Raw genomic sequence first — 57,671 nt, forward strand, 5'->3', positions numbered from 1 at the left:
TATTTTGGTTTTAAATGGGTACCCAAATCTATTTACTGGGTAGCCAGCGGCGGCAAAACCATGCCGGAACGCAGGGGCGCCATGCTTTCTGACACCACGGCTATACCTGCGCAAAAAGCATTGTACTCGGCAGAAGACAGTATCTGGAGCAAACTAAGCCATGAATACAGCAACACAGGCAGCCTGTCTATACAGTTTGCGCAGAAGAAAAGCGATGCCATTTCTGCATCTTATAATCCCGAGCAGGAAACATTTTATAAGAACCACACACGATTGTTTGACCGCTACACGCTTAAAGAAATACAGGGACAAACCCTGTACAACAAAAGCTATGAGCAAGGCAGCGGTGCAGATAAACTGGTGCGCATGGATTATGATATTCATGTAGGTGCCATCGGCGGTATTGCAGGCAAGATTATTGCCTTTTTAATAAGCCTGGTGTGTGCCAGCCTGCCCGTTACCGGTTTTATTATCTGGTGGGGTAAAAAACGAAAGAAGCCCAAAGCAAAGCCTGTTGCGAAAGCAACAGTTGCATAAAGAAAAAGGAGCCGCTGGCTCCTTTTTTTATTTACTGAAACGACTGCCTGAATGTTAATGGAGACACATTCGTTTTTGTTTTAAACAGTTTGCTGAACGATTGTGCGTGTTCAAAACCCAATTCGCAGGCAATTTCGCTAACCGATAAGTTTGTGGCGGATAATTTTTCCTTCGCTTTTTCAATGAGCTTTTCGTGGATATGTTGCTGTGTGTTTAAACCGGTACTTACCTTCAACAACGTACTTAAGTAGTCGGGTGAAAGATGGAGCTGTTCGGCAATGTATTGAACAGTGGGCAAGCCCTTTACCATTGCATCCCCGCTAAAATAAGCATCCAGCAAGTTTTCCAGCCGGGTAAGCACCTGGTGACCCGATACTTTGCGGGTAATAAACTGGCGATGGTAAAACCTGTCGGCATAGTTAAGCAACACCTCGATCTGCGATATAATAATCTGCTGGCTGAACTTATCAATATTCGCATGATATTCCTGCTGTATGTTTTGCAGTATACCTGTAATAACCATTTCTTCTTTATCAGACAAAAACAGTGCTTCGTTAACAGCATAACCAAAGTATTCATACCGTTTGATTGTTTTCGCCAGCGGCGTATCCCACAAGAAATCAGGATGAATCAATAACATCCAGCCGCTTTTATCAGGGGCATCTGCGGTTGCCTGTATGCTGAATACCTGGCCCGGGGCAATAAAAAACAGCACACCTTCATCAAAATCATACTCCTGCTGGCCATATTTAAAACTGGCATTGAAGTTCCGCTTTAAAGCAATAAGATAAAAGTCATGCACCCAGCTGCTGTTATTGTTCTCAGGTGAATGTTTGATAGCAGCATAATTTACCAGGCTTACCAGGGGATGTTCAGGTTTGGGCAAACCACGCAGCCGGTGATATTCGGTGATGGTAGAAATCCTGCGTAAGCTTGAATTATTGCCGGATGGTTTCATTGCTTTATGGCTATAATTGTTCGATGATTTTATGACTGTAATTTACCCATGATTTCCCGGTGTTATTGCTTTTACACCAGCTATTTTGCGGAGAAGTAGCTGGCAGCCATATCAGCAAGAAGGCCGGGTTGCGTTGGCTGCCAGTTTAAGGCTTGCTTTGTCTGGTCAGCAGAGGCACGGATATCCATGGCGGCAAAATGGGCGAACCAGCCAAAATGGGCAGCAGCTTCTTCTTTTGATGTTGACACGGCAGGCACATTTAAACCGCGGGCAATGGCCGTTGCAATATCGCGGAATGCGATGCCTTCTTCGGCTACTGCATGATACCTGGTGCCGCCTGCAGCCGCTTTTTCCAATGCAAGCCTGTATAGTTTTGCAGCATCATAGCGGTGAACGGCAGGCCAGCAATTCAGTGCATCGCCCGGGTAAACTGATACACCTTTTTCACGCGCAATGTTTGCAAGCATAGGCACAAAACCATGATCGCCCGCGCCATGCGTGGATGGAGGCAACCGTACTACAGAAGCGCGCACACCACGGCCTGCCGCTACATCTGCCGCTTCTTCTGAAGCAATGCGCGGGTTGAGGCCTGCAATGGGCATATCCGTTTCATTTACTATGCTGCCTTTGGGTAAAAGGCCGATAGCAGATGTGATGATTAAAGGGCGGGCTGAACCTTCGAGTACATCTCCGAAGGCTTCTATCACGCGCCTGTCATGTTCACAGCTTTCTTTGAATTTAGAGAAATCGTGGTTAAAGCCGGTGTGAATTACACCATCTGATACGGCCGCGCCGCTGCGCAGGCTGTCAATATCATACAGATCTCCCGGGTGTACTTCGGCGCCTGCTGCCGTAAGCAACTGTGCCCCTTCGGGTGAACGGGCAAGGCCCAGCACCTGGTGACCTGCAGTAATTAATTCGTGAACAACGGCTGAGCCTACAAAACCTGTAGCGCCGGTAACAAAAACGCGCATATGTTTTACTTTTAATAACGCAAATATCCTGCGCGTTAAAGGATTGGATGTAGCCGGATCCGTGTATGTTGTAGCTGAAACCGGGGGCATCACCTTCTGTGAAACCCACCAAAGTGACCGCCTCCCCTGTTCATTCTTGCATTTTGAAAGCGCTGGGTCTGCATTTGTCCACGTTCGCGTGATGCAGCTGAGTTGCCGAGCCCCTGCCTTTGAATGGTTTCCCTGTTTACCTGGTTCCAGTTGCCTTTGTTGTACTGGCTCCAGTTGCCTGTGCCGTTTTTTCTATACACATTGCCATCGTGACCGGCATACACGCCGTTGTTGGTATGCACTACGGTACCATTGGCACCATGTGTTACCACACCTCTTTGCCCGGTAGATGTGCGATAGGCAGCAGCCGTTCCGTTAGCAGTGGTAATATGCCCTGTTTGTGCCCATTGCCCGCCGCGTGTTGCTACCGAGCTGCCCCATTGCGCATAAGCATTATGCCCTTGTGAAGTAGCACCGTAACCGCCTGTCCATGGGTTATAGGATCTTGCTACTGTTCTGCCACCATACATGCCCTGTACACTTGCAGAACGGCCATACCTGCCTGTTGCAGGATTATACCAGGCACTGGTTCCTGCTGCACCATAAGGACCATATACGCGGCGACCGGCGGCATAACCGCCTGTGTAAGGATTGTACACGGCCCCCATGCCATAGGTACGCGGCCAGGGACGGTATACCGGGTAGCCAAAGCCAGCGCCCCAATAAAAATAAGGCGGGTAATAATAACCGGTACCATATACAATGGCTGCACCTACTGCAGCGCCTAAAATAAACATGCCGAAATAACCGCCCGTCGAACTGCTCTCGACGGTGGATTCTGTAGCATTGGTTTGTGTTACATAGGTTACGTTATATACCGGAGAAGAAGATGGAATGGTGTAAATTTCCTGCGGCACGCTATCTGCCGTTTTCCAGGGACCGGAAGGGTTTGAAGAAACAAACCATACTGCCTGGAAACAGAGATAATATAAATCACCCACCTTGATCACTTTATCCTGGGTATTGGTAGCATAGTCCATCGTGGTGCCTTCAATGGTTTTGAAGTTGGGCGTACCATCGTAACTGATTTTTACGTTCGCCTCTGCCTGGGCCTTGTTGATAAGCACTGTTGTGGGCACCTTTGCCAGCATTACCGCATCGGAAGCTTCAATTGTGCCTGGTACAGAAGCAAGCACATCACCCTTTTCAGAGTATGGCGGAATCTTTGCAAAATCTGCGGGCAGGTGATCACCTGCATACGCCCACGGCCCTTCCAGGCTACCTGCGCTAAACCAGCGACCGGAGAGCAAAACATAATAAGTTTCAGCAGCATTATCCAGGAACACATCGTTTTCTGTATTGGCAATATACATCAATTGTGTACCTGTAATTTTAGTGTAGATGGGCGCACCTTTAACCAAAATCAACTCTGCCGGTACAGCGCTGAAAAAAACTTTGGGAACTTTGCCCGAAGGCGGCGGTGGCGGGATCATTTTTTTCACATCATCAAAATTCTGCCCTGCAGGCAGCTTGTTCATATCTTTCGGCAATTGCAAAGTCTGCGTCCACGGGCCTTGCAGGCTGGTAGCAGTAAGCCAGGTTTTATCTTCCAGCAGGTAGTAGTTTTGTTTTTTCTTATCGCAGAACAAATCCCAGTTGCTGTTTACAATAAACTGCATGTCATTTTTTTCTATCGGTGCCAGCACCGGCTCGCCTTCAACCATTAACAATACAGCCGGATTGGTACTGTAGAAAATGGGCGGCGGATCGTTTTTAACAGCCACGCCCTCAGTGGGTGTACCGGGTTTCACCACATCGGCCATTACCCTATCCAGCATAACAGGTTCGCCACCTGTTGGGGCCAGGCTCATAAACAGTTGTTTCATTTGTGCCTGCCCGGCAGTATCGGGCAAAGCAAAGCGAATGTCTTTTACGTCCACATCTTTAAAGTATACCATGCGTTCCTCCTTGTCAACCGTAGTACTGCAGTCGATGGAAGCTACACCCAGTATTTGTTTGCCACCTTTGGGCGTTAATGAAAATGCAAACCGGGCAGACAATTGTTTATAATCTTTCCATTCATCTATTTGCGGTTGATAGTACAGCAGTACCGCTCCGTTATTCGTTTTTTGCCGTGGCCATCCAATGTCTTTAGGCACGCTGGCTGTGCCGGTTTCAGCAGCAGGTTTTGTTTGTGCAAACGTTGCATCTGCCAGCAAAAGCACAAACAGCAAACAAAGAATTGATTGTTTCATTGTTCAATGGATTTATTGTTCAATGGTTTAATTGTTCAATAGTTTAATTGTTCAAACAGAACGTTGGGCAATAGATTGATGGTCTTCTGTGGAGACTAAATACACTGACCACCTTATCGCGGGCGATATGTACAACTGTAAAATTAGCGCTAATTGGCTGCTGCGTAAAAAGAAACGGTTACAGGTTGTTTGTAACGCTGAAGCAGTGGCAATGCGGGGATATAACTATCCTACAGCAGACACAAGCTGAAACAATGAAGTACGACAGGCAATAACAACGTCTAAAAATCGCCTTGCAGGAAGGCCAGGGCCTGTTTGAGAAAGGCCTCGCGGCGGCCGGGGCCTATGTATGGTATGTGGCCGCCACCGGGCACTACGTATAAATGCGCATGCGGAATGCTTTGATACATTTCCCATGCATTGGTTATGGCGCAATGTTATTTTACTACTACAATTTGTTTACTCACCAATCTATTTTCACTATCTGTTACCGACAGGAAGTAAGTTCCCGGCAATAACTGACTGACATTGACGCTAACTGATTTTTGAGTTAACGCAACGCATCTCTTTCGCCACTTTACCAGCTACATCATATAACACAATTGCTTTTATTAAATCCGCACTTTGTGATCCGGAGTTTGTTTTTAAATCCACATTTGCCCCTGCTCCTGGATTTGACAACGTTACAAGTATGGTGTTATTCGCGGGATTAGGGTAGGCTTCAATTGTTGTCAAGGCACAATTGGAAAGCGTAAATGAAATAACTATGTCAGGGGCGGTACCACAACTATTATCGCCTTCTACCGTAACCGTATATGTGCCTGTTTGTGTAAACTTCTTCGAAACGCTTGTGCCTGATCCTAAAAATCCATTGGTTAACCCTTTTTGGTAACTCCATAAAAAAGAGTAGTCAGATAAATTCACGTCAGACTGCGGGGCTATCGTAAACACATTATCCCCTATCACAGATCCAATGCAATTCGATCCCTGCCGGTTAATACCATAGGGAGCCGGGGAACCTATCACCACATTCCTTTGTATAAGACTATTTGTACCACAGCTATTTGCCATCGTTGCTTTTATCGTAGCAACACCATTAGCACTGCCAACACGATTAACAGTTGTTGAAAAACCCGACGCAGAAGAAAATGAAACCAGTCCTGCCGGCGTTGCACTCCATGTTACCGCAGATATGCCAGTGCTGCCAGCAACAGCGAACGGCGCATTAGTTGTAGGGGTACATATTGTATTGCTACCACTCACAACAGGATTGCCAATACTTATCCCCAACACGCTATAGCCAAACCTAACTGCGCCGGCGCTCGCAACAGGATATGTACCTATAGGCTGACCTAGTATTGTACTAATCTCGTAAATATAGGTTCGAAGTGTAACCGTATTGCCACTTTGAGCAACAACATCACAAAAGCCTTCACCATAGCAGCTTCCACCATCGTTCCGGTAGCCGGTAGAAGTAAGACCAACGCCCCATACACCATTAACGGAGCAAAATGTAGATGGCAGTGTGACTGTAGTACGTACTTCAATTTTGTTAACTATATAAGTACCATCTGCAACTCCGGGGAATGCCAATAATATCATTTTGACATTGTTGGTTGTTGCATAAACTGCACCGCCGGTTTGAGTAAAGTGTTGCAGGGTGTATGGTGTTCGCAAAAAATCTAAAGCCGCGCGTGCATTCAGTCTTCCATAACCGTAAGCAATATTGGGTGTAGCCGGGAAATTACCATCACTCACGTGAACGGCGCTACGTTCAATTAATTGAATTATGTCATCATTGTAAAGATCATTCCGATAATTTTTCAAAAGTGATGCAACTCCAGCCACTTGTGGCGCGGCCATAGACGTACCAGCTACCGGGGCATACCGGTTATTCCAGTTGGTAGTGTAAACATTATCTCCCGGAGCTGCAATATCAACCCAATCTCCCTGAGTAGAACCCGGATTAATAATGCTACCGTCACCGCAATTTGCCACTGTTAAAATCCCCATATCAAACCCTCCGGGATAATTTGCAACATTTGGATGCTGGCCCTGAGAGTTACCGGCAGCCACACAAGACAGCCGATTGTTTTTGTATGCATAAGCCATCCCCTCTCTAAGCATAATCGAGTATGGGCTGAGATTGCCATTGTCGTCAGCTAAATGGTAGCTATGCACTAACGTCCACACATTCGTACCAAAGTCTACAGCTTCTTCTGTTTTTCTATTCATTAAAATAGCGCCTTGCAATGAAGATGGCCCATTAGTATAATCTTTTGGCAATATCCGAGCATTCCAGTCAACACCAGATACACCAACAGCGTTATTAGAAGATGCTGCTGCACTGCCAGCGACCTCGGTTCCATGACTATCTCCAAGGGTCTCCAGCTGATAGGTTTGGTCGCCGCCTGCAATTTTTGCTGAAAGATCCGGGTGAGTAATATCCACCCCTTTGTCAATAATTGCAATGATTGAATTGGCAGATCCAGTAGTAATATCCCATGCTTCCGTAACATGTATATCGTAATCCCGATGTGATGGGTTATACAGATTATTTTGAGATGTGAAATAACTATCGTTAGGTATCGTCTGCGATTCTCCATGCCCATTCCCTTCAGCAAATACTACCTCTGTCTGAGCCAGTAAGCTATTGACCAGCTGATTACGGACTGTGACATTAGGAGTTATGATCACAAAAACTTTTGCCTTGTTCATTTTCTTATAAGTATTGCCATATTCATCTGAAACCAACGTATCGGTCTCATTAAAGTCAGGATACGCAGCCAAAACGTCGCTACTATTTAATCCATAACTGGCGAGTACATTTTGTATAGCTGCAGAAGAAATGACAGCTCCAGAACCCGATCGCTGGACACCGCTGCCAAAATAAACTATTGCTTCCTGATCCCGGCTTGTTTGCCCAAAAACTGAGACTTTACAAAAGCCAATAGAAATAATTAAAGATAAGAGTTGAATTAGTGTTTTCACAGTTTAGATTTAAAATGTGTTATTGAATGTAATTTGCTTCTTATTAGAGCCATCCGCATCCATCACCCAAATAGTACCGCTGGTTTTATTCAGCGTTTGTAAATCAAAATTCACCCATGCAATTTTTCCATTTGACGAAACAGTGTAACCTTCGTAAGAATCGCCACACAACTTCACAGAGTTACTACCATCGGCTTTAACTCTCCACAAACCGTATTGCTCATAATAGATGTAATCTCCGAAATAAGCAGGTCGATTCTTCACCTTATATACATCGCTTGTGCTCGTTATCCTCCTGACAGTAGACATATTACCGCGGAATGAAAATAATTGCCCCTGTTTTGTTAAACTATCATAACTACCATATAACACTTCGCCGGAGGAAATGCACCTCGGATCATTCATTATGTTTTTTGTATCCTGAAATACAGTCAATCCGGTTCCATCTGCAGCCATTTTGAAAAGATAGGCGGCATCGCCCCTCGCAGATGTATCTCCCTTGAAATATAACGAATCGCCTGTGTCAGTGAAAGAAGGGCTACTACCAATACCGCTTGTCGTTAAAACAACCATCCTCGTTGTATCAAAAACATATCCATCAAAAGGCATCTTGTACAATAATCCTTTAACGCTGAATGCGAGCCAGTCACCAGATGGCGACCAACATGGATCTTTTACCTGGAAATGGGTTACTTGCCGCTTGCCAGACCCGTCATTATTCATCACCCAAAGACCAGAAGAATCAGGATAATAAGCATAGCTAAACTCACTGCAAGGGCCGTTACCTGATTTTTGAGCAGATTGCAACGGTAGATAATCAAAGGCTATGTATTTACCTGATGGATGCCACGCCGGATAACTGTAAGTAGGTACAGGTTGTACATTGTCGCTTCCGCAGGCTATATCGTGCTTGGAACAGGATGTGCTACACAGAAATGTGAGACAAAAAAACATTGATGTAAAGATGGGGGCTTTCACATTGTTGAATTTAAAAAGTGTTGTTGAATGTGATTTGCTTTTTATTAGAGCCATCTTCATCCATCATCCAAATAGTACCTTGTGTCTGATCAATGACATGCAAATCAAAATTTACATAGGCAATCTTTCCCGTAGGAGAAATTGAGTAGCCCATGTAAGAATTGGTACATAACCGGATATTATTTTGGCCATTGCCGCCTACACGCCAAATGCCAGCCTGCTCGTAATATATATAGTTATTGTAAAGAGAAGGGCTGTTATTGTGTGTTCCCGAAACAATACTTCTTCCACTGCCATCGGCGGCACTCGACTTTTTGCATGAGCTATAGAGCAAGATGCCCGATAAGAAAAACAGGATGGAGGATTGTGATTTTGCAATCAAGGCAATACAGGTGAATAGGTTAGCAATGGTTGATCGGCTTTGCATAGCAAGTATATCATTGATGGCACATAGTTGGAAAGCGTTAGTTTTACCTTTTGTACACTTAAATTAGGCAAAGACCTGATACAAACAAATTAAAATTTTCTATTATCAGGATAGGTATAATAGTAGCCGCAACGAGATTGAGCAATAGCTGGCAACGTTTTTAAGCAGGCGTACGTAAGTACACTGTGATTCGCTTTTATCAAAAACTTTCAAATCGGTTCGCATGACGTCGTATTGTATCCTCACTCAAAAAAACAAGCCAATATATGTTGGGTTTGCTTATCGGTATACTCGGCCTTCCAGTAATGCCTGTCGTTCACATCGCGGTAAACTACATTATCTGTTTCGTAATGCGCTATAAATGGCTTTTGCAGGAACACGATTATGGTATTGTATGCAGGCCAGCCTTTGGCGGTTTCGGCAATGATGTTACCCAGTTTTAATTCGCCCTCCATAATCTGTTTCAAAGCCGGGCTAAAATTGTCGATGTGTTCCTGTGTGATCATTGTTTCATTGCGTTGTGCAATGCAATGTAGGTTATTTGATGTTCGGGCGCAACAGCAGCACACCAAAAACAAAGTTCCGCAGTGAGCACTGCGGAACTTTTTTATTGACTATTCACTATTCACTATTCTATTCACTATCTTTCACCACACACTAACTTGTTCGCAGCGAGTTCACCGGGTTGGCGATGGCCGCTTTTATAGCCTGGAAGCTTACCGTTAACAGGGCTACCATGATTACCAGTATGCCTGCAGACGCGAACATCCACCAGCTCAGGGTTATGCGGTACGGGTAATTCTGCAGCCATTTGCTGGCCGCCAGCCACGCCAATGGTATAGATGCCAGCAGTGCAATGGTAACCAGCTTCAGGAAGTCCTTTGAAAGTATGGTAACAACACCGCTTACGGAGGCGCCCAGTACTTTGCGGATGCCGATTTCTTTGGTACGTTTTTCAGCGGCCAGTACAGATAAACCGAATAGCCCGATGCACAGATAATTATACTTTCAGGCGTGTTGCAGATTGTCCGGTTTTGATACGGCAATTGTACGGTTGTGCGGGTAATTTCCATGCATGTGTACTTTGCAAGGCGTCATTATATTATATTTAGGGCATGACTGGTTTACGCAACAAAATTCAAACAGCATTTATCGCTGCAGGCATGGCATGCAGCATCAGCAGCCTTGCACAACAACCTGCAATATTCCTGGCAGATCCCACTATTTTTAAAGACCATGGCATGTTCTACCTGTACGGAACCGGCAGCAACCAGGGATTCCCGGTATACACTTCCACTGATCTTAAAACATGGAAACAACCGCAGGACAGCACCCGGCGCCTTGCATTGAAACGCGGTCAGGCTTTTGGCGATCATGGTTTCTGGGCGCCGCAGGTAGTTCACTATCGCGGCAGTTACTACATGGCTTACACAGCGGAAGAACATATTGCTATTGCCAAAGCTGCCAGCCCGGCGGGGCCTTTTAAACAAGACACACCTTTTGCATTGAGTGGAACAGGCAAACAGATTGATCCGTTCCTGTTCTTTGACGACAACGGGAAAATATACCTCTATCATGTTAAACTGCAGAATGGCAACCGCATATTCGTGGTGGAAATGAAGCCAGACCTGAGCGATATTATACCCGGTACGGAAAAAGAATGTATTGCCGGCACCGAAACATGGGAAAATACTGCGAATGCAACATGGCCGGTAGCCGAAGGCCCAACTGTACTGAAGCATAAAAACAGGTACTACCTTATTTACTCGGCAAACGATTTTCGCAATAAAGATTATGCGGTAGGTTATGCCACTGCTGCTTCGCCAACAGGCCCGTGGAAGAAATATACCGGCAATCCCATCATCAGCCGGCAAATGCTTGGCCACAACGGAACCGGCCATGGAGATGTGTTTACTGATAAACGAGGCAACATGTATTATGTGCTGCACACGCACCGTTCAGATACATTGGTAAGTCCGCGTGCAACAGCGATGGTGCATTTGCAGTTTAAACCCGCAAAAGAAGGCGAAGACATACTGGAAGCAGATGCAGCATCGTTTGCCTGGCTGCGCGTTGAGTAATTTTTACATTTGTAATGCTATCTATATGCTTGATGAAACAGGGAAACCGGAATTCTGGGAAGCTGCTTTTTCAGAAAAACAGGAAATGTGGGGATTTGATCCGGCTAATTCTGCCGTGTTAACCAAAGACTTTTTTATCGCACACGGGGTTAAGAACATACTCATTCCCGGCATTGGTTATGGCCGCAATGCGCAAATTTTCAGGGACAATGATATTTCCGTAACAGGCATTGAAATATCAGCCACTGCCATTGAACTGGCCCGGAAGCAGTACGGATCAGACATGATTATTTACCACGGTTCTGTAACCGACATGCCATTTGAGGATCGAAGCTATGACGGCATTTTTTGTTATGCGCTGATTCATTTGCTAGACAGTGATGAAAGGCAAAAGCTGATTCGTAATTGTTATAACCAGCTGTCACCAGGCAGCTATATGATTTTTACGACAATATCGAACTGCTAATCGGTTGCTGCTCCTGGTGAGCCTGTTTTGTGCCTATCCATTTTTTTCGTTACAAGCGCAGAACAATGCGCAGGCATTTATTTCAGGGGATTTTGCCGATCCGTCTGTTATCAAAGCAAAGGATGCTTATTTTGCTGTTGCCACTTCGTCGGAATGGGCGCCGCATTTTCCTATCTACCGGTCAAAAGACCTGCAGCACTGGACGCAGGCAGGCTATGTATTTGACAAAGCGCCGGAGTGGACGTCCGGCAGCTTCTGGGCACCCGAATACTACTTTCACAATGGCCTCTATTATATTTACTATACGGCCCGCCGCAGGTCAGACAATATTTCCTGCATAGGTGTTGCTACCTCGAAGTACCCTGACAAGGGCTTTGAAGACCGCGGTATTGTTGTTAGCTATGGCAAAGAGGCGATTGATGGCTTTATTTACAAAGACCATGACCAGTTATACATCACGTTTAAAGCCTATGGGCTTGACAAACGGCCTATTGAAATTCTCGGCAGCAGGCTTTCGCCCGACGGTTTAAAGACAGAGGGAGCAATCTTTTCTTTATCGAAAGACACTGCGGGTGCAGGAATGGAAGGCCAAAGCATTTTACAGCACAATGGCTTTTATTATCTCTTTTATTCTTCCGGCAGCTGCTGTGGTAATGGCTGCAGCTACAATGTACGCGTAGCACGCTCCAAAAATTTTAAAGGACCATATGAGCAATACCCGCAAAACCCGATACTGCAGGCCAATGAAGTATGGAAATGCCCGGGACATGGTACGTTTGTGCAACAGAGCGACGGCAACTACTGGTATATTCATCATGCTTACAACAAACAAAGCAATGTATTTACAGGCCGTGAAGGCATGCTGGCAATACTGCGCTGGCAAACCAATGACTGGCCTTCTTTTGTTGACCAGGATGCCGGCAGTAAACAGGCTACCGATATCACTACAGCTTTTACTGGCAATCAATTAGCAAAATACTGGCAATGGGATTTCCGTAACAGCTCACCTGTTGCCAGTCAAACTAACGGCCGGCTGCAATTGTCAGGCACTGTTAAAGAAGGCAATAACACAGGCATTGTGCTTGCAATGCGCCCTGTGAGCAGCCATTTTGCTGCTACTGCAACGATTGTGAACACCAACCAGTCTGTTAAAGGGCTTGCGTTTTATGGCGATGCAGATGTTGCCGTAGGCATTGGTGCAACAGGCAATAAAGTGGAATACTGGGTAGTAAAAAACAATAAACGAACCGTACTGGCCAGTCAGCCGGCACAACCGGGTATACCCGTTGAAGTGAGACTAACCATGTTGCCTGAGCTTACCTGTACGGTAGCCTTCCGCCAGGGAACAGCAGACTGGCAGCAGGTTGGCGGCGATCAGGATATCAGCTTTCTGCCGCGCTGGGACAGAAGTCCGCGCATAGGCTTGCATTTCCAGGGCCCTTCGAATGAAAGCGCTATATTTTCTGGATTTGTATTAAACAATCTTTAAGGAGAGATGGGAGCGGACTAATACAGCATGTGAGGGAGACTATATACACCCTCCCCCACATGCGCAGTCTGTTTTCCGGGCTGTCGCAGACTTACCCAGTGCTTTATCTAAAGCGCTGTTGAAAATATTTAGCAGCGCATTCCATTTGTCTTCCGAATAACTGCAACCTGTAGTAATAACAGCACGTGCACATGCACAGCTGCAGCAGTTTATTGTTATGTACCTGGTAAATAGCAATAAACTGCCCGGTAAATTATACCGCTTTGTTGTGATGTCGTTGGCCCGTTGTAGTTGTCGGGTTTTCGACCAAAAAACATAAATAGTCCAAAAAATCATTATCTTTGCATCATTCTAATACAATGACCTCAGACAAACGACTTCAGATAATAGCCACTGCCCAAAAACTATTTCAGAAAAAAGGGCTGGGCATGGTAACCATGGAAGATGTGGCCAAAGCTGCCGGCATGGGAAAAAGTTCGTTGTATTACTACTTTAAAAGCAAGGAAGAAATATTTAACGCCGTACTGGAAACAGAGATCAGCGAAATTCTGCTGGAAACCATCAAACGCATCAGCATGCACGAAAGCCTGCTGGAAAAGCTGATGGATTTTGCCGCAGTAAAATTTGAAATGGCCAGGAAGCGAAAATCACTGTACCGCGCCATGGAAGCGGGTATGGATGCCGAAGCGCTTTCCCGGTACAATGACCTAAAAAAGGAAGTACATACCAATTACCTGCAAAAAGAAAAGGTGGTGTTGCAGCAACTGCTGATTGCCGGCGGCAACAACAATGAAATTAAAAAACTCAGCGCCGCCGGGCTGGAACAGGCCATTTTCATTTTCCTTTCCGCCCTCAGGGGTATGAACCGGGAAATAACCCTGTTTGGCACCACTGAACAACCGGAAGAGTTGTTCATAACCTTTTGCAGGCTTTTCCATCAGGGGTTGCAATAGTTTTTTTTGATCAAAATTCGACCAAAAACACATTTTAGTCTAAACATGAACTTTAACAATACATTCAGGGCATTTAAATCACGCAACTACAGCCTGTTCTTTTATGGCCAGCTGGTATCGCGTATAGGCATGTGGATGCAGCGCACCGCGGTGATCTGGGTGGTGTACACATTAACACACTCGGTTTTCCTGGTAGGACTAACCACTTTTGCCGAACAATTCCCCTCCTTCCTGTTATCACCTGCAGGTGGCATTGCAGCCGACCGGCACGATCGCTATAAGGTACTGATGGCAACGCAAATAGTGTCAGCCATACAGGCCGTGGCATTAACACTGGTGTATCATTACTGCGCCAATCCCTTCTGGGGCTTGTTGCTGCTGAGTGTATTGCTTGGGCTGGCCAATGCATACGATGTTCCTTCGCGCCAGGCCATGGTAAACGATATTGTACCCAATAAGGAAGACCTGCCAAGCGCCATAGCTATGAACTCATCGCTCAACAACCTGTCGCGGCTTATAGGCCCCGCCTTATCAGGTATTGTACTTGCGAAATATGGTGCAACGGTTTGTTTTATAGCCAATGCCGTGAGCTTCCTTGCAGTGATTACCTGTTTAACCATGATGAAGTTCCCGCAACGGCAACCAGTACAGCGCAGCAAAAACGCCTGGACAGATTTTCGTGAGGGATTGACTTATACCCGTTCACAAACCGAGATCGGGCGCATTTTATTGCTCATGGGCCTCGTGTGCCTGTTTGTTGCCACCTACAATACATTACTGCCTTTTTATGCGCGTGATGTGTTTAAAGGCAGTGCAGCCACGTATGGTTTTATCAATGCAGCAACCGGGATCGGTGCATTAACCAGCACCCTGGTGCTGGCCTCGCAGAAGAACAGCAACCGGTTAAAAAACCTGCTCTTCATTAACCTGTTGGTATTGGGACTGGGCTTACTGCTAATGTCGCACATGCGCATATTGCCCTTGTTTCTTCTATTGTGCTTTGTGTGCGGGTTTGGCACCATGTCGGTGATACCCATTTGCAACACTGTTATTCAAACGGTATCATCTGCACAAATGCGCGGCCGTGTAGTAGGTTTTTTCGCCATGTCAGCCTTCGGCACCCTGCCACTGGGCGCCTTGCTGGTTGGCTGGCTGGCTAAAATCATTCATCCCCAAACCTGCATGCTTGTTCAGGGTGCAGCCAGCCTGCTCATCGCGCTGCTCTTTTACCGTTTCCTGGCATCAGGCATTCAATCGCCCTTAAACGCAAACGAAACAGTTGTTAAAAGTTAATCATCACAATAATCCATCAAGCAATGACACAGCAAAAATCAAACACCGCACTATTGGTAATGGATATGCAGGAAATGCTGCTAGGCTCTTTACCAGGCAGCGATCAACTGGTTTCCAACATTTCAAAAGCAATTGAACATGCACGCGCCAACAGCATGCCTGTTATTTATGTAGTAGTCGCATTCCGCGCGGGATATCCCGAAATTCACCCGGAGCACAGAACCTTCAGCACGCTCCCTTCACGCCTGGCCGGCGTTACTCCTGAACAAATGTTGAAAATTGCAACGCCCCTTGCACCTGCAGCAGGCGAAGTTGTTGTAATTAAAAAAAGGTTCAGCGCATTCACCGGCAGCGACCTCGAAGTGATATTGCGCTCACAGGGTATCCAGCACCTGGTGTTAACCGGTGTGGTTACCAGCGGCGTGATATTGTCAACATTTACAGAAGCAGCCGATAAAGATTACCAGCTAACCGTACTGTCTGATGGTTGTATGGACCGCGACCCTGCCGTTCACCAGCTGCTGCTCGACAAAGTATTCGCCCGCGTAGCTGATATCCAAACCTGCGAAGGCTGGAGCACAGCAGCAAAATAGTGTACAGCAAATTGTCGTGGATACCTGCAGCGGTAACCATTTTAGCATAAAAAAAGTCATTGGTTTCAATGACTTTTTTTATGCATCACGCAGGCTGCAGCATTTGCATCATCTTTGCCAGCGCATCATCGCCGTGCATCCATTCTATCATCGCCAGCGATTCCCTGGCTTCCTCCACACCTCTTGCCAGCATTGACTGCTCGTATGCTGCAATGGCTGTTTGCATATCATTAAAAACGCCATTGGTAAGGCATTCGCTCAACTCCACCGCATCAAGCATCGCAAGGTTTACCCCCTCGCCGGATGGCGGCATAATATGTGCCGCATCGCCCAGCAGGGTAACATTCGGTAAAGCATCCCAGTGCAGGTTGGCCGGTATGCAATATTGCGGACGGGGAAGCAACGGCAAACTGGCATTTTCGCACAACGAAAGCCATATATGATCCCATTCTTTAAAGGCCTCTTTAAACCACGCAAGCACCTGCGCCCTATCATTAAAATCAATGGTGCGAACCCAGTCTTCCGCCGTTCTAAAACTGGTATAGAATTGCAGGCTGCCATCTCCTTTTGCAGACACGTGCAAATACTTCCCGCCGCTGAATGCATAGAGCTTACCACCCTGCAGCAGTTGATCAATGCCGGGCACTACTGTTGCAGCATTGTCTACATTTCCCTGCACAATGGTTACGCCGGAATAGAAAGGCTGAACAGCCGTAACAAAAGGCCGGATCCTGGAATTTGCACCATCTGCGCCGATCACAATATCTGCTGTTGCCGTTGTCCCGTTTTTAAACGTCAGCTCCCATACATCACCCACCTGCAACATGGTGATAAAATGACTGTCCCAAACAACCGTACCAGGCTCAAGCGAATCCAGTAACATATCCCGTAAAGGCCCCCTGTCAATTTCAGGCCGGAATGTTTCGCTGCTGAAATCTTCATCCTGTATGCTGTCATGTTCATCGAATAAAATATGGGCGTGTTCATCAACAACACGTCCTTTATCTGCACCTGGCCGGTAAGTGGCTTTAAACGCATCCATCAACCCTGCTTTTTCCATTGCCTTAAGTCCCGATCCCTGGTGCAGGTCAAGCGTGGCGCCCTGTACACGTACCTCCCTGTTTAAATCCCTTTCATACACTTTTACGGGTACTCCTTTCAGTTGTAATAGCCTCGCAAGTGTCAGCCCGCCCGGGCCTCCGCCGATAATGGCTACCTGTTTATTTTCCAGTAACATATATTTCCTTTTATTTCTATCTGCAAAACTATCTCTACTTTTACAAGCAAAATAGCCGTGATAGCTATTAAAATAGTCGCAAATGAAAATACAGCTTACCGATAAGCACAGGTCAGGCATAATGTTTGAATTTGCCCGGGCTATCGGCGCTACCATCAGTGGTCGGTTTATCCATATCCCCGAAAACAAGGGATCAGGCTATATTACCGGCTTTTCCTGGGGCAATGATATGCGCATGCTGGTACGCAACTACCACCTCAAAGAGGCTGTTTTTATTGAGCGTACCAACGAGCTGGCCGAGGATCAGGATGATGTTGCTTTCCTGCTGAGCGGCATTTTCCCTTCACTCGTCCAGGCAGAAAAACAACTATCAACAGAACAGGCCAGTGTATTGATTTGCCCGCATGCGGTTTCTTCCATCATGACCATGCCATCAGATACCGTTTTCGGCAGCGTAACAATTGCGGTTTCCAGGCAATACCTGCGCAAATTATTCGGCAACATACAACACCCGGTAGTAACAAGCGTGCTCGAAGCAAGGGACAACTTTGTATTTGAAACAGGCATTTCAACCGGAATAATACAAACAGCCGGTGATATGCTGGGGCAGCCTGTTCCCGAAAGCCTGGAAACTCACTATTATAAACTAAAATGCGAAGAGCTGTTGTGCCATGTTTTTGCCTTGTTACTGCAGCGTGAAGCTGTGCCCGCAAGCAATATGCATATCGATGATATTAAAGCCATTTATGCGGTTAAGCTGCGTTTGCAGACACACCTGGACGAGCCTCCCCATATTGCCGCACTGGCCCTTGAAGCAGGCATGAGCGAACCCAAGCTGCGCAAATTGTTTAAACAGACTTTTGGTAAAGGCGTATTTGAATACTACCAGGCCGCACGCATGCAGGAAGCAGCAAGACTATTGAAGGAAAAACGGCTCACCGTATCAGAAGTGGGCTATCAACTGGGCTTTACCAACCTCAGCCATTTTTCGCGGGTATTTGAACAGCATACAGGCATTAAGCCAAAGAAGTATTCAGTGAACAGTAATCAGGCTGAATAAGCTGTCAATACACTAAAACCCCTCCGCCGCTTCAAAGCTCACTTTTTCCTTTGTTTGGGGATGCCTGAATTCAAGATAAGCCGCGTGCAGGTACATTCTTTCCGATGGCGTGCCATACAAATCATCTCCAACAATCGGTGCATTCAATCCAAGCGCATGCGCAGCATGCATGCGCAACTGGTGTGTTCTGCCGGTCAGCGGCCAGAAGTGTACCTTGGTGACAGCTGCATTTCTTTTAACTACCTTCCAGCGTGTAATGCTTTTTTTACCGGCATTAAAACACACCAGTTGCCTGGGGCGGTTAAACAAATCGGCACGCAGCGGAAGCTCAATCTGCCCTTCTGATTGCTCAATTACTTTAGAAAGCAATGCCACATACCGTTTACTTACCGTACGCTGCAAAAACTGTTTTTGAATATGTTTGTGCGCAGCTGGTGTTTTGGCTATCACCAGCAGCCCCGAAGTATCCATATCCAGTCGATGCACAATAAGCGGCTCAATACCTGGTAATGCATGCTTCAACCTGCTGTAAACTGAATCCGCAATATCCACGCCTGGCACAGAGCGCAGCCCTGCCGGTTTATTCACCACAACAAAGCTTGCATCCTCGTATACAATATCAAGCGCACCCGCCTCCTTATCTGTTCGTAAAAAAGGATTTTCATCAACAGGCATCCCTTCCAGCATATGCGCAAGAATAGGCTTACACTTACCTGTGCAGGCCGGGTAAAACTGCTTGTGTTGCCTGATCTCCGATTTGGGTGCAGCGCCCCACCAAAACTCTGCCATGGCCAACGGCGTATACCCGTTTGCAAAGGCAAACTGCAATAACTTGGGTGTGGCACATTCACCTGCCGCTGCAGGAGGTTTGCCAAAAGCAGTAACGCTGAATATTTCCTGCAAGCTTTTGCTTTTGCCAGCCTTGTTCAAAAAAGTATATTGCTCAAACAGCTGTTGTTGCAGGGTGGCAGATCTTTCCCTGCGTTCATTCTTCAAGGCTTCAATGCCGGCCTCCAATTGAGCAAGTGTTGCCTGCAGTTCATCCAGCTGCTGTTTCCATTTGCCGGTAAGTTCTTTCAGCAGGTGTTTATCATACAGGCTCTGTTTAATTAACTGCTCTTCGGCAATAGCATAAGCCTGCGCATCCAGTTCACGCTTCAATACATCGCGGCGATGCTTCCGTTCTTCTTTGTTACTGTTTAAGTGTTGCTTCAGGACTGCTATTTCGCGTAGGGATTGTTCCGATAATTGTTCGATATCGCATTTCAAACGCAGGTAGTTTTCGCCGGTTGTTATTGCTTCAATCCGGGCGTTAATGGTATTGATGATTTCCTGTTCTTTCAGGAAAAAACTGTCTTCCACCAGCATATCAAACACAGGCGGAACAAACTGCGGGTGCGCATTGGAACCGGCCAGTTTACCCGAGAAAGCACTCAGGTAGCCCACACGCCCCTCCATGTCCTGCACCACTAAAACGCCAAACATTTTCCCGATGGCGCCTGCACTGCTATCGGCAGATAGCCCGAAATTATGATCCAGTTCAGTTTGCGTTTCCAGGTAGTGCTGCAGTTCAGCAGCCGCTATTTTTGTCAGTGGGTGCGGCTCGTAATAAAAAGGGAAAGTAAACCGCGCTGGCAGTGCTGTTTCACTAATCACTTTCTCTTCAAAATAAGTAAGCTTATTTTGGTTATTGACTTCCAAGCGCTTGCTGTTTTTATTGCGAAATAAAGAATGCCTTTACCGGCAGAAAGAACTGCAAATTTACCGTTTATGCCCCACAATCAGTAAAAAGCACAGAAAACAAGGGCATCCCTGCGGTTTGATGAAAAATTATATGTAACCAAAACAGGTAGATGATTGCCTGAAATCAGTAAATTCCTCTTAAATATAATGCGATGAAAAAAGTAAGCGGTATAGGCGGCGTGTTTTTCAAATGCAAAGACCCGCAACAGGTAAAGGACTGGTATGCCAAAAACCTGGGTATAGTTGGCGGCGAATACGGCGTTAACTTTGAATGGCTGGAAGCAGATGATCCATCCAAAAAAGGCACCACGGTATGGGCGCCATTTCCGGGCGACACCACCTATTTCAACCCCTCTACAAAAGATTTCATGATCAACTACCGCGTTGAAGATCTCGAGGCGCTGGTAGCTGAGCTTAAAGAAGCCGGTGTTACCATTGTAGATGAAATTGCCACTTACGACTACGGCAAGTTTGTACACATCCTCGATCCCGAAGGAAACATCATCGAGTTGTGGCAACCGATAGATTAAGCAACGGATGATTGGCTTGACTGAATGATATTAGAGAACAAACAGCTCCGTCAGCACGAAGCTGTTTGTTGTTTTTTGCCGTTCCTCATTTCTCTCCTGCGGTCACAAATGCGACTTCGTACCTTTCAGAAAATTGCACCAGGTATGACCACAGCCGAAGTAGCCGCACGCCTTATAAAACTCTGTACTGAAAACAAATTTGAACAGGCGCAGGAAGAACTGTATGCCGATGACATACTGCGCATAGAAACAGACGGGACACAGATTACCGGCAAACAAAATACCCTGGCCGCCGAAAAAAAATTCCTGGGTAGCCTTACAGCCATACAATGCGATACATCTGCACCCCAGGTAGCAGGCGATTTTTTCAGTATCGTAATGAATGTTGGTCTTACTTTCAGGAACGGAATGCAGGTCGCGTCTTCCGAAATCTGTGTATACAAAGCAGAAGGCGGCAAAATTACATTTGAACAATTTTTTCGCTCGCCGCAAGCGGCAAGGCCGGCATAGTAACCACAGCTTTACATACCCCGACAAATGCGCAAATTCATGCCTTGCAACCACTGACAGCCTTGTCACCAAGCCCTCCTGTTAAAACGCACTTTTTACAAACTCCCCTTTCTGTGCCGCAACCTGGTTACCCCAGCCAAGAATCGCATCCAGTAAAGGCGCACAGGATTTGCCAAAATCTGTTAAACCGTACACCACTTTAACAGGCGGCTTCTCCCCATACACCTGTCTTGAAATCAACCCATCCTCTTCCAGTTGCTTTAACTGCAGGCTCAGCGTTCTTTCAGTAACACCCACCATCTCTTTTCTGAGTTCACTGTACCGTTTATCAGCGTCTTTCAGGTGGTATAGGATAACCGCCTTCCATTTGCCGCCAATCAAATCCATCGCAACACTCACTGTACAGGGATACAATTTGTTGTTAACCCTGATTAAATCACTTTGACATTCAATACCCATGGCACCTGTTTAAAGACTATCCTAATGGATAGCTATTGCAAATCTATCACACTATAAATAGGTTTGCAACTATACTTTTTATAGTACTACAAATCAAAAGAACATGAAACCTGGAAAAGAGAAACCGCTAATTACCATTACCGGCGTTTTAGGCAAACAGGGCCGCAGTGCTGCACATACACTATTACAAAGCGGGCGTTACCGCGTGCGCGGCATCACCCGCCGCATCGATTCCCCGGAAGCACGCCATTTGGTTGAACAGGGAGCGGAATTGGTGCCCTTACCCCTCGACCTCGGGTATAAAAAACAATACACCGAAGCGTTCCGCGGCTCCGACGGCGTTTTTATGATGACACCGGGCATTGCCCCTCCGCAAACTCACGAAGCAGCACTGGGTAAACAGCTGGCAGATGCAGCAGTGGAAGCAGGCGTTCCGCATATCATTTTTAGCAGCCTCGAGAACGTGGCCGAAATTACAGCAGGTAAAAAGTTTGCACCGCACTTTACAGACAAGGCCCATATTGAGCAATACATACGCACACTGCCGGTTACCAGCTCGTTTATTTACATGGCTTTTTTCTACACCAACCTGGTGGAGTTTTACCCGCCCGCCGTAAAAGGCGACACGCTGGTATTCCCCATCTATTTACCCGAAGATTTCCGCGCACCATTTGTAGATCCCCTTACTGCAACAGGGCCTGCTGTACTGGAAATACTCTCCCATCCCGAACAATACGCCGGCAAGTCCCTCCCCGTTATCGGCGATATCATTTCCCCGCGGGAGATGGTAGACACCTTCGTACGGGTAACAGGTAAAAAAGCGGAATATAGTGCTGCATTTTCACGGGAAGCGTTACTGCATCATTTCCCGGCTTTTGGCGCAAACCAACTGCTGGTTGATGAAATTACAGGTATGGTGGAGTATGCGGTGGAGTATGGCTATTTTGGCAAAGACCGTGACCTGTTATGGAGCCGCCGCATCAATCCCGGCACCTTGAATTGGGAACAATTCCTGCGTACAACCGGCTGGCAGGGGCAACAACGCACCTGGTAACGGTGGTGATTTTCCTGCGGTTAAAATTATTGCAGAAAAACCCGATCGTTTTGCATTGCTCAATCGTCGAAAAGAGAAAGCAATACAAAATGACCAATTTAAAAAACAAAGTAGCCGTGGTATTTGCGGCATCAGGTGAAATTGCCGGGGCAGTGGCACGTTCATTCGCGCAGCATGGCGCAAAAGTGTATGTCACTGCCCGCAACCTGGATGCCGTAACAACACTGGCCGAAGCAATCAACGCCAATGGCGGATGGGCCGAAGCAGGTAAAGTAGACGCCCTGGATGAAACCGGGATCGACAGCTATTTAAAAAAAGTAGTTGCAGAAAACGGGAAACTCGATATGGTGTTCAATGGCATCGGCACTTACTACAAGGATGCAGGCAGCGGCACACCCACTACCATGGCCAGTTTCGAGCAATTCCTCCATCCATTACAACGCATCTGCGGGTCACAGTTTCTTACTTCACGAATAGCGGCGCGGTATATGATCCAATCTGCATCTGAAGGCACGCTCCTGCTGCTAACTGCATCAATGGCGAAGAGCAAAACACCCAATATGGCGGGCTTTGCCGCTGCCTGTGCTGCCATAGAAGCATTGACAAGGGTAATGGCTGCCGAGTTCGGTCAGCATGGCATTAAGTCCATCTGCATTTGCTCCGGTGCCTTGCTGGAGACCAAAAAGATCACGGGCATGATCAATGACTTTGCCCAACTCGCAGGCGTACCCCGCGAAGAGATGGCCTTGCGCTACACAAAGTTTGATATCCTGAAAGCAACTACCTCATTGAAACAACTGGGCGAAACAGCCGCTTTCCTCGTTTCGGAAAATGGTGTAGTCTTCAACAGCCATGTAGTCGATATTGACTGCGGGAAATTCAACATATTATAACGCCCGTAAACACTAAATTTGATTACATGGAAACAGCACAAATACTCAGGAATGCGATGACCGGTGACATCAATGCATTTCAAACACTGTTTGCCGGGTTTCAAAACCAGCTGAAATCATACCTCTACCGTTTATTAACCGATCGCAACGATGTAGATGATCTCACGCATGATACCTTCATCAGGGCATTCGACAAAATAGCCACCTTTAACCAGGAATCATCCCTCAAAACCTGGGTGTTTACCATAGCCACCAATCTGGCTTACGATCATCTGAAGAAGCTGAAGCGATGGCCTGCCGATGCGCAGGATCGTGGAGCCCGCTTAGCCGTTGGTACGCCCGATATTTCTAACTCGTTCAGGGTAGTGCACCAGGCATCCAATGCCGGGGCTTATGAGATAAAGGAGCACATTGATTTTTGCTTTACCTGCATCTCTAAAACCCTGCCCATCGAAAACCAGGTAGCGCTTATTTTAAAAGACATTTACGACTTCCCGGTGAAAGAGATCTGCCTCATCCTCGATAAAACCGAGGGTGTTGTAAAACACCTGCTGAACGCATCAAGGGAAACCATGGCCAACATTTTCGACAACCGCTGCGCACTGGTAAACAAAAAGGGCGCTTGCGACCAATGCAGCCAGCTGAACGGCATATTCAACCCCAAACAAAACCAGCAGGAACAGCGGATGAAACTCGAACTGGTAAAGGAATCCAGGAAATTCAATAGAATGGAATTGCTTAACCTGAGAACATTGCTGGTAAAAGCCATTGATCCCTTGCATAGCTCAGGCACCGACCTGCAGGATATCCTGATGCGTTGCACCCGCACCGCTATTGGCGAAGTGAATAATTTCTTTGATGTGCCCAACAGCAAAGTGCACTAAACCATATGCATGCAAACTACTGGACTGCGGCGGAGAATGGGGGCTTGTGGTAGCTTCAGCTACGCAAGCGGCACCAATGCCACCCTCATGCGTACCGGAAGAGGCAATGAGCTTTCACCATCAGATTATTACTTCCGGTCAGTTCCTGTATTTGAAACCAGTGCGCCCAAATATGCGTGGCTCAATCATACGGTAGCCGTTGGTGTGGGCAGTTTCCCGGCGCCGGGCAAATTAATTTATCGTATCTATGCAATAAAGTAACAGGCGCAACCGCATATAACAATACACCCCGTGAAATAACATGCAGCTCCTGTTATTCCACGGGGTGTTTATTGAGATAGCATATTAAACAACAAGTAATGTTTTACGTAAGCGAGATAATAACAACAGCACCAGCAACCTGTAAAAATGAATTGCAGCAACTAACCTATGCTGCACTGAATAAGCTGGAAATACCATTTGAACGTGTAGATACCGATGACGCTATTTCTATGGAAGACTGTATCCTGATCGACGAAAAGCTTAGCATGAAAACAGTGAAAACACTTTTCCTGTGCAACCGGCAGCAAACACAGTTCTACCTGTACATAACCGTTGCCGATAAGCCTTTCAGCTCAAAAGATTTCAGCAAGATCATGGGTGTATCGCGCCTCTCCTTTGCACCGGAAAACCTGCTGCTGCAGAAGCTGGGCGTAAAGATTGGCGCCGCCACCATTTTCGGCGTACTGCTCGATCCGGATCATGAAATAAAAGTAGTGATTGATAAAGCCATACTGCAGGAAGAATGGTACGGCTGCAGCGATGGCACAACAACCGGCTATATGAAAGTAAAAACAACCGCTATCGTTAATGACTTTCTACATTACGCCAACCACAAGCCGGTAATAATTGAGATGGATCTACCCTTTTTGTGATCTTTGTGGGTTTTCACTTTGTGTTTCTTTGTGGTAAAAAGCATAACATTTAACTAAACAACCTCCAGTTTCCCTCAGAGATAACCACTAGTTTGTCGCCATCTATTTTTATCGCAGTCTGGTCGTCAATTGCGTAAGATGGCATGGGAAGTGTAGCCGCCAGTTGTTCCAGTTTGTCCATCGCATTGTCCGGGAACCCTTCATAATCCAGGTGCGGATGCAGGGCAAAGTCAAACCACCCCAGCGATTTGGGCGTATCAGCCGGCAATGTATGGTGCCCATACGTTGTTCCGAAGCTGGTCATCACCATACTTCCTGCACTTAGGCCCACGTAAACAGTCTTGCTGAGCAGTGAAGGCAACAGATCTGCCAGCCCCGTTTGCCGCATCCAGTAAGTCAGGTACTGGCAATCGCCGCCACCCACCAGCAACGCGTCGGCTTCCCTAAGTTTGTTCAGCCAAATCGATTGCTGAATACCGGGCAGCGCCGTAAGTTCCAGTATTCCTAACGATTGCCATCCCATATCACAGAAAGGATCACCCAGCGTTCCGCAAATCACCTTTTGTGCGATCGTCGCCCCCTCGGGCAACGCATATATCGCCGTAGGTATAAAAAGGGCATTCGCATCGGCAACGGGCTTACCCATCAGCTCAACCAGTGCATGATGGATACTTGTATTACTGATACCGGCAGAAGTAAGCAGCAGCTTCATAATTTACTGTTTTACGATAACGCAGCCTGCTCAATATCCTTTCAGCAGGCCACATTGCGAAAATGAACCAATAAAGCTAATCGTGCAAGGGGTACACGCGACATAATAAAGGGGCAATTGCGCAAGTGGCTTGCGATCGCAGCTTGTTTTTATAGTAACGCGTAACATGGTTTATTGTGGGAAATAATTGATATAGTCCGGAAAAATTCGTTTTGATGACTTGGAGTTCGAACACCCCGCGTTAATGAAGCGGTAAAGCTGATATACAGTGTGAGCAAGGGTTTGCCACCAAATAAAAAAGGACAAAACAGCGATCTTGCTGTTTTGTCCTCTCAAGTCGGGATGACAGGATTCGAACCTGCGGCCTCGTCGTCCCGAACGACGCGCGCTACCGGGCTGCGCTACATCCCGTGGGGCAACAAATGTAAAAAGCAGGCTCGATTTTACAAAAAACAGCAGGCATTTCTTTTTGAAAATGAACGCCTGTACAGGATCTACATTACTTATCCTGATTCAGCTCCCTGCTTGCTGCAATCACTTCCCTATTAATGGCTTTTACCCGGCTTACGTCCATCTTCTCCACCATCCTGTCGTAGGTAAGCAGTCCGTTTACCTCGTGCTCTACATCGGTGGTTTGGGTATAGATGGCAACACTAAGCCCTTTGTATTTCATCAGCTGTTCTACCTGCTGCAATAAGAGCGTGTACCGGTCGGTCAGCGCCGCTTTGGTGGGTTCAAGACTGTAGGCATTGTTTTCCACCGGCCACATATGACCACTGACGAATAAGCCCACTCCGCCAAATTCACCCAATGATGCAGCGCGGCTGGCATCCGGCACCGATGCGCCGTAAGGACCAATATAAATATGCGTATCCACGTAATCACCATTACCGGGATCGCCATAGGCTTTCTGGAAACCGGGATTGTTATTGAAACCGGAGTTGCCGTTCACCAAACGCGAAGGGTCATATTGTTTCACCCAACCGGTTATTTCTTTCACATCAAACGCACCCCAGTTTTCATTAAAGGGCACCCAGGTAATAATGCTTGGTGAATTATAGTGATCATCCATAATGTCCTTTAATTCCCTCCGGAATTGTTGCCGTACCCTGGCAGTGTCTTCGTGTTGAAACCATATGCAGGGCATGTCTTGCCAAACCAGCAGCCCCAGTTTATCGGCCCAGTAATAAAAACGTTGCGGCTCTGTTTTCATGTGTTTCCGCACAAGGTTAAAGCCTGCTTTTTTGGCAAACAGCAGGTCTGATTTAAGCGCTTCATCAGTTGGCGCAGTAAGCACACCATCAGGCCAATAGCCCTGGTCAAGCAATCCCAGCTGCATCAGGAACCGGCCGTTCAGCATGGGCCTTACCACGTTGTTTAGTTTACCAAGACTGATGCTGCGCATACCAAAATAACTATTCACCTTGTCGGCAACTGATCCGTCTTTGCGATAAAGGGTCAGCTGCAGATCGTACAAAAACGGATCGTCTGGTGTCCACAACTTTGGATGTGTTACCGGCAGGTAAAAGTCAGCGCCTGTTGTGCCGTTAACGGTAGCCACTACCTTACCATTTATTAAAGCAGTAGCGGTGACTTTGGTTACGGCAGCACTGTTAATCCGCAACTTTAACCGTTGCGCATCCACTTCAGGCAACAGGCGGATATTGCTGATATAAGCCTGGTCAACAGGCTCCATCCATACCGTTTGCCAGATGCCCGAAGAAAATTCGTAATCTCCGCGCGGACCATTTTTGCCGGAAGGCATTCTGCCATCATTGGCATCATGTGCTGCTACCACGATGGTATCCACACCGCCACTTAAATAAGGCGTGATGTTTACTTCAAAGCCATCATAACCACCTGCGTGCGTGCCAGCCTGCTGCCCGTTTACAAACACCGTGGCATCATGATCTACTGCACCGAAATGTACAATTACCTGCCTGCCTTTCCATGCTGCAGGTACTTTCAGCGTACGGCGATACCACATGTTTGTTTCCTGTTTCCGCCGGATGCCGGAGAGATACGATTCAGGACAATATGGAACAATTATCTCGTCATGCTTATTACCAAAAGCAGCAGGCACAACCGGGTTAAGCGCATCCGGCGCGTTGGCACCGCCCAGGTAATCCCAGCGCCCGTTCAAACACATCCACTCGCTTCTTCGCAGCTGCGGCCTGGGATATTCTGCAAGCGGCACTGTTGCCTGGTGTGCAGCTGCCGTCCATGGCGTAGGCAAAACCGCCTGCTGTGCATGCAGGCTCGTACTGCCCTGGCACAGCATGCCTGCGAGCAACAGGTATTTCCATAGTTTGTTGCCTGTGATCCTTACCTGCCTTGTGTTTGATATACCAGCACAGCCCGAAGCGAATGGCCGTACTTCCGGTTGAACGCGATAATACTTCATAAATTGAAAAATAACATTTTGTCCCAACAAACCAACCTGTACTGTCTGTAACAGCATGAACATGTTAATGATAAAAAAAATCCCCCCGGCTGAGCCGGGGGGATTTTTTTACAGTTGCCTGATTTTTATATTTCTCCATTCGCTGGAGCCCGGGTGTTGCTGCAAGGCAATTTTGCCTTTGGCTACCTTGGCGAAATCTGCGAAAGGTGCGGCTTTGAATTTGCTGTTGGCCACCATGGCATTCCATTCGGGGCTGCCTATCTGTCCTTCAAAGGTTTTAATACCGTTGAGGATAAAAGTAAGATGGCCTTTGTCCTGGATTAAACGTACCTGGTTCCATTCACCGGCTGGCTTGGGTTTGGATACCGTGCTGTCGCCAGACATATCGTAAAGACAACCTGCCAGGTGATTCTGTTTTTTGTTGTCATCCGCCTTCAGGTTATCGAGCACCTGCATTTCGGGGCCTGTTAAATAAGTAGCACCGTATTTAGGATCTTCCTGGATGTCGAATATTATACCGCTGTTACCGCCGGGAGAGATTTTCCATTCGAGGTTGAGTTCAAAATTCTCATACACATCGTTGGTTACAATATCGCCGCCGCCTTCTTTGGGCTGTGAGGGATCAAACACCAGGTTGCCGTTTTTTACCTGCCATTTAGCACCTACTGTATCGCGCAGGTAGGTGTGCCAGCCCTGGGTGGTTTTACCGTCAAATAACAGTTTCCAGCCCTCCTTTTGTTCTTTCTTGGTAAGCGTGTTGGGTGTTTGCGCTATGGCTGCGCCGCCCAGCACAGACATTGCTGCCGCAATAACCAGTGTCTTTTTCATTCGTGTAGATTTTTGGATGTTTCCGGCCTGAAAAATAGTGCTCAAACCGTTTAGCAATCGTTAAATAAGGTGAAAATCTAAAATAAAAAGGTTTTACTGGCGGTAAGGTACACTTCTGGTGCTATAAAAAGGATGGAAAACACTACAACCGGTTACTGGTGCAGTATTTTAACTACCGGCGATGTGGTCGCCTGTTCCAATTGCGCTTTCGCTTCACTGATGATCATTGCTTGTTTGTTTTATAAGGATGAATATTATTTTTTAACCAAGGTCAACCATCGATGTGCTGATACCATAGTAAATGCCCCAGGCAACAAACAGTATCAGGAGCACAAAAATCCAGAAGGGAATACTCTGCGGTGTTTCACTGCCCACAATCAGGAAGTTCTTGGCATCCCCCTTTCCGTAAGCGTTGATCATTAACGGCACCACCCCATCTACCACAGCATCTTCTTTAATACCTTCAATTGCAATGGCCGGACCATTACGCACTTCAAACGGTATATAACGAACGCCTTCCTTGCCCGAGGGGTCGCGGCTTACTATTTTGAGCTGATGTTTGCCATCCACCAAACGGGTAGTGTCCAGTTCAAAGTTTACCGGGGACTGCAGTTCTGCCACGGGATGTATTTCGTCGTCGACGAAAATGAATATGGTACTTTTCTCTTTCATTTTTAATCATTGATTAAAACGAATTGTTTAATATGATCCTGCGATTTTTCACCCGGCTTCAGCAACCATTTTACCGAGTAAAACAGGGTTAATACAGTAATCACCACAAAACTCCATACAATCACATAATCCCAATTGCTGTCTGGCCCCGTGCCATGGGCAATGCCGCGTAACACCTTTGGCTGCTGTTTCTGGCAGGCATCACAAGCCTGTGCAGCAAACTTCAGCACCAGCATCATCAACAGTAATACATACTTTTTCATTCCGTTATTTTTTAAAAGCTATGCCGCCAATGCAATGGTTTCTACACTGCCGGCAGCAGCAATAATTGAACAGTAATGCGCTTATTTTCCTTTGGCAACCGCCTGGTCTTTCACCAATGCCATCAGTTTTTTAACATCATCGGGCGTTACCTTTTTGGCATCGTTGCCCCAGCTTGTTTTTTCATGGTTCATAATGGCGGCAATTTCTTCTGCGTCCAGGTTGTTATTGGTTCCCACAGGCGGCATGGCACCATATCCTTCCTGCATGCGGCCTGTATAACCATTCATAATAATGTTCACCATCAGCTCAGGATCGTTGTTCAGCACCACTTTACTGCCTTTCAGCGGCGGAAATGCTCCTTTCAGTCCTTCCCCGTTTTCCTGGTGGCAGCTCTGGCAATTGGTGGCATACAGTGCAGCACCATCCGGCTCATCAACAGCTCTGCCGGCTGCAGCAGCTTTTGGTTCTTTTTTATACAGGAAGGCAGGCATAGGGCGGCCATCGGGCAGCTCTACCTGTTTCAATGATTGCAGGTAAGCCACCAGCCACATGGCTTCTTTGGTAGCTACCACTTTGCCGGTTCCTTCTGCAAATGCTGCCGGTATGTTTACCACTACCGCGTTTTTGGGTGCATTGTCTATTACGTTAAACAACCAGGGGTAGGCAGGCATAATAGAAGCACTTACTACAATACGTGGATTATACAGGTGTGCCAGGTGCCAGTCAACACTGGGCTGGCGGCTGCCGATATTGGTTAAATCCGGACCGGTACGTTCTGTTCCCATCAGCGTTGCCGTGTTGCGCCAGGTATCTGTACGTTTGATGCCTGCATAGTCAGCCGCAATGCTGGGCCTTGAACCAAATGCCTTGTCCATAGCTACATTGCGCACCTGCTGTGTATGACAGGCCACACAGCCGTTGGCAATAAACACCGCTTTTCCTTTCACGGCATCCTCACTCAGCGGCACGGCACCGGGCAATGACCTGTTGATTTTTTCGTTGTTCAGGGCAGGTATAATAGCTACAAATAAGGTAAGCGTAAAGAAAAGCAGGAACGCAGCCGTGAACAGTTTTTTATGGTTGTTGAAAAATTCCATAGCATAGTTTGTAAGTGATTACAGTTTTATTTCAGCCGCTGTATAAGACTGGTTCAGTTGTTCAACCGGTGATGTTTTTATTTTGGCAACACTAACGGAAAGCATTTTATAAATATTATACGCGAAGAACAGGTGCCCCATCCACATAAGACTGCCGCCTATTGCGCGCCATAACCAGTATGGAGCCATAAACACCACGCTGTCTATAAACGGTTTGCCTTCCATCCACATTAGCCCTTTCATGGTACTGCCATACATCAGCGGAATGGTATAAAACATCAATCCCAGTAACGATAACCAGAAATGAATACCAATAGTAAGCTGTGGTGCTTCCTTACCGGTGAGCCTTGGTATTACTGCATACATGGCCGCCCACAGGAAAAATGAGATAATGCCATACATGGTTAAATGCGAGTGCGCTACCGTAAAATCGGTGAAATGCCACATCAGGTTGGTGCTTCTGAATGCTTCGGCAGTACCCTGCAATGAACCGGTAAAATAAAAGATAATGCCTGTTACAAAGAACGGCAGCGTATAACTGGAAGACAGTTTATGCCAGGCTCCTTTAAACGTCATGATAAAGTTGGTGGTGCCTGCTGCAACAGGAATCACCATACCCATACTGCCCACAATGGCCGTGGTTTGCAGCCACCAGGGAATGGAACTGAATACAAAGTGGTGCGAACCGATGAGCGTGTAAAACAATATCTGCGCCCAGAAGGCCAGTATGCCCAGGCTGTAAGAATAAATTGGCTTGTTGAGCTGCTGCGGCAGAAAATAATACACAATACCCAGCGTGAACAACATAAACCACATACCCACGCCCTGGTGCATGTAATAACCCTGTATAATGGTTTCACCCAACCCGTTCTGCCAGCTGGGCCAGTAAGCCACGAGGGAAATGACCAGTGCAAAAATTACGGCAGCAATGATGTACCAGTTGGAGATGTAAATTTCTTTGGTGGTACGCCTGGCAACGGTTTGCAGAAAGTTAGTAAGTGCAATTACCAAACCAATACCAAACAGCAACTGTACCGGCCAGATGTATTCGCGGTACTCACCACCCGCGTTGTTAATACCAGCCATTAAACAAAGGGAACCCAGTACCACCGCCGCATTGATCAGGATAAGTGTATACCAGCCTTTTTTGATACTGGCAAGCGAGGTATTGCTTACGCGCGGTACAATATAATGCCCAAGACCAAGCATGCCCAGTGAAGCCCAGCCCCAGAATACGGCATTGGTATGCACAGGACGCAGGCGGCCAAAGCTCAGCCAGCTTACATGATCTGCATCAGGCGCTACAAATTTGATACCCACATACTCGCCTACTGTTGTACCAAACAACAACCAGAAGGCAGCACAGCCAATATACCATAGTACCAGGCGCGCCAGTGCGGGATCTACTGAGGGCCTGTTAAGCCCGCTTTTCTTCTGCGCCACCACAGGCAATGCGCCATGGCTCACAATATTTTTGATGATTCCCTTGCTATCCTCAGCAGGCGTTTGCCCTGCCAGCTCGCTGTTGTTAAGCTTGTATTGCAGCGCAGTTTTGCGCCTCTCCAGCGCTTCTTCTACTGCACCGTTCTGGCTAAGGTAATCAGCAAAATCACTTGCATCTTCAGCCTCCTGCTGCCTGCGGTATTTACGCAGTATGTTCAGCAGTTTTACAATCATAATACAGGCGCCGCCGGCGATGGGAATAATAATAAGAATGAGTGTAATGATGATGCCTGATTCACCAAAGGGAAAAGCTTTTTTAGGACCAGCCTCCTGCGCCAAAGCCGGCAAGGCAGCACACATGCCTGCAAGCAGCATCAATGCAATTACAGGAACAGAGAACTTGTTCACTGGTTTGCCATTGCCTGCATGCGTTTCTTTTTCTTTCAGGTAACTGTCAATCTGGTTGGTATCGAGCGAGCTGATGTATTCATCCGCATGTTCGGTAATATACCCGGAAGACCTTTTGCTGCTGCGCTCACGCTGCATGCTGCGTACCTGTTTTGTTTTAATGTACATGTATACAACCAGTCCCAGCAAAACACCTGTTGCCACATAAAGAATAAGCAACAGGCCGGGCGTTGAAGTCAGTGAGAAGAATGCTTTGCCAGCTGCCCTGGCATGAATGGGGATCGTTGATTCGCATAGAATCACAGCAGCAGGCATTACTGCCGCTTTGAATGTTATTGGCTTTCTCATAAAATATTGCTGATTAAGTCGAGATTATCAACACACACAAACCATACTACCGCTTTAAAACCACCTGATGGACTTTTTGCGATTTCACCAGCCCCCTGGCGACTTAAATCCTTCAGAATCTTCGCGATAAAATGCTCGGGCGACATGCTCCGGGCAACCAATGGCATACAATTCACTTGTGTATACCTTACATTATACATGCAACCCTCTTTTAAAACAGCTGAACGTTATGCCTGCATTGCTTTTGAAAAACTTGCTGAAATGCGCGGTATCTTTGAAGCCCAGGCTGTAAGAGATTTGCTTGGTGCATGCATCGGAATAACTGGCCAGTCTTTTTGCTTCCAGTATAACGCGCTGCCTGATATGATAACTAGCAGTAAACCCCGTGCTCTTGCGCACCATTTCATTCAGGTAATTGGGCGTTACAGATAATTGCCTGGCATAATCAAGCACCATCTTTTTTTCCTGGAAAGATTTATCCAGCATTACCATAAACCGCTTTACCAGTTCAGTGGTTTTTGAAACCTGCTCCTGGTACACATAATCATACTGCCGCGTTAAATACACAAGAAACACTTTCAGGTAACGGCTCAGCAGCTCTGCCCTGAACAAGCCGCTGCTGTCAAACTCGCGCAATAGCCTGGCTGCAATTTCAGCCATATCGGCCGCTGCTTCTGCACCTACAATCACCGGCTGCGTACTATCGAACATTTGTGTTAAACAGGCGCGGTAATATGAATCCGCTTCCTGGTCGGCAATACCGAGAAATGCACTGCTGAACCAACTCAGCATCCCCTCCGTTGGCTGCGTACATTTTATTTTAAATGATACGCCCGGCTTTATGCAAAACACTGCATCCCGGCGGTAATCCATTTGTTTCATATCCATCCAGCAGGTACCTTCCCCCTGCTGTATCCACACAATTACATACTGGTCAGCAATGAAGTAATCTTCATCCTGTGTGGCATCAAATTCATTCAGCTGCAGTTTCTGTATCCGGAAAGGCAACCCGGGCTCACTTCTTCTTTTGGCCCCCCGTTGTATAATTTCGAAAGGTTTCATCTGAATATGCTTTGTGATCTTTATAACTCCAATTACGTGCCCCAGTTCTAACCAACTAACTTTCAACACCTTGCGCCTGGCATATGGATGCAGGAGTGACGATATATCGTACAATGCATAGACGCCGCACCGAAATTTCGTATCTTTAAAATACCGAACTGCCATTTATGCCCTTCCAGGAAACCTTGCTGCTTCAACTCAGTACTGCCATTGCTACGGTAAGGGATAAACAGCATTTACGCGAAATCATCCAGCACAGTTTAAGAGAAGCAGGTTTTAGCGATGATATATGCCTGGTGGTAAACAACCACGAACAGCAAAGACTTCGCCTCTACTTACTTACACCCAATCCCAAACGGCTTGCGCAGCCCAATTACAATAGCATTACCGGCGTTACCTATTCACCGCAGGAAGCCTTCTGGTTAAAACTGTCCAATCCCGGCGAACCAGGCCTGTTCGATGTAGATGAACTGATGCAGCAGCCAGCTGTGCCTGCTTATGTACGCTATTTTTACAACAGTGATATACGGCAGGTAATTTCCATTACCCTGCGCGATCGCAACCGTGAAATTGGCTCCCTGCTTATTTATAATGAAACCAAACAGGAATACACTCGCAGGCAGTTAATGGTGGTACAGGGCATCGGCGATCAGATTGCAACAGCAGTGGCCAACCTGCTCGCCAATGAATCTATCACACAACGCCTCAACGAAACAGAAACACTGCTTACATTAAGTCGTGATATCGCAGGCATCAGCGACAGGATGCAACTGCTACCACTGCTGCGCAGCCAACTGGAAAAAATGTCGTTCTATACCGATATTGCCATCTCTGTTATCAATGAGGATCAGGCAACCGTAAGCGGACTGCTGATTGACTGGCATAAACGCCGGCACCAACACCCGGAATACAAGCAGCACAGTGTAGCCAAACATCCTGTAAACGACGGCATACTGGATACGGTACTGCACGCAGGCGGCCCTGTAGCATTCGATCTTGAAGAAGTGATGAAATGGCCAAAAGTACCGCCCTATGCAGCTTTTATGTATAAAAACGGCATCAGGCATTTTTTATATACCGCCCTCTGGCACCAGAACCGCACCATCGGCATACTGCACCTCTGCTCTCCTGTAAAAAAAGAATTCAACGAAAGCCAGCTGCGTTTGCTGCAGGGCATGAGCAACCAGCTGGGCACCGCCATTGCCAACATACTGGTGAATGAAGACATCAGAAGAAAAGAACAGGAAAAAGCCATACTGCTTTCCATCAGTTATGATATTGCCAGGATAAGGGAAAAGAAAGACCTGATCGATGTGATCAATACAAGACTGAAAAGCCTTTTCAATTTCAATCACTGTGGCATTGGCCTGGTTGATAAAGAGCACCAGACCTACACCGCTTTCCTGCTCGATCCCAACTCGCCCAACTACCATGAGCCGGCGTTGCAGCGCGATCTGAAAAAAGGATTCCCTGTTAACGACGGCATTGTAAACATAGCACTCGAAAGCGAACAGGCGCTTGTACTGAATATAGAAGAGCTGGCACGCAACAGCCAATCGCCCAGTTATATACACCTGAACAATGCCAAAGGCATCAGGGAAATGGTATGCATGGCCCTGCGCAATGAACAGGGCAGCTTTGGCCTGTTTTTCCTGTTCGCCCAGGTTACCGGCAGCTTTACTGAAAACAATCTGGGCATTATACAGGCCGTAGGCAACCAGATATCTATTGCAGTATCCAACATACGCGCCACAGAAGAAGTGATAGAACGTGAACAGGAAAAATCCCTGCTGCTTTCTATCGGGAAAGACATCAGTATCAACATGCACCGCGACCGGTTTATCAGCATCGTATTGCAAAAACTGCGCAACCTGTTTCCACTGAAAGAATTTGTAATTGCCATATCGCCCGACAATAACCAAACGCATCACGGTTACCTGTACCATCTTACACAGGAATCAAAAGAAGCCATGTCGCAGCTGCAGCAAACTGCCCCGCGCTTCGACTTTAACGATGGAGTATACAATGTAGTACTCGCCAGTGAAAGGCCCGTTGTGTTTGACCTGGATGAACTGTGCAGCAATGGCAATGCACCGGCCTACATACATACGTTTCACAAACACGGCAGCAAGGAAGTACTGGCCATGGCGCTACGCATCAACAATAAAAGCATTGGCGGCCTTTTTATACATTTTGAAGAAAAAGGCACATTAAGTCAAAAACAGATCAACCTGTTCGAAGGCATCTGCCACCAGATCTCCATCGGAGTATCCAACATACAGGCCAATGAAGAAATACTGCGCAGGGAAAGCCAGCAATCATTCCTGTTATCTATAGGGCAGGATATCACTTCGTGCCGCAGCAAAACAGACTTGGTTAAAATTGCACAACAGGCCATGGGACGGCTGTTCCCGCTAAGGGAGCTCACCATTTGTTATATTGACGAACAAACACAAACACACAATGCCTACCTGTTGCATTTAAGCGATGACACACTGCACCACAAAGAACTGCCCGAACGTGCAGGCGAATCGTACAGCATCAACGACGGCATTTACAATTCCGTACTCACCGCCGACCAGCCTGTTATTTTCGATCTTGATGAACTTACAGCTGCAGGAAATGCGCCGCGCTATATCAGCTTTTTTCATTCTACCGGTTCCAGGCAGGCTGTAGCGCTGCCGTTGCGCATGAACAATGCCAGCATGGGCACCATTTTTATTTACATGGCAGAGAAAAATGCGTTCTCCCAGGCCAACCTGCACCTGGCACTGGGTATTGGCGCACAAATATCCATTGCCGTAAATAATTTCAGGGGCTACGATAAAATTCAAAGTCAGCTCGAAGAAATAAAACGTTACAAAACCCAGCTTGAAGAAGAAAACCAATACCTGCAGGAGCAGATAAAAACAGCCTACAACCACGCTGATGTGGTGGGCGCCAGCAAAAGCATACAGGAAGTATTTGAAGCCGTATCGCAGGTAGCACCTTCAGACAGTACGGTATTGCTGATGGGCGAAACAGGCACCGGCAAGGAACTGGTTGCACGCGCCATACACAATGCCTCGCACCGGAAAGACAAGCTGATGGTGAAAGTAAACTGTGCGGCGCTCCCCTACAGTTTAATTGAAAGCGAATTGTTCGGCCACGAAAAAGGAAGTTTTACCGGTGCCACAGAACGCCGCATCGGTAAATTTGAACTGGCCAATGAAGGCACTTTGTTTTTAGATGAGATTGGCGAAATGCCCCCGGAAACACAGGTGAAACTGCTGCGCGCTTTACAGGAAAGGGAAATTGAACGTATCGGCGGCAATACCACCATCAAGGTGAACGTGCGCATTATCGCTGCCACTAACCGCAACCTGCAGCATGAAGTAGATATGGGCAAATTCCGGGGCGACCTGTTTTACAGGCTCAATGTATTTCCCATTACCCTGCCGCCATTGCGCGAACGTAAGGAAGATATTACTTTGCTTACACAGCATTTCATCAAACGCTTTGCACAAAAAGCCGGTAAAAAAGTAAAACAGGTGGGCGCCAAACCGCTCCAGCAAATGATGCAATACAGCTGGCCCGGCAATGTGCGTGAGCTGGAACATTTGATTGAACGCAGCGTATTAATGACCACCGGCAACACCATTACCGAAATACACCTGCCACTGCCCGATAAACGGGTACCCGTTTCTTCAATGCAGCAACCACAGGAGATGGTTATAAAAAGCTTTGCCGATCATGAGCGCGATTTCATTATCAGTGTGCTCAAAAAAACAAATGGCAAAATACGCGGTACCGGCGGCGCAGCCGAACTGCTGCAACTCCCCGCCACCACCCTGCATTCAAAAATCAAAAAACTGGGAATAAAGAAAGCGCATATGTAAGCAGGGAATCGCGATTCGTCAGTGGAGCCGTCGAGAATCGAGAATCGACACCTCGAGACTATCTGAGCGGGTATTAAATTTTAGCTGTCGCCGTAGGCGATTTACACTACACAGGCTTGCAGCTCGTAGCTTGAAGCTTGCAGCTGTTTACCGTCGAGACTATCTTAGCGGGTATTAAATTTTAGCTGTCGCCATAGGCGATTTACACTGCACAAGCTTGCAGCTCGTAGCTTGAAGCTTGCAGCTATTTACCGTCGCGACTATCTGAGCGGGTATTAAATTTTAGCTGTCGCCATAGGCGATTTACACTACACAGGCTTGCAGCTCGTAGCTTGAAGCTTGCAGCTGCTTCCCCGTCTGGACTATCTTGTCATGTACGGTTTATGCTTCCTTGTTCCCGTAGGGCCTGTTAAATAATTCCTGTGATACTTTAAAATGTACAGACAGTTTTCGGATCATTTCTTTGGATAAACCGCGGCGGTAATGCAGCACATCAGAAAGCAGGCTTTTGCTGATGCCCAGTGCAGCGGATAAATCAACTGCTTTAAGACCATTTTCCTGCATCAGGTATTGTAATACTTCAACAGGGTTTGATTCTAAAAAAGTATTGTGTGCAGCATCCCATTTTTCAATGAGCAGTGTTAACAGCTCGATGACATCTTGCTGTTGCTGTGTTTTTGACGGAAGGGTAACCAGCTCTTCGAGCTGTGCGCAATAATCGTTGTACTGCGCCTCGGTTTTAATAACCCTGAATTGTAAGGCTACCATAATTGTATATTTTAAAAATCACTGACGATATACTGCATGCCAGATTTGCATAAATGACTGTACGCCGCATGTGTGCCTAGCCAGCAAACAAAAAGATGCGCTTCTTCCTCTCCAAAAACATAGTGGCATATCATACGGTATTTGTTTCCGCCAATGTTAAACACCACCCTGTCGTAACCATCGCCCAATAAATCAGCTGAACCAAATGTGCTTAAAATGTCTTCGGGGCAATCCCAATCTGCTTTTTTCAATACCGAAAGCCATAATTCAAAGGATATCCTGCCCTGGTTGTGTTTTTCTGTAAAGTTGATGATGGTTTGTCTCTTGATTAAATGAACCCTCATTCCCTATTATTTTACGAAGTTAGCAAATGTTCTCGAAATGCGTACTTTGCTTTAATTAAATTTCGCTTTTCTTCTGCAAATATTCTGGGCCCGGCCAAAACCAGGTTGTTCATTTAGCGTATGACGTATTTTTTTGGCGTAATTCCATCGTTAAAATACAGGTTGTTCACTATCCAATCAGCGTTTCGGGCATTCGAATAAAAATTGATCATCAATCAATTGAGTTAAATTTCTCTTTTCACTCCTGCACTCAATGCAATAAGAACAAACTTTATTTGGAATATTCGTTCCAATATACGTAGCTTTGTATTGTCAATTCAATTAAACGCATTCAAAACTTTCAAAAATGAATACTTTCCAAAACAAAGTGGCCGTTATTACCGGCGGTAACAGCGGCATCGGTTATGCTACAGCAGCAGATTTTATCGCCAAAGGCGCACAAGTGGTTATTACAGGCAGAAACGAAGCCTCTGTAAAAGAAGCAGCAGAAAAACTGGGTGTTGCAGCAACCGGTATTGTATCTGACCAGGGCAAACTGGGCAGCATAGATGCACTGGTAAGCGAAGTGAAAGCCAAATTCGGTAAAATAGATGTGTTGTTCCTGAATGCCGGCGTAGCAGCTTTCAGCCCGGTTGCATCTGCCACTGAAGAACATTACGATGCTATTATGGATCTGAATGTAAAAGGTGTTTATTTCACTGCACAGAAATTCCTCCCCATTCTCAACGACGGTGGCTCTGTCATCTTTAATACCTCTGTAAACGCTTCACTGGCTATGGCCAATTCAAGTGTGTATGCAGCAAGCAAGGCAGCAGTACTGGCCATCAATAAAGTGCTGGCTTTTGAACTGGCATCACGCAGAATTCGTGTGAATGCGGTATCTCCCGGACCAATTGCTACGCCGCTTTATGGCAAACTGGGTCTTTCACAACAGGAAGTAGATGGTTTCGGCTCAGCATTAGGTCAAAAAATCCTGGTAGGCCGTTTTGGTCAGGCAGAAGAAATTGCCAAAACAGTAACCTTCCTGGCCTCAGCTGACGGCGGCTTTATCAATGGTACTGAAATCACGGCAGACGGTGGCTTAACCGTAAATGGCGTTCTCTAAATCATTTTTTTTACCCTGAAGCGGAATGAATGTTCCGCTTCAGGGTTTCCATGAATCTCACCAGTGCTAATAAATTAAAAATGCCTGTGCTGGCCATGGGTGGTGATCACTCAACCGGTGGCTTTCTGGGAGATCATGTAAGACTGGTGGCCGAAAACGTAACCGAAATTAAAATCAGCAACGCTGGTCACTGGATAGCTGAAGAACAACCGGCGCAGGTACAGCAGGGCCTGTTGCAGTTCTTCCTCGCCCAATAGAACAGGCGGCCAATGCTCATGCGTTTGTATCTTTACAAACCGTATAAAATATCCTTTTATGGCACGTACAAAAGAATTTGATGAAAAAGAAGTGTTGGACAAGGCGGTAAACCTGTTCTGGGAGAAGGGATATGATGCCACATCGGCACAAGACCTGGTAGACGCACTGGGCATCAGCCGGTCGAGTTTGTACGATACATTCGGTGATAAAAGAGCCCTGTTTATCCAGGCGTTGCGTTACTACCAGCAAACAAAATCGAATGTGATGATTGCACAGCTCGATGCTGCCACCGATGAAGCAGCAACCATCCGGAACCTGTTCAAAGCCATTGTGGAAGAAACCGGTAGCGAAGCCGTGGTGAAGGGCTGTTTTATGGTAAATACCGGCGTGGAACTGTCTTTACACGATGCAGAAATAAATGCACTGGTAAAAAACAACAATGACGGTGTGGAAGATGCATTGACGAGAATTATTCAACGAGGGCAGGATAAAGGTGTGTTCACCCGCAAAAAAACAGCCCGTAGCCTGGCTCATTTCCTGTTCAACAATATCAGCGGATTGCGTGTGGCGGCAAGGTCAGGTGTATCGAAGCGCGTAATGGAAGAAACGATAGACGTTGTTTTATCTGCCCTGCAGTAAGCATACAGGTTAACCGTTATACAACAACAAAGCCCTGCCCCTGTTTAAGTCCGGGCAGGGCTTTGTATATGCAGTAAACCGTAAAATAAATATCTTTAGGTATGCTACATAACCTTTTGACGAAACGCACAGCACTGCTGTTACTGCTTTCCCTCTCCGCTTCCCTGCTGCATGCCCAGCAATTGTTAAACCATACCATTGCACAGTTTGCCCAACGCTCACAAGGCAAAACCGGTGTGTTTGCACAGGTGCTGGAAACCGGTGATACTGCTGGTTTTTACGCTACAGACCGTTTTCCCATGCAAAGTGTATACAAGGTGCCTATTGCCATGGCTATACTGGCGCAGGTTGACAAAGGCAAATGGCAACTCAGCGATTCCATATTGGTACTGCCGTCTGATTTATTAAAAACAGGTCATAGCCCCATTACAGATGAGCACCCACAGGGAAATGTAAAGATCACGCTGGCCGATTTACTGCAACTCGCCGTAGGTGAAAGCGACGGTACTGCCAGCGATGTATTGCTGCGCATTTTGGGCGGGCCGCAGAAGGTAAAAAAGTACCTGCACCACATTGGCGTTAAGCATGTGGCAGTTGCCAATACTGAAAAAGAAATACAGGGCGAATGGGAAGTGCAATACAGCAACCACGCCACGCCCGAAGCCATTGGCAAACTGCTGCGCACCTTGTATACCAAAGACGCGCTTTCACTGCCATCAAGAGATATATTGCTGAAATGGATGACAGAATCAACACCCGGCGCAGCACGCATCAAAGGCCTGTTGCCGCCCGGTACGCCTGTTGCCCACAAAACAGGCACCAGCGCCACCAATAAAGATGGACTTACTGCGGCTACCAACGATGCAGGTATTATTACCATGCCCAACGGCCATCACCTGGTAGTGGTAGTATTGGTAAGTAATTCCCCTGCCGACACACCCACCCGCGAAAATGTGATTGCCAGCATTACCAAAACCTTGTGGGATACCTGGAGCCGGTAAAACAAAAAGAGCGCGTTGCGCTCTTTTTGTTTATTCACTATTGCCTATTCACTATTGACTACTCACTGTTATACCAGGTTCTTCTTGATATAGGTAATGCTTTGCGTAATACTGTCGAACGGAGAGCTGGGGCATTTGTCCTGCTCTACGAAGAAATATTTAAAGCCGGCTTTTTCTTTCTGTGCAAGTATTCTTTTAAAATCAATTACCCCATTGCCTACTTCGGTAAAGTTGTGCGCGGGCGTATTGTCCATGTCTTTCATATGCCACAGCGGGAAACGGCCGGGATGCTGGTTAAACAATGCAACAGGATCGTGACCAGCCTTGGTAACCCAGTACAGGTCCATTTCCATTTTCACAAGGTCTTTGTCTGTATTGTTCAGCAGGATATCGTAAGGCAATTGGTTATCCTGTGGTGCAAATTCAAAATCGTGGTTGTGGTAACAGAACTGGATGCCTGCTTTTTTACAAACTGCGGCTGCTTTGTTAAACTCATCGGCCAGTTGTTTGTAATGATCTAAATTGCCACGTTCCTGTTCGCTCAGGTACGCACATACCATGTATTGAATGCCAACTGCGGCTGCATCGTCCACGGCTTTATCCCAGTTGTGCAGCAGGGTGCCGTTGGTAACGGCGCCATTGGTATTTTCGGCGCCCAGGCGGTAATGACTGCTGGGCATGATTAAGCCATGTTCTTTTAATACGCCGGCAAAGGTTTTGGGATCCATGCCGTAAAACAATTGGGAACCGGTATAGGTAGCACCTTCCAGTGCATTAAAACCAATCTGCGCCACTTTGGCCAGTGTGCCGCGCGGATCCTGCTGCATGGCATCACGCACCGTGTACAATTGCAAACCGATGGTATGGGCTGCCGGCAGGTTTTTACCGGAACTGCAGGATGGAAGCACGAGGTAAGCTGCTGAAGCAAGCGCTGAAGCTTTTACAAAGGACCGCCTGGATATCATATGGTAATGTTTATAAGTGTTTAAAATTAAGGATATAACCAAAACATCAGTCATGGATTTAAAAAAAGAAGCAGCCAGGGCAGCCGTACAATTTGTTCAGCACAACCACCGCATTGGCCTGGGCGCCGGAAGCACTATGGCGCATATGGCCGATCTGCTGCAGCAAAAGGCAGCCGAAGGACTTGCTTTCCGGGTTTACACCTCTTCCTTTTCTACCGCACGCCTGTTACAGCAAAAAGGGTTTGCCGTACAACAGGCTACCCATACCAGTGCCATTGACCTGTATTTTGACGGCTGCGACCAGTTTGATGCCGGGCTGAATGCACTGAAAAGCGGCGGCGGTGTACACACCAGCGAAAAAATACTGGCCTTCATGGCGGGTGAATTTATACTGGTGGGCGATGAAAGCAAATACGTGCAGGAACTCAGCACCCGTTTCCCGCTGGTGGTTGAAGTACTGCCCGAGGCGCTGACGTATGTACAGGCACAAATAGGCCGCTTGTTTGCCGGTACCACCAGTAGCCTGCGGCAGGCACCGCAAAAAGATGGCGCTATTGTAACCGACCATGGCAATTACCTGCTGGATGTAATGTTTACGGCCTGGCCACCGCTGGAACAAATAAACCCGGCTGCCAAAAGTATTCCTGGTGTGGTAGAAACTTCCTTGTTTTTCGGCATCGCCCAAAAAGCCGTGATAGCCGGGGAACAGGGTGTGCAGGTACTATATAAACAACAATAACAGCTACCCGGTCACATAACCATTACCTTTGCCTATGCTTAGTTTTATACACCTGCCTGTTCGCCGAAGCGTTTTATACCTGAAGAAAAAGCTAACCGAAAAGCAGTTTTTGCTGTTCGCCTGCATTGTGGTAGGCGCCACAGCCAGTCTTGCCGCGGTGTTGTTAAAATTATTCGTCTTCCGCCTGGAAGAATTGTTTTTCAAGCACATGCGGTTTGGAAATACAGTCTGGCTGCAATCCCTTTTACCCATGGCGGGTATTGGCCTCACCGCATTGATGATATACCGGTTGTTCCGCAATAATTTTCAGAAAGGCAATGATAAAATTGTATATGCCATTGCCAAAAAAGGCGCCAACCTGCCCTTCAGCCAGGTGTACTCCCACCTGTTAACCAGCGGTGTTACCGTTGGTTTGGGCGGTTCTGCCGGACTGGAATCGCCCATGGTGGCTACCGGCGCAGCCATTGGCTCCAACTTCGGGCGTGTGTATTACCTGCCTTATAAAGAACGCACGGTGCTGCTGGCCTGCGGTATTGCTTCGGGCATCTCTTCTGCATTCAGCGCGCCTATTGCAGGTGTTTTGTTTGCGCTGGAGGTGCTGATGATCGATATTACCATCACCACCTTTATCCCGCTCATTATTTCAGCAGCCACTGGTGCACTGATTGCCAAAATTATACTTGGCGACGAGATCTTGCTGAATTTCAGGAACATGCAGCCTTTTAACTATAGCAATACTTTCTTTTATATCGGCCTTGGGTTGCTTTGCGGCTTGCTGGCCTTGTATTATGCCCGGGTATTTACCTGGCTCGAGCACCGGTTTGAACACATTACTTCAAGAACAAACAAATGGCTTATCGGCGGCTCCCTGCTTGCTGTATTGATTTTCCTGTTCCCGCCTTTGTTCGGGGAAGGTTATGCCACCATTAAATCGCTGGCCGAAAACAATACACTGGATAAAACCGGCCTCTTATTTTTTAATACCAATAACAGCTGGCTGCTGATCGCCATGCTATCGGCAGTTATCCTGCTAAAGGTTTTTGCCACTTCCTTTACGCTGCAGGGCGGCGGCAATGGCGGCAGTTTTGCGCCTGCGCTGTTAATCGGCGGACTGCTGGGTTATGTGGCCGCACAATTATGCCACCACATGGGTTACCAGGTGCCCACAGCCAACTTTATTGTAGTGGGTATGGCCGGACTGCTGAGCGGCCTGTTCTTTGCGCCCTTAACTGCTATATTCCTGAGCGCTGAAATTACAGGCGGGTATAGCCTGATTATTCCCCTGATGCTGGTATCGGCCATCAGTTTCTTCGTAGTGAAATCATTTGAACCGCTGTCGATGGAAATGAAAAAACTTTCCCTCAGCAGCAAACTCAACCCCAGTGATAAAGATAAATTCCTGCTAAGCCGCCTGGAATTACTGCAGCTGGTGGAGAAAGACCACCTGGCATTCCCTGCCACCATGCCTTGGCGCAGCATGCTGAAACTGATTGCCGGCAACAACAAAGATGTGTATGCTGTACTGGATGAAAACAAAAAATTAATTGGCAGCATCTATCTCAATGATATTAAATCAATTCTGCTCGATGACCAACGTATCAGTGCACCCAATACCGCAGCAGATGTAATGCTGAAACAAACCGCGGTAATCGATACGGATGATGTGGAATCAGTACTGTACAAGTTTGAGCAACAGCACGCCACCACGCTGGCTGTAACCGGCGCAGACGGGCGCTTTATCGGTTTCATTACCAAATCGGCCATACTCGATCGTTACCGTAAAGAAATTATTCATTACAGCTATAATTAAGCAAACGGCATAACCATCAGCAATTCAACGCTATATTGCAGGTTGACCATTGTTACCTACCCGCGTTTGATGGGCTGGGCAGGTATATTGTCCATGGCCTTGTTCCGGTTGCCGCTTTGGTGGAGCAAGCGTTACAGCTTCTGGAAACTGATGGGCTCGGGAAAAGGGCAAGGATTTTCCAAACGCCCGGATTGGCGGCAATGGGCCCTGCTAACTGTTGAAACGCAGGATAATATCACACAAGTTTCTGATTACAATAAATTTATACGTTTTTATTGGACTTTATTTTCTGCAAAGCAGGTACAACTACTGCTGCAACCCATTGCCGGGCATGGGTGCTGGGATAAAAGCGAAATATTCGGCAACCTGCCTAAACACACTGACTACAATGGCATTACGGCTGTTTTAACCCGTGCTACCATACGCTTTAGCCAACTGCACAGCTTCTGGCGCAATGTGCCTGCCGTGTCAGCGCAAACAGCACTGGCCGGGGGCCTGTTGTGTGCTTATGGCATTGGTGAAGTGCCGTGGATAAAACAGGCCACATTCAGCATCTGGACATCTCCCGAAGCGATCCGTGCTTTCGCTTATGCAGGGAAGAGCCATGCCGGCGTGGTGGCAAAAACCAGGAGGGATAACTGGTACAGGGAAGAAATGTACGTGCGTTTTAAGATAATCCGGGCAAAAGGCATCCACCTTCCAGGCGTACCCGGAATGGCATGAAACTGGCATCGGTTTGTATGGTGCAGTTTTATCGCCCCATTTAAACTAGATAGCCATGAAAAATGAACACACCAGTCACCCGCATTCAACCGGAAAAGAGATCAAGCAAAAACATCCCAGCACTCCCATGACCAGGGAAGAGGATGTGCAGAACAGCCCGGATGAAAAAACAGATGAAGATTATCCCAATTTCCCGCATCCGCCGGCTGACAAAAAAACGATCAAGACGCAGACAAAAAACCCGGACTAACGGGCTTAACACAGCAAAGCAGGAAGGACGCTCATCCCTCCTGCTTTTTTTTGCGCTATGCACCTGTTAATCACAATCACCCGCCGGCCTGACCGGGCGTTGCTTTAGCTGCCCTAAACTCCCTATATTGCAACATGTTTGCACCGAAACACAAGCGTACAAAGTTGCTTCTGGCGTATTTCCTGAACCTGATTTCTTCGGCCGATTGCGGCAGTCCCGATTACTGAATGGACGCCCTTTACCGGGGCATGCAATGCGATCAATTAATTTATTAGCCGGCATCAGTGCGAAGCACCGCCACAAAAAAGAAACGTATGTCTACTATCGACCATCAACAGCTGTTTGTTGAATCGGAACTCGGAACCCTGCGCAAAATTCTCATTCACAGTCCTGACGGGGGCATCGGAAAAATAATCCCCAGTACATTCTCAGATAACCTGTACGATGATATTGTGCATCTGAAAAAGATGCAGAAAGAATACAACCATTATGTAAAACTGCTGCTGTATTTCCTTGACCCCGGAAAAATCGCCTATATCAACGAGTGCCAGCAATCACCCGATGAAGAAGTGCGTGCCAACTGTTTTATTCCCGGCAAAAAAGAATACTTCCAAAGCCACAACGTAATGGATGCCCAGAACCTGCTGGAAGAAATACTGCAGGATGAGCGGGTAAAACTGCGTTTGATTGCAGCCATCTGCTCGTACGAAGAAACCAGCCTTATTACCCAGCAAAAGCTGGAATCTATTACGGATACAGCCCTGCTGTCGAAAATACTGATCACGGGGGTATTGCCTTCTGAAGAGAACGGCACCCGGGACGACCAGTTTATTTTCCCGCCCATTCCCAACTTTATTTTCACGCGCGATATCGGTATCATGATCAAAGATCATATTCTACTGAGCCGCATGGCTACTGCCGCGCGCAAAAGGGAATCGCTCATTACCAAATGCCTTGCACTGTATTACTTTTTTAAAGAAAACCTGGATAAGGTAATTGAGATTACAGAAGAAAGTGATTTCTTTTTGTATGAAGAAGAGGAACGCCGCCAGCGCATCATCAGCATTGAGGGCGGGGACATTATGATGATTCATCCCAAACACCTGATTGTGGGTTGCAGCGAACGCACTTCCTCCAACGCGGTGAATGAAATCATCCACTCCATTTTCAGCAAGTCCTCACTGGGTATTGAAAAAATATCAGTAGTGAAAATACCGCGCAAACGGGCGCAGATGCATATTGATACCATCTTCACACAGGTAAAGCGCAACGTGTGGGTATTGTACGGCAGGTATTCTGAAAAGATACTTGAAGCGGAAAACAATATCAAGAAAGCTTATCTCGGCATACTCATGCACAAATCGCAGCTGCATAAAATGGAAGACCCGGAGATACTGCAGTTTTATAAAAAATCATCTGAAGTATACCAGTCTAACAAAGACTACAGCGTATCCAACAACCCCGCGGGCATAGAAGCGCTGCTTACGCAGATCAGCGTGGAAGATTATGGCTGTTCACCGCAGGAAGTGACCATTATTTACAGCGGCGGCAATGATTTTCCGCACGACGACCGAGAGCAATGGACCGATTCGTGCAACGTGGTGGCGCTGAAAGAAGGTGTGGTAATTGGTTACGACCGTAACGACAAGACCTCGGATGCCTTCCGCAAGGCGGGTTTCAACGTGCTTACCACCGAACAGGCATTTGAATTGTTTGAACAGGGACAGGACCCGCAGCTGCTCGAAAACACGCTGATACTGCTGCCTTCGGCCGAACTGTCGCGCGCGCGCGGCGGCTCGCATTGCATGAGCATGCCGCTGCTGAGAGATAAACTGGTGTAACTTTATAAAACAACTCCCCTTCATGCAAACAACACAGCATATATTAATGATACGGCCCGTGCAGTTTACCTACAACGCACAAACGGCGGTAAACAACGCCTTCCAGGTAGAAGGTGCACAGGCAGACGCACAACAGAAAGCACTCGGAGAATTTGACCGCATGGTAACCCTGCTGCGTGACAATGGTGTGCAGGTAACCGTGATTGACGATACCCCGGAGCCGCATACACCAGACAGCCTGTTTCCCAACAACTGGCTGTCGTTTCACCCGGGCGGAACCATGGTGCTGTACCCGATGTTTGCGCCCAACCGCAGGCTCGAGCGCAGCGAGGCCATCATCAACCGCATGAAACAGGAACAGGGCATTGCCAATGTAATTGACCTGAGCGGCTTTGAAAAAGAACAGCGCTTTCTTGAAGGCACCGGCAGTATGGTGCTCGACAGGGATCAGGGTATTGCCTATGCCTGCCTCTCCCCGCGCACCGACAAAAAAGTATTACAGGAGTTCGCGAAGAAACTGAAATACGAGCCGGTGATTTTTCATGCCACCGACAAGAACAACAAACCCATTTACCATACCAATGTAATGATGTGTGTGGCTGATCACTACGTGGTGATTTGCCTTGAAAGCATCCGTGATGTGGCAGAACGCAGCGATGTAATTGCCACCATTAACGGTACGGAAAAAGAAGCGGTGCTGATTACACTGGACCAGATGAATCACTTTGCAGGCAATATGCTGCAGGTGCTGGGTAAAGATGGCGAGCCACTGCTGGTAATGAGTACACAAGCCTACCAATCGCTCACGGAAGACCAGTTAAAAACACTGGAAAACTACAACCGCATTATCCATAGCGACCTGCATACCATTGAAACCAATGGCGGCGGCAGTGCGAGGTGCATGATGGCGGAAGTATTTTAAAGAAAATTGCCCCGGTTAAGCCGGGGCAATTTTCTTTATGGTTGCATGCCATTATTCTTGATTGCAGCCGTTCTCAGTTCAAGCAGGTTAAGACCATTGGCTTTGAAGCCTGTAATGTTGGGCTGTAGCAGGTGAATGGCCATATCGTAAAAAATAGGTATTACCGGCGCATCGTCGGTTACCAGCTGATCCATCTGGCGGTACAATACATATCGTGCGCTATCATTGGTGGTTTGCAGGGCGCGGTTGTACAACTCATCAAACGCCGGGTTGCGGTAACGGGTATAGTTGGGCGGTGCCGGGTTGCGGCTGTAAAAAACGGCCATATAGTTTTCCGCATCCGGGTAATCGGCTATCCAGCTGCCCCTGAACAACGGCGCCTGCGATTTGGCAGTCTGTTCCAGCAACAGGCTTTTCTGCACAACTTCTACCTGTACTTTAATGCCTACATCTTCCATTTGCCTGGCCGCAAAACTGGCTATGTCTGCATACACCGGTATGGTAAGCAACTTAATCACCGGCAGTCCTTTGCCATCCGGGAAACCGGCTTCTTTCAGCAACTGTGCTGCTTTTACGGGGTTGAATGGATAGCCTTTCACCAGCTCAGCGTTGTGCGAGGGTAACCCTGCGGGCACAAAACCTCCTTCAGCCGGTGTGCCAATGGAATTGCGCAGGTACATCATCAGCTGTTTGCGGTCTATCGCATAATTCATGGCCTGGCGCACGGCTTTCAGTCGCAACGGCGATTGCGTTACCAGCGGGTTATCCGGATCAGTTAAAATGCCAAAGTATTCGGTATTGAGATAAGCATGTGTATCCAGCACAATCCTGTTCTTCCACTGGCTGCGCAGCTGGCCTGTTTTGGTGAGTATCTCATCTTTATAAGAAGGATCTACATCGTTGATAAAACTCAGCACGCCCTGCCTGAACTGCAGGAACTCGGTGGCCTTGTTATCGTAGAAACTGATCTGTACGGCATCGAGGTAAGGCAAGGCTTTGCCGGCACTGTCCTGTTCCCAGTAATGTTCGTTTTTATGTAATACCAGGGCCTGCCCTTCTTCCCATATAAACAGGCTGAAAGGCCCGGTACCACAGGGATGCCGCCTGAAATCCTTCCCGTATTTTTCTACTGCTTCGTGCGGTACAATGCTGCAATATTGCATACTGAGTATGCCCAGTATGGGCTGAAAAGGTCTTAGCAGGGTGAGTTTAAACGTGGTGTCATCCACAGCAGTAAAGCCATTGGGCGCAATACGGTTGTTAAACACCCAGGCACCGCTGCTGGCTGTGGCCTTATCGGTAATGCGGTTAAAGCTGTACACCACATCGGCTGCAGTCATGCGCCTGCCTTTTCCGCCTGCGAAGGCGGCATCATCCTGGAAATAAACATTGCTGCGCAGGTGAAAAGTGTAGGTCATTCCGTCAGCGCTGATATCCCAGCTTTTGGCGAGTGAGGGCACAATGTTGAGGCCGCTGTCAATTTCAACCAGTGAGTTGTACAGCTGGTGTATTACCCACATCACCGAACGGTTTTTGGCAAAAGCGGGATCGAGTGAAGCCACGCCGTCTACTTCATTGTAATAAAATACCTGTTTGTGCTGTTCCGTGTTGCTGCCGCATCCCTGCAACAGCCACAGCACACAGCCTGCAAACACTATCGTAGCAGGGCGTTTGAAAGCCGTAACCGATCTGCCAATGATACGCATCGGGTGATAAATCCATTTCATTAATGCCGAATATCCTATTTTTAACGCATGAAGAAAGTATTTTTTTTGACGCTCGCTGCCGTTGCGGGTATGCACGGCATGGCGCAGGCGCAGAAGGGTGAAAAAACATTTACACATGCTGACACGCTGCGTGGCACACTGGGAGCGGAACGTACGTGGTGGGATGTGCAGCAGTACAATATCAGCGTGGCACCGGATTATCTTAACAAAACCATCCGTGGCACCAACCGCATCGTTTACAAAGTAGTGGAAGAAAGTTACCCTGCCTTTATGCAGCTCGACCTGCAGCAGCCGATGGAGCTGGACAGTGTGTTATTCGGCAAACGCAGGTTGCAGTTTACCCGTGAAGGCAATGCCTTTCATGTACAGGTACCCAAACAGAAATATTTATCGGTAGATACCATTACCACCTATTTTCATGGCCAACCGCGCATTGCCGTTCGTCCGCCATGGGATGGCGGCTGGATTTTCGCCAAAGATGCAGAGAAACGCCCCTGGATGAGCGTGGCCTGCCAGGGTCTTGGTGCCAGCGTTTGGTATCCCTGTAAAGATCACCAGAGTGATGAACCCGACAATGGCGCCATTCTCACCATCGCCGCGCCCGATACACTGGTGGCAGTAGGCAACGGCCGTATGATTCACCAGCAAACGGCAGACAGTGTTACCATCACCAGCTTTATGGTGCGTAATCCCATTAACAACTACACCATTATTCCCTACATCGGCAAATACGCGCATTTCAGTGATACGCTGCATGGCGAAAAAGGCGTACTGGATATGAATTTCTGGCCGCTGGACTACAACCTGGACAAAGCAAAAAAACAGTTTGCACAGGCCAAAGACATGATGCGTGCGTTTGAATACTGGTTTGGCCCCTATCCTTTTTATGAAGATGGCTACCAGCTCATTGAATCGCCCCACCTGGGTATGGAACACCAGAGCGCTGTGGCCTATGGCAACCATTACCAGAACGGTTACCTGGGCCGGGACCTGAGCGGCACAGGCTGGGGTACCAAATGGGATTTTATCATCGTACACGAAAGCGGTCACGAGTGGTTTGCCAACAACATTACCACGAAAGACATTGCCGATATGTGGGTGCACGAAGGGTTTACCAACTACAGCGAAACCCTGTTTACCGAATACTATTATGGCAAGGAAGCAGGTAATGATTACTGTTACGGCATCCGTAAAAACATCCGCAACGATGTACCCATTATCGGTCATTACGGCGTAAACGATGAAGGCAGCGGTGATATGTATTACAAAGGCGCCAACATGCTGCACAGCATCCGCCATGCAATAGACAATGATGTTTTGTTCAGGCAGATATTGCGCGGGCTGGGTAAAACCTTCTACCACCAGACAGTTACCACGCAACAGGTAGAACAATACATCAGCAAACAGGCCGGTTTTGATTTCTCTAAAGTATTTGACCAGTACCTGCGCACCACACAAATACCTGTATTGGAGTTTGCAGTTAAAGACAACAAATTATCATTCCGTTATACCAACTGCGTAAAAGGCTTTAACCTGCCGCTGGCACTGCATTCAGACAAAGCGGTACTAAAGCTGAAACCAACGGAAGAATGGCAATCTGTTACACTGAATGCCGGTCAGCAATCACTCGCTACAGCCCAGCTGATAGAGCGGTTGTATTACATTCATACCAAGGCAACAGATAAGCCCTGATAAGGCAATGTGCGAATCATAACAAAGGCAGGCCTGGGATTGCAGGTCTGCCTTTGTTATATGTGGAACTTTGTTTGGATGATTACCGTTTTTTCACCGGTAAACCATCCATTTCAGCCCCGCAGGATTGCTGCCAGTTATTTTTATTCTATTTTTAGGTATTCAAAACCAATCCTAAATGATTAGAAAAAAACTGGCTTTAATTGCCCCTGTTCTTGCAGTGGCTTTTTTTTCCTGTTCTAAAGATCCCATCGGTGTTACGCCGCACACTTCCTCCGCAACTTCTAACTGGAGAGCTTTTTTACCCAATGAGCAAACCAATACCGAACATTGGTTCGACAGTGGTTTCGTAAGCAACGACGTGGCGCACTTCGACTACACTAATGTTCCAGGCGACATTGACCCAAGCTACCTGCACACCGGTTTTGTTAACGTGGTTCCCGGCGGCATTACCATAAAAGTTGATTCGGTGACCTTTACTGAACGCGTGATTGTACCTACCAGCGGTCAGGGTGCAGTAGCAGCGTATGACTTCTTCCTGTACGTTTTCGGTACCAACGATTCAATTGTGTTACGTACCGTAGGCACTTCAGAAAAAGTATTGTCTAACCAGTTCACCGTAGGTTCAGCCGGTGTAATTGGCGACGCATCGCTGGTTAAAACTTTTAACCAGTGGGCTACTGTGAAATTGGCAATGACCGCCCACCAGGCGTCATTCTACATCAACGACCAGCTGGTTAAAACAGTTCCTTACACCCGCTCTATTGGTACACTGAAAAGAATCTGGACCGGCTTTAAAGGTTCTTCTGGCAGCATTGACTGGATAACCGTTTCTTACGGCACCAAACAGTACATGAGCAGCAATTTTGACCTCTACAACCCGTACACTGCTTTCTGGAACAACTAACACAAGCGGTCAGCATTTATACGCTGTGTCAACAAAAAATCGGTCCCGGCTAAGCCGGGACCGATTTTTTTTATTTCAATTGCAGTTATTGCACCTGGTAAGTAAGTGTTTGCCTTTGCTGGTAAGTAACCGGCTTGCCATCCTGTGTAGCCGGGCTCCATTTAGGCGATTGCAGCAATACGGCTTTAAAATCATCCCCGGTACCATAGCCAGGATCTGCCAGTATTTTAACATCCGTCACCTTACCTTCTTTATTTACATTAAAACTGGCCAGTACCCGGTAAACACCTTTCGGCGCTTTGTTTTTCAGCGCTACGGAATTATTCATTTTTTCGGCCAGGTACGTACGCCAGGCTGTTACACCGCCGGGAAACTGTGCTTCCACTATCACGGGGCGTACCGTTCTTTCCAGTATGGTATCACTGGTTTGCGCGTGCACACGCGTTGCACTGAAACAGGCGATGGCAATAATAAACAGTAGTTGTTTCATACATTAATTGTTTAAACCTAACCGGCAGTAGGAATGTTTTCGAAACCATCATCTTCCCCCCTGCCCATGGCTGCCCTTTTCATGGCAGCCGCTTTTTCGTGTCCCAGGTATTTTTCTATCCATCGTTCTGCCAGGTAAATAACCGGGGTAAGTACAATGGCTACAATAAATTTATAGGTATAATTCATCATTCCAACACCCAGCACCAGTCCCCAGCTCCAGTTATTGCCAATTTTAAAAGCAATAATCAGCACAATATAACTGTCAATCAGCTGGCTTACCAGGGTGGAGCCTGTTGCACGCAGCCATACATGTTTTTCGCCTGTAGCACGTTTAATGCGGTGAAATACGAGCACATCTACCAACTGACTTACCAAAAATGCGACCAGACTTCCGACAATGATCCACATTCCCTGCCCGAAAATAGCGGAAAAGGCGTTTTGCATGTCAGGCACGCCCGAATCCTGCTTGGAATGTACCCAGAAATCGGCAGGCGCAATGTGTAAAGCGGCGTAAAACATGATAAACGCGTACGAAATCAGGGCAATGGCCGTATAACTGATGCGTTTTACGGCAGCCGGGCCATAATATTCGTTAACGATATCGGTAATCACAAATTCCAGCGGCCACAGCAACACACCGCAGGTAAGGGTAAACGACAGGCCGGTTTGGCCAAACAAGGTAAAATTGGCTGGTGCAATACCCAGTACTTTTTCCAGGGAAAACAGCTTGCCGCCGATACATTCGGCAATCAGTGCATTGGCCACAAAAAAAGCGGTAAAGCCGATAAAAAGCCGGGTTGATTTGTCTGAAAGAATCTTACGGATCATTGTTGATTGGAGGTAACGATGTAATAAACAAATTGAGTGACGAGAAAAAACAGGTTCACTACCTGCAGCCATGCCTTTACAGGATGCTGCTTTTTAGCCAGCAGCAGGTATACCATGCAGCAGGCGGTAGCAATATTCAGCGGAATACTCACCGGGAACCAGCCCAGGATCAGTATTAAACCGGTTAATACTTCGGGGATGTTCACATGTGTGTAACGCAATAAAACGCACAATATAAACATTAGGTTACTCAAAAAAGTAATCCGGGATAAGAATAAATACCATTTGTTCTCTATCATTCGTGCAAAATACTTTTAATTTGCCTAGCTATAAATGATCAACATGAAGAATTTTTCGTGGAAAAAAGTCCTGCCCCATATCATTGCCCTTGGCGTGTTTATTATAGTGGCATTAATCTACTGTCATCCGGCACTCGATGGAAAGGTGCTGCAGCAGGCAGATATTGTACACTGGAAGGGTATGGCACAGGATGCCTTTAACTATAAGGAAAAACATGGTCATTTTCCCTTGTGGAACACCCATTTGTTCAGCGGTATGCCCAATTACCAGGTAGCTATTGAAGGCAAAAGCCTGTTGCCTGATCTGAATGCTATTTTTTCACTGGGCCTGCCTGTTCCTGCTTCATATTTCTTTATTGCCTGTTTGTGCTTCTATATTTTAAGCATGAGCTTCGGCCTTAATTACCTGGTGGCTATCTTTTCCAGTCTTGCCTATGCCTATGCCAGTTATGACCCCGTGATATTGATTGCAGGGCACGACAGCAAGATGTCGGCCATTGCCTATATGCCCGGTTTACTGGCCGGCCTGGTATTATTGTATAACAGGAAGTATATTATTGGCCTGTTTGTTACCGCCCTGTTCGCTACCATGGAACTGGTGAGTAACCACCCGCAGATATTTTATTATGCGCTGATTACTTCGGTGGTAATGACGATATTCTATATCGTTCGCTGGATTAAAGCCGGTGAATTTAAACACATGGCCATCGCACTTTCCCTGGCTTTGCTGGGCGGTGCCATTGGTGTAGGTAATTCAGCCATTACCTTATTAACCACTTATGATTATGCGCGCTATACCATGCGCGGCGGTAAAACACTTGAAACAACCGAAGCAGGCGCGCCCAAGACAGTAAAAACAACCGGCCTGGACATTGATTACGGCTTCTCGTACAGTTTTGGCAAAAGCGAAACCATTACATTGATGATGCCACAGGCATTTGGCGGCAGCAGTGCTGAAACCTACGACGAAAACTCTAAAGTAGTGAGCGCACTGGTTGAGAAAAATATTCCTGAATCAAATGCCGTACAGCTCGCAGGCAGCCTGCCCAAATACTGGGGCGGCCTTGATTCTACGGCTGGCCCTGTTTACCTGGGTGCTATTATCTGCTTCCTTGCTGTTATCGGTTTTGTGGTGTCTTCCTCGTTTAACCGCTGGTGGATACTCACGGCTGTGGTGCTGACCATTTTTATGGCATGGGGTAAATACTTCTATGGCTTTAACGAAATACTGTTCAACCACCTGCCCCTGTACAATAAATTCAGGGCGCCTTCCATGTCGCTGGTAATACCACAGTTATTGCTGCCTTTGATGGCCGGTATTACCCTGCAGCAACTGCTGCTCGAAACAAGTCCCGAACAACTGAACAGGCTATTCAAAAAAATATTGTACGCAGCAGCTGCCTTGCTGGGTATTGCAGTAATCGTGTACCTGTTTAATGGTTACAACAGCTTTATTGATGAACAGATTATCAAGGCTTACACCAACCCGCAAAACGGCAGCAGCGAAATGGGGCACCTGATTGTAAACGCGATGATCGGTGACAGGAAAGCCATGCTGGGTGCGGGTATTTTCCGGGCATTGCTGTTTGGTGTGCTGGTAATAGCATTGCTGTTCCTGTACATGAAAAAAATGCTGAAAGCAGTAGCCATCATTGTGATACTGATTGTAGCCAATACCACCGACCTGCTGGCTACTGACAGCAAATATTTAAGCAGCAATAATTTCCAGGATAAAGACAGCTACCAGAGCGAAAACTTTACGCCTGATGCAGCAGACAAGCTGATACTGCAGGATACCAGCTCGCACTACAGGGTGTACAACCTGCGCCCCGACCGGTTTATGGAGGCTGTTACTTCTTATTTCCACCGCAACATTGGCGGCTACCATGCAGCCAAACTGCGCATTTACCAGGATTTAATTGAAAACCAGCTTTCC

56 protein-coding genes and 1 tRNA gene (2 of these 57 cut by a window edge) are annotated in these 57,671 nt (G+C 47.1%); 29 read left to right on the forward strand and 28 right to left on the reverse strand.

Features of this window, described 5'->3' with window-relative positions; all coding sequences use genetic code 11:
• Positions 1 to 537, forward strand: the final stretch of a protein-coding gene (locus DXN05_RS19605) for a PepSY-associated TM helix domain-containing protein (RefSeq protein ID WP_211330104.1). Its footprint begins 711 nt before the window's first position; 537 of the gene's 1,248 nt are visible here — the last part of the coding sequence; its start codon lies beyond the left edge, outside the window; its stop codon occupies positions 535 to 537.
• 31 nt (positions 538 to 568) lie between these two features.
• Here the strand turns inward: DXN05_RS19605 and DXN05_RS19610 are convergent, their stop codons facing one another.
• The 9 genes from DXN05_RS19610 to DXN05_RS25090 form a co-directional block, all read right to left on the reverse strand.
• Positions 569 to 1,495: a helix-turn-helix domain-containing protein gene (locus DXN05_RS19610; RefSeq protein WP_116848995.1), complete on the reverse strand. Its 927-nt coding sequence runs from the start codon at positions 1,493 to 1,495 to the stop codon at positions 569 to 571.
• Positions 1,496 to 1,575: 80 nt separating this feature from the next.
• Positions 1,576 to 2,469, reverse strand: coding sequence for an SDR family oxidoreductase (locus DXN05_RS19615; RefSeq protein ID WP_116849095.1), 894 nt, complete (start codon positions 2,467 to 2,469; stop codon positions 1,576 to 1,578).
• Positions 2,470 to 2,558: 89 nt separating this feature from the next.
• Complete coding sequence (locus DXN05_RS19620) at positions 2,559 to 4,754, reverse strand: hypothetical protein (RefSeq protein WP_147314002.1); 2,196 nt, start codon at positions 4,752 to 4,754, stop codon at positions 2,559 to 2,561.
• Between the two features lie 281 nt (positions 4,755 to 5,035).
• Complete coding sequence (locus DXN05_RS25160) at positions 5,036 to 5,164, reverse strand: hypothetical protein (protein WP_262511513.1); 129 nt, start codon at positions 5,162 to 5,164, stop codon at positions 5,036 to 5,038.
• Between the two features lie 124 nt (positions 5,165 to 5,288).
• The gene (locus DXN05_RS19625; RefSeq protein ID WP_116848997.1) at positions 5,289 to 7,745 is read right to left on the reverse strand and encodes a S8 family peptidase; all 2,457 of its coding nucleotides are present in this window, start codon (positions 7,743 to 7,745) and stop codon (positions 5,289 to 5,291) included.
• A gap of 9 nt (positions 7,746 to 7,754) precedes the next feature.
• Positions 7,755 to 8,723, reverse strand: a complete 969-nt coding sequence (locus tag DXN05_RS19630; RefSeq protein WP_158559355.1) for a DUF5050 domain-containing protein — start codon at positions 8,721 to 8,723, stop codon at positions 7,755 to 7,757.
• Between the two features lie 10 nt (positions 8,724 to 8,733).
• Positions 8,734 to 9,150, reverse strand: coding sequence for a hypothetical protein (locus tag DXN05_RS24520; RefSeq protein WP_147314004.1), 417 nt, complete (start codon positions 9,148 to 9,150; stop codon positions 8,734 to 8,736).
• A gap of 242 nt (positions 9,151 to 9,392) precedes the next feature.
• Positions 9,393 to 9,656: a hypothetical protein gene (locus DXN05_RS19635; protein ID WP_116848999.1), complete on the reverse strand. Its 264-nt coding sequence runs from the start codon at positions 9,654 to 9,656 to the stop codon at positions 9,393 to 9,395.
• 151 nt (positions 9,657 to 9,807) lie between these two features.
• Positions 9,808 to 10,146, reverse strand: a complete 339-nt coding sequence (locus tag DXN05_RS25090; protein ID WP_116849000.1) for an ABC transporter permease — start codon at positions 10,144 to 10,146, stop codon at positions 9,808 to 9,810.
• Between the two features lie 119 nt (positions 10,147 to 10,265).
• Between DXN05_RS25090 and DXN05_RS19645 the strand changes: the two genes are divergently transcribed.
• The 6 genes from DXN05_RS19645 (at position 10,266) to DXN05_RS19670 (ending at position 16,025) form a co-directional block, all read left to right on the forward strand.
• Complete coding sequence (locus DXN05_RS19645) at positions 10,266 to 11,231, forward strand: glycoside hydrolase family 43 protein (protein WP_116849001.1); 966 nt, start codon at positions 10,266 to 10,268, stop codon at positions 11,229 to 11,231.
• A gap of 25 nt (positions 11,232 to 11,256) precedes the next feature.
• The gene (locus tag DXN05_RS19650; RefSeq protein ID WP_116849096.1) at positions 11,257 to 11,697 is read left to right on the forward strand and encodes a class I SAM-dependent methyltransferase; all 441 of its coding nucleotides are present in this window, start codon (positions 11,257 to 11,259) and stop codon (positions 11,695 to 11,697) included.
• A gap of 16 nt (positions 11,698 to 11,713) precedes the next feature.
• The gene (locus DXN05_RS19655; RefSeq protein ID WP_158559357.1) at positions 11,714 to 13,186 is read left to right on the forward strand and encodes a glycoside hydrolase family 43 protein; all 1,473 of its coding nucleotides are present in this window, start codon (positions 11,714 to 11,716) and stop codon (positions 13,184 to 13,186) included.
• Between the two features lie 359 nt (positions 13,187 to 13,545).
• The gene (locus tag DXN05_RS19660) at positions 13,546 to 14,139 is read left to right on the forward strand and encodes a TetR/AcrR family transcriptional regulator (protein ID WP_116849003.1); all 594 of its coding nucleotides are present in this window, start codon (positions 13,546 to 13,548) and stop codon (positions 14,137 to 14,139) included.
• 45 nt (positions 14,140 to 14,184) lie between these two features.
• Positions 14,185 to 15,432: an MFS transporter gene (locus DXN05_RS19665; protein ID WP_116849004.1), complete on the forward strand. Its 1,248-nt coding sequence runs from the start codon at positions 14,185 to 14,187 to the stop codon at positions 15,430 to 15,432.
• A gap of 23 nt (positions 15,433 to 15,455) precedes the next feature.
• Positions 15,456 to 16,025 carry a cysteine hydrolase family protein gene (locus DXN05_RS19670; protein ID WP_116849005.1) on the forward strand — a complete coding sequence of 190 codons (570 nt, stop codon included), beginning with the start codon at positions 15,456 to 15,458 and terminating at the stop codon, positions 16,023 to 16,025.
• Between the two features lie 85 nt (positions 16,026 to 16,110).
• Here DXN05_RS19670 and DXN05_RS19675 read toward each other — a convergent pair whose 3' ends face one another.
• Positions 16,111 to 17,262, reverse strand: a complete 1,152-nt coding sequence (locus DXN05_RS19675; protein WP_116849006.1) for an FAD-dependent oxidoreductase — start codon at positions 17,260 to 17,262, stop codon at positions 16,111 to 16,113.
• 82 nt (positions 17,263 to 17,344) lie between these two features.
• On the opposite strand from DXN05_RS19675, the gene DXN05_RS19680 reads away from it, so the two are divergent.
• Entirely contained in the window at positions 17,345 to 18,322 is a 978-nt protein-coding gene (locus DXN05_RS19680; protein WP_116849007.1) for an AraC family transcriptional regulator, read from the forward strand.
• 12 nt (positions 18,323 to 18,334) lie between these two features.
• Here the strand turns inward: DXN05_RS19680 and DXN05_RS19685 are convergent, their stop codons facing one another.
• Entirely contained in the window at positions 18,335 to 20,023 is a 1,689-nt protein-coding gene (locus tag DXN05_RS19685) for an RluA family pseudouridine synthase (RefSeq protein ID WP_116849008.1), read from the reverse strand.
• A gap of 194 nt (positions 20,024 to 20,217) precedes the next feature.
• On the opposite strand from DXN05_RS19685, the gene DXN05_RS19690 reads away from it, so the two are divergent.
• Both DXN05_RS19690 and DXN05_RS19695 read left to right on the forward strand, forming a co-directional pair.
• On the forward strand, positions 20,218 to 20,595 hold the full coding sequence (locus DXN05_RS19690) for a VOC family protein (RefSeq protein WP_116849009.1): 378 nt from the start codon (positions 20,218 to 20,220) through the stop codon (positions 20,593 to 20,595).
• Between the two features lie 144 nt (positions 20,596 to 20,739).
• Positions 20,740 to 21,105 (forward strand): SnoaL-like domain-containing protein, encoded by a 366-nt coding sequence (locus DXN05_RS19695; protein ID WP_116849010.1) that lies wholly within the window; start codon positions 20,740 to 20,742, stop codon positions 21,103 to 21,105.
• Positions 21,106 to 21,186: 81 nt separating this feature from the next.
• On the opposite strand, the gene DXN05_RS19700 is transcribed toward DXN05_RS19695, so the two are convergent.
• On the reverse strand, positions 21,187 to 21,564 hold the full coding sequence (locus DXN05_RS19700) for a winged helix-turn-helix transcriptional regulator (RefSeq protein WP_116849011.1): 378 nt from the start codon (positions 21,562 to 21,564) through the stop codon (positions 21,187 to 21,189).
• 103 nt (positions 21,565 to 21,667) lie between these two features.
• On the opposite strand from DXN05_RS19700, the gene DXN05_RS19705 reads away from it, so the two are divergent.
• The 5 genes from DXN05_RS19705 to DXN05_RS19725 all read left to right on the forward strand — a co-directional run bounded on the left by DXN05_RS19705 (position 21,668) and on the right by DXN05_RS19725 (position 25,309).
• Positions 21,668 to 22,618: an NmrA/HSCARG family protein gene (locus tag DXN05_RS19705; protein WP_116849012.1), complete on the forward strand. Its 951-nt coding sequence runs from the start codon at positions 21,668 to 21,670 to the stop codon at positions 22,616 to 22,618.
• A gap of 89 nt (positions 22,619 to 22,707) precedes the next feature.
• Positions 22,708 to 23,511 (forward strand): SDR family NAD(P)-dependent oxidoreductase, encoded by an 804-nt coding sequence (locus DXN05_RS19710; protein ID WP_116849013.1) that lies wholly within the window; start codon positions 22,708 to 22,710, stop codon positions 23,509 to 23,511.
• A gap of 26 nt (positions 23,512 to 23,537) precedes the next feature.
• Positions 23,538 to 24,395 (forward strand): RNA polymerase sigma factor, encoded by an 858-nt coding sequence (locus tag DXN05_RS19715; RefSeq protein ID WP_116849014.1) that lies wholly within the window; start codon positions 23,538 to 23,540, stop codon positions 24,393 to 24,395.
• A 9-nt stretch (positions 24,396 to 24,404) separates the two neighbouring features.
• On the forward strand, positions 24,405 to 24,656 hold the full coding sequence (locus DXN05_RS19720; RefSeq protein ID WP_116849015.1) for a DUF3237 family protein: 252 nt from the start codon (positions 24,405 to 24,407) through the stop codon (positions 24,654 to 24,656).
• Between the two features lie 98 nt (positions 24,657 to 24,754).
• Entirely contained in the window at positions 24,755 to 25,309 is a 555-nt protein-coding gene (locus DXN05_RS19725; RefSeq protein ID WP_116849016.1) for a prolyl-tRNA synthetase associated domain-containing protein, read from the forward strand.
• 49 nt (positions 25,310 to 25,358) lie between these two features.
• Here the strand turns inward: DXN05_RS19725 and DXN05_RS19730 are convergent, their stop codons facing one another.
• The 9 genes from DXN05_RS19730 to DXN05_RS19775 all read right to left on the reverse strand — a co-directional run bounded on the left by DXN05_RS19730 (position 25,359) and on the right by DXN05_RS19775 (position 34,547).
• Positions 25,359 to 26,021 (reverse strand): Type 1 glutamine amidotransferase-like domain-containing protein, encoded by a 663-nt coding sequence (locus tag DXN05_RS19730; protein WP_116849017.1) that lies wholly within the window; start codon positions 26,019 to 26,021, stop codon positions 25,359 to 25,361.
• 337 nt (positions 26,022 to 26,358) lie between these two features.
• Positions 26,359 to 26,432, reverse strand: a tRNA-Pro gene (locus DXN05_RS19735).
• An 88-nt stretch (positions 26,433 to 26,520) separates the two neighbouring features.
• Positions 26,521 to 28,425, reverse strand: a complete 1,905-nt coding sequence (locus tag DXN05_RS19740) for a glycoside hydrolase family 2 protein (protein WP_245975252.1) — start codon at positions 28,423 to 28,425, stop codon at positions 26,521 to 26,523.
• A gap of 108 nt (positions 28,426 to 28,533) precedes the next feature.
• Positions 28,534 to 29,253, reverse strand: a complete 720-nt coding sequence (locus DXN05_RS19745; RefSeq protein ID WP_116849018.1) for a 3-keto-disaccharide hydrolase — start codon at positions 29,251 to 29,253, stop codon at positions 28,534 to 28,536.
• Between the two features lie 261 nt (positions 29,254 to 29,514).
• Positions 29,515 to 29,925 carry a cytochrome C gene (locus tag DXN05_RS19750; protein WP_116849019.1) on the reverse strand — a complete coding sequence of 137 codons (411 nt, stop codon included), beginning with the start codon at positions 29,923 to 29,925 and terminating at the stop codon, positions 29,515 to 29,517.
• A 2-nt stretch (positions 29,926 to 29,927) separates the two neighbouring features.
• The gene (locus DXN05_RS19755; protein ID WP_116849020.1) at positions 29,928 to 30,188 is read right to left on the reverse strand and encodes a hypothetical protein; all 261 of its coding nucleotides are present in this window, start codon (positions 30,186 to 30,188) and stop codon (positions 29,928 to 29,930) included.
• Between the two features lie 81 nt (positions 30,189 to 30,269).
• A complete protein-coding gene (locus DXN05_RS25315) occupies positions 30,270 to 31,286 on the reverse strand; it encodes a cytochrome c (protein WP_116849021.1) in 1,017 nt (338 codons plus the stop codon).
• A gap of 18 nt (positions 31,287 to 31,304) precedes the next feature.
• Complete coding sequence (locus DXN05_RS19765) at positions 31,305 to 33,485, reverse strand: cbb3-type cytochrome c oxidase subunit I (protein ID WP_211330106.1); 2,181 nt, start codon at positions 33,483 to 33,485, stop codon at positions 31,305 to 31,307.
• Positions 33,486 to 33,677: 192 nt separating this feature from the next.
• Positions 33,678 to 34,547, reverse strand: coding sequence for a helix-turn-helix domain-containing protein (locus DXN05_RS19775; RefSeq protein ID WP_158559359.1), 870 nt, complete (start codon positions 34,545 to 34,547; stop codon positions 33,678 to 33,680).
• Between the two features lie 167 nt (positions 34,548 to 34,714).
• Between DXN05_RS19775 and DXN05_RS19780 the strand changes: the two genes are divergently transcribed.
• Positions 34,715 to 38,425 carry a sigma-54-dependent Fis family transcriptional regulator gene (locus DXN05_RS19780; protein WP_116849024.1) on the forward strand — a complete coding sequence of 1,237 codons (3,711 nt, stop codon included), beginning with the start codon at positions 34,715 to 34,717 and terminating at the stop codon, positions 38,423 to 38,425.
• A gap of 381 nt (positions 38,426 to 38,806) precedes the next feature.
• Here DXN05_RS19780 and DXN05_RS19785 read toward each other — a convergent pair whose 3' ends face one another.
• Together DXN05_RS19785 and DXN05_RS19790 are read right to left on the reverse strand one after the other, a co-directional pair.
• Entirely contained in the window at positions 38,807 to 39,193 is a 387-nt protein-coding gene (locus DXN05_RS19785) for a helix-turn-helix domain-containing protein (protein WP_116849025.1), read from the reverse strand.
• 11 nt (positions 39,194 to 39,204) lie between these two features.
• A complete protein-coding gene (locus DXN05_RS19790; protein ID WP_116849026.1) occupies positions 39,205 to 39,537 on the reverse strand; it encodes a type II toxin-antitoxin system HigB family toxin in 333 nt (110 codons plus the stop codon).
• A 346-nt stretch (positions 39,538 to 39,883) separates the two neighbouring features.
• Between DXN05_RS19790 and DXN05_RS19795 the strand changes: the two genes are divergently transcribed.
• From DXN05_RS19795 to bla, 4 genes are all read left to right on the forward strand, one after another.
• A complete protein-coding gene (locus DXN05_RS19795) occupies positions 39,884 to 40,642 on the forward strand; it encodes an SDR family oxidoreductase (RefSeq protein ID WP_116849027.1) in 759 nt (252 codons plus the stop codon).
• Positions 40,643 to 40,692: 50 nt separating this feature from the next.
• Entirely contained in the window at positions 40,693 to 40,899 is a 207-nt protein-coding gene (locus tag DXN05_RS19800) for an alpha/beta fold hydrolase (protein ID WP_147314005.1), read from the forward strand.
• A gap of 58 nt (positions 40,900 to 40,957) precedes the next feature.
• Positions 40,958 to 41,539 carry a TetR/AcrR family transcriptional regulator gene (locus tag DXN05_RS19805; RefSeq protein WP_116849029.1) on the forward strand — a complete coding sequence of 194 codons (582 nt, stop codon included), beginning with the start codon at positions 40,958 to 40,960 and terminating at the stop codon, positions 41,537 to 41,539.
• Positions 41,540 to 41,640: 101 nt separating this feature from the next.
• Complete coding sequence (gene bla / locus DXN05_RS19810; protein ID WP_116849030.1) at positions 41,641 to 42,540, forward strand: class A beta-lactamase; 900 nt, start codon at positions 41,641 to 41,643, stop codon at positions 42,538 to 42,540.
• 68 nt (positions 42,541 to 42,608) lie between these two features.
• On the opposite strand, the gene DXN05_RS19815 is transcribed toward bla, so the two are convergent.
• Positions 42,609 to 43,505: a sugar phosphate isomerase/epimerase family protein gene (locus tag DXN05_RS19815; protein ID WP_116849098.1), complete on the reverse strand. Its 897-nt coding sequence runs from the start codon at positions 43,503 to 43,505 to the stop codon at positions 42,609 to 42,611.
• A 52-nt stretch (positions 43,506 to 43,557) separates the two neighbouring features.
• Here DXN05_RS19815 and rpiA point away from each other — a divergent pair, with 52 nt between their 5' ends.
• The 6 genes from rpiA (at position 43,558) to ctlX (ending at position 49,790) form a co-directional block, all read left to right on the forward strand.
• Positions 43,558 to 44,244 (forward strand): ribose 5-phosphate isomerase A, encoded by a 687-nt coding sequence (gene rpiA, locus DXN05_RS19820; RefSeq protein WP_116849031.1) that lies wholly within the window; start codon positions 43,558 to 43,560, stop codon positions 44,242 to 44,244.
• Positions 44,245 to 44,278: 34 nt separating this feature from the next.
• Positions 44,279 to 46,054 carry a chloride channel protein gene (locus DXN05_RS19825; protein ID WP_116849032.1) on the forward strand — a complete coding sequence of 592 codons (1,776 nt, stop codon included), beginning with the start codon at positions 44,279 to 44,281 and terminating at the stop codon, positions 46,052 to 46,054.
• Positions 46,055 to 46,096: 42 nt separating this feature from the next.
• Positions 46,097 to 46,777, forward strand: a complete 681-nt coding sequence (locus DXN05_RS19830; RefSeq protein WP_116849033.1) for a spheroidene monooxygenase — start codon at positions 46,097 to 46,099, stop codon at positions 46,775 to 46,777.
• Between the two features lie 55 nt (positions 46,778 to 46,832).
• Positions 46,833 to 47,027: a hypothetical protein gene (locus DXN05_RS19835; protein WP_116849034.1), complete on the forward strand. Its 195-nt coding sequence runs from the start codon at positions 46,833 to 46,835 to the stop codon at positions 47,025 to 47,027.
• Between the two features lie 314 nt (positions 47,028 to 47,341).
• Positions 47,342 to 48,868, forward strand: a complete 1,527-nt coding sequence (locus DXN05_RS19840; RefSeq protein WP_116849035.1) for an arginine deiminase family protein — start codon at positions 47,342 to 47,344, stop codon at positions 48,866 to 48,868.
• Between the two features lie 22 nt (positions 48,869 to 48,890).
• Positions 48,891 to 49,790 (forward strand): citrulline utilization hydrolase CtlX, encoded by a 900-nt coding sequence (ctlX, locus tag DXN05_RS19845; protein WP_116849036.1) that lies wholly within the window; start codon positions 48,891 to 48,893, stop codon positions 49,788 to 49,790.
• Positions 49,791 to 49,825: 35 nt separating this feature from the next.
• Here ctlX and DXN05_RS19850 read toward each other — a convergent pair whose 3' ends face one another.
• Positions 49,826 to 51,517, reverse strand: a complete 1,692-nt coding sequence (locus tag DXN05_RS19850) for an ABC transporter substrate-binding protein (RefSeq protein WP_245975253.1) — start codon at positions 51,515 to 51,517, stop codon at positions 49,826 to 49,828.
• A 27-nt stretch (positions 51,518 to 51,544) separates the two neighbouring features.
• On the opposite strand from DXN05_RS19850, the gene DXN05_RS19855 reads away from it, so the two are divergent.
• A complete protein-coding gene (locus DXN05_RS19855; protein ID WP_116849037.1) occupies positions 51,545 to 53,209 on the forward strand; it encodes a M1 family metallopeptidase in 1,665 nt (554 codons plus the stop codon).
• Between the two features lie 178 nt (positions 53,210 to 53,387).
• Positions 53,388 to 54,116 carry a hypothetical protein gene (locus tag DXN05_RS19860; protein WP_116849038.1) on the forward strand — a complete coding sequence of 243 codons (729 nt, stop codon included), beginning with the start codon at positions 53,388 to 53,390 and terminating at the stop codon, positions 54,114 to 54,116.
• An 85-nt stretch (positions 54,117 to 54,201) separates the two neighbouring features.
• Here DXN05_RS19860 and DXN05_RS19865 read toward each other — a convergent pair whose 3' ends face one another.
• The 3 genes from DXN05_RS19865 to DXN05_RS19875 are packed head-to-tail and all read right to left on the reverse strand — an operon-like array spanning position 54,202 to position 55,657.
• A complete protein-coding gene (locus DXN05_RS19865) occupies positions 54,202 to 54,606 on the reverse strand; it encodes an energy transducer TonB (RefSeq protein WP_116849039.1) in 405 nt (134 codons plus the stop codon).
• Between the two features lie 17 nt (positions 54,607 to 54,623).
• The gene (locus DXN05_RS19870) at positions 54,624 to 55,436 is read right to left on the reverse strand and encodes a queuosine precursor transporter (RefSeq protein WP_116849040.1); all 813 of its coding nucleotides are present in this window, start codon (positions 55,434 to 55,436) and stop codon (positions 54,624 to 54,626) included.
• Positions 55,433 to 55,657, reverse strand: a complete 225-nt coding sequence (locus DXN05_RS19875) for a hypothetical protein (protein ID WP_147314007.1) — start codon at positions 55,655 to 55,657, stop codon at positions 55,433 to 55,435. Before DXN05_RS19875 ends, DXN05_RS19870 begins: the two co-directional genes overlap by 4 nt.
• A 121-nt stretch (positions 55,658 to 55,778) precedes the next feature.
• Here DXN05_RS19875 and DXN05_RS19880 point away from each other — a divergent pair, with 121 nt between their 5' ends.
• On the forward strand, positions 55,779 to 57,671 hold the 5' portion of the coding sequence (locus DXN05_RS19880; protein ID WP_116849100.1) for a YfhO family protein. It continues 591 nt past the right edge of the window; 1,893 of the gene's 2,484 nt are visible here — the first part of the coding sequence; it begins with the start codon at positions 55,779 to 55,781; the stop codon falls past the right edge of the window.

The sequence above is a fragment of the Deminuibacter soli genome, assembly GCF_003412455.1.
In the GTDB taxonomy this organism is placed as follows: Bacteria; Bacteroidota; Bacteroidia; order Chitinophagales; family Chitinophagaceae; genus Deminuibacter; species Deminuibacter soli.

Coding starts and splice junctions, on each gene's coding strand:
- DXN05_RS19750 (WP_116849019.1), bottom strand. CDS start 29,925: ATGAAAGAGAAAAGTACCATATTCATTTTCGTCGACGACGAAATACAT.
- DXN05_RS19695 (WP_116849010.1), top strand. CDS start 20,740: ATGACCACAGCCGAAGTAGCCGCACGCCTTATAAAACTCTGTACTGAA.
- DXN05_RS19730 (WP_116849017.1), bottom strand. CDS start 26,021: ATGAAGCTGCTGCTTACTTCTGCCGGTATCAGTAATACAAGTATCCAT.
- DXN05_RS19825 (WP_116849032.1), top strand. CDS start 44,279: ATGCTTAGTTTTATACACCTGCCTGTTCGCCGAAGCGTTTTATACCTG.
- DXN05_RS19860 (WP_116849038.1), top strand. CDS start 53,388: ATGATTAGAAAAAAACTGGCTTTAATTGCCCCTGTTCTTGCAGTGGCT.
- DXN05_RS19675 (WP_116849006.1), bottom strand. CDS start 17,262: ATGTTACTGGAAAATAAACAGGTAGCCATTATCGGCGGAGGCCCGGGC.
- DXN05_RS19790 (WP_116849026.1), bottom strand. CDS start 39,537: ATGAGGGTTCATTTAATCAAGAGACAAACCATCATCAACTTTACAGAA.
- DXN05_RS19740 (WP_245975252.1), bottom strand. CDS start 28,425: ATGAAGTATTATCGCGTTCAACCGGAAGTACGGCCATTCGCTTCGGGC.
- DXN05_RS19620 (WP_147314002.1), bottom strand. CDS start 4,754: ATGAAACAATCAATTCTTTGTTTGCTGTTTGTGCTTTTGCTGGCAGAT.
- DXN05_RS19785 (WP_116849025.1), bottom strand. CDS start 39,193: ATGGTAGCCTTACAATTCAGGGTTATTAAAACCGAGGCGCAGTACAAC.
- DXN05_RS19835 (WP_116849034.1), top strand. CDS start 46,833: ATGAAAAATGAACACACCAGTCACCCGCATTCAACCGGAAAAGAGATC.
- DXN05_RS19855 (WP_116849037.1), top strand. CDS start 51,545: ATGAAGAAAGTATTTTTTTTGACGCTCGCTGCCGTTGCGGGTATGCAC.
- rpiA (WP_116849031.1), top strand. CDS start 43,558: ATGGATTTAAAAAAAGAAGCAGCCAGGGCAGCCGTACAATTTGTTCAG.
- DXN05_RS19850 (WP_245975253.1), bottom strand. CDS start 51,517: ATGAAATGGATTTATCACCCGATGCGTATCATTGGCAGATCGGTTACG.
- ctlX (WP_116849036.1), top strand. CDS start 48,891: ATGCAAACAACACAGCATATATTAATGATACGGCCCGTGCAGTTTACC.
- DXN05_RS19700 (WP_116849011.1), bottom strand. CDS start 21,564: ATGGGTATTGAATGTCAAAGTGATTTAATCAGGGTTAACAACAAATTG.
- DXN05_RS19635 (WP_116848999.1), bottom strand. CDS start 9,656: ATGATCACACAGGAACACATCGACAATTTTAGCCCGGCTTTGAAACAG.
- DXN05_RS19805 (WP_116849029.1), top strand. CDS start 40,958: ATGGCACGTACAAAAGAATTTGATGAAAAAGAAGTGTTGGACAAGGCG.
- DXN05_RS19645 (WP_116849001.1), top strand. CDS start 10,266: ATGACTGGTTTACGCAACAAAATTCAAACAGCATTTATCGCTGCAGGC.
- DXN05_RS19870 (WP_116849040.1), bottom strand. CDS start 55,436: ATGATCCGTAAGATTCTTTCAGACAAATCAACCCGGCTTTTTATCGGC.
- DXN05_RS19665 (WP_116849004.1), top strand. CDS start 14,185: ATGAACTTTAACAATACATTCAGGGCATTTAAATCACGCAACTACAGC.
- DXN05_RS19715 (WP_116849014.1), top strand. CDS start 23,538: ATGGAAACAGCACAAATACTCAGGAATGCGATGACCGGTGACATCAAT.
- DXN05_RS19800 (WP_147314005.1), top strand. CDS start 40,693: ATGAATCTCACCAGTGCTAATAAATTAAAAATGCCTGTGCTGGCCATG.
- DXN05_RS19650 (WP_116849096.1), top strand. CDS start 11,257: ATGCTTGATGAAACAGGGAAACCGGAATTCTGGGAAGCTGCTTTTTCA.
- DXN05_RS19745 (WP_116849018.1), bottom strand. CDS start 29,253: ATGAAAAAGACACTGGTTATTGCGGCAGCAATGTCTGTGCTGGGCGGC.
- DXN05_RS19660 (WP_116849003.1), top strand. CDS start 13,546: ATGACCTCAGACAAACGACTTCAGATAATAGCCACTGCCCAAAAACTA.
- DXN05_RS19710 (WP_116849013.1), top strand. CDS start 22,708: ATGACCAATTTAAAAAACAAAGTAGCCGTGGTATTTGCGGCATCAGGT.
- DXN05_RS19720 (WP_116849015.1), top strand. CDS start 24,405: ATGCAAACTACTGGACTGCGGCGGAGAATGGGGGCTTGTGGTAGCTTC.
- bla (WP_116849030.1), top strand. CDS start 41,641: ATGCTACATAACCTTTTGACGAAACGCACAGCACTGCTGTTACTGCTT.
- DXN05_RS19670 (WP_116849005.1), top strand. CDS start 15,456: ATGACACAGCAAAAATCAAACACCGCACTATTGGTAATGGATATGCAG.
- DXN05_RS19705 (WP_116849012.1), top strand. CDS start 21,668: ATGAAACCTGGAAAAGAGAAACCGCTAATTACCATTACCGGCGTTTTA.
- DXN05_RS19690 (WP_116849009.1), top strand. CDS start 20,218: ATGAAAAAAGTAAGCGGTATAGGCGGCGTGTTTTTCAAATGCAAAGAC.
- DXN05_RS19815 (WP_116849098.1), bottom strand. CDS start 43,505: ATGATATCCAGGCGGTCCTTTGTAAAAGCTTCAGCGCTTGCTTCAGCA.
- DXN05_RS25315 (WP_116849021.1), bottom strand. CDS start 31,286: ATGGAATTTTTCAACAACCATAAAAAACTGTTCACGGCTGCGTTCCTG.
- DXN05_RS19755 (WP_116849020.1), bottom strand. CDS start 30,188: ATGAAAAAGTATGTATTACTGTTGATGATGCTGGTGCTGAAGTTTGCT.
- DXN05_RS19865 (WP_116849039.1), bottom strand. CDS start 54,606: ATGAAACAACTACTGTTTATTATTGCCATCGCCTGTTTCAGTGCAACG.
- DXN05_RS19775 (WP_158559359.1), bottom strand. CDS start 34,547: ATGAAACCTTTCGAAATTATACAACGGGGGGCCAAAAGAAGAAGTGAG.
- DXN05_RS19680 (WP_116849007.1), top strand. CDS start 17,345: ATGAAAATACAGCTTACCGATAAGCACAGGTCAGGCATAATGTTTGAA.
- DXN05_RS19725 (WP_116849016.1), top strand. CDS start 24,755: ATGTTTTACGTAAGCGAGATAATAACAACAGCACCAGCAACCTGTAAA.
- DXN05_RS19795 (WP_116849027.1), top strand. CDS start 39,884: ATGAATACTTTCCAAAACAAAGTGGCCGTTATTACCGGCGGTAACAGC.
- DXN05_RS19780 (WP_116849024.1), top strand. CDS start 34,715: ATGCCCTTCCAGGAAACCTTGCTGCTTCAACTCAGTACTGCCATTGCT.
- DXN05_RS19840 (WP_116849035.1), top strand. CDS start 47,342: ATGTCTACTATCGACCATCAACAGCTGTTTGTTGAATCGGAACTCGGA.
- DXN05_RS19610 (WP_116848995.1), bottom strand. CDS start 1,495: ATGAAACCATCCGGCAATAATTCAAGCTTACGCAGGATTTCTACCATC.
- DXN05_RS24520 (WP_147314004.1), bottom strand. CDS start 9,150: ATGCAAAGCCGATCAACCATTGCTAACCTATTCACCTGTATTGCCTTG.
- DXN05_RS25160 (WP_262511513.1), bottom strand. CDS start 5,164: ATGTATCAAAGCATTCCGCATGCGCATTTATACGTAGTGCCCGGTGGC.
- DXN05_RS19615 (WP_116849095.1), bottom strand. CDS start 2,469: ATGCGCGTTTTTGTTACCGGCGCTACAGGTTTTGTAGGCTCAGCCGTT.
- DXN05_RS19765 (WP_211330106.1), bottom strand. CDS start 33,485: ATGAGAAAGCCAATAACATTCAAAGCGGCAGTAATGCCTGCTGCTGTG.